This is a genomic window from Candidatus Cryosericum terrychapinii (assembly GCF_003570925.1).
Lineage (GTDB): Bacteria > Caldisericota > Caldisericia > Cryosericales > Cryosericaceae > Cryosericum > Cryosericum terrychapinii.
Genome location: NZ_QXIS01000028.1, coordinates 1 through 42331 on the forward strand (window position 1 = coordinate 1; position 42331 = coordinate 42331).

The 42331-nt window shown below is 58.2% G+C and carries 43 protein-coding genes; 30 read left to right on the forward strand and 13 right to left on the reverse strand.

The window, feature by feature from the left end:
* Nucleotides 1–1065 (forward strand): pyridoxal-phosphate dependent enzyme (locus SMC7_RS04475; RefSeq protein WP_119089151.1); only part of this gene is annotated, 1065 nt, incomplete at its 5' end.
* A gap of 465 nt (nt 1066–1530) precedes the next feature.
* On the opposite strand, the gene thrB is transcribed toward SMC7_RS04475, so the two are convergent.
* Nucleotides 1531–2460, reverse strand: coding sequence for a homoserine kinase (gene thrB / locus SMC7_RS04480; RefSeq protein ID WP_165845139.1), 930 nt, complete (start codon nt 2458–2460; stop codon nt 1531–1533).
* Between the two features lie 187 nt (nt 2461–2647).
* On the opposite strand from thrB, the gene SMC7_RS04485 reads away from it, so the two are divergent.
* Together SMC7_RS04485 and SMC7_RS04490 are read left to right on the forward strand one after the other, a co-directional pair.
* Entirely contained in the window at nt 2648–3340 is a 693-nt protein-coding gene (locus SMC7_RS04485; protein WP_119089153.1) for a metal-dependent hydrolase, read from the forward strand.
* Nucleotides 3341–3413: 73 nt separating this feature from the next.
* Complete coding sequence (locus SMC7_RS04490) at nt 3414–4874, forward strand: aminotransferase class I/II-fold pyridoxal phosphate-dependent enzyme (RefSeq protein WP_119089154.1); 1461 nt, start codon at nt 3414–3416, stop codon at nt 4872–4874.
* A gap of 86 nt (nt 4875–4960) precedes the next feature.
* On the opposite strand, the gene SMC7_RS04495 is transcribed toward SMC7_RS04490, so the two are convergent.
* Nucleotides 4961–5848 (reverse strand): IMP dehydrogenase, encoded by an 888-nt coding sequence (locus tag SMC7_RS04495; RefSeq protein WP_119089155.1) that lies wholly within the window; start codon nt 5846–5848, stop codon nt 4961–4963.
* Between the two features lie 9 nt (nt 5849–5857).
* On the reverse strand, nt 5858–6478 hold the full coding sequence (locus SMC7_RS04500; RefSeq protein WP_119089156.1) for a DUF4388 domain-containing protein: 621 nt from the start codon (nt 6476–6478) through the stop codon (nt 5858–5860).
* Between the two features lie 108 nt (nt 6479–6586).
* On the opposite strand from SMC7_RS04500, the gene SMC7_RS04505 reads away from it, so the two are divergent.
* From SMC7_RS04505 to SMC7_RS04520, 4 genes are read left to right on the forward strand one after another with little or no spacing between them, the layout of a single operon-like run.
* Nucleotides 6587–7060, forward strand: a complete 474-nt coding sequence (locus SMC7_RS04505) for a COG2426 family protein (RefSeq protein ID WP_165845140.1) — start codon at nt 6587–6589, stop codon at nt 7058–7060.
* Between the two features lie 41 nt (nt 7061–7101).
* Complete coding sequence (gene rsmG / locus SMC7_RS04510) at nt 7102–7851, forward strand: 16S rRNA (guanine(527)-N(7))-methyltransferase RsmG (RefSeq protein ID WP_119089158.1); 750 nt, start codon at nt 7102–7104, stop codon at nt 7849–7851.
* Entirely contained in the window at nt 7848–8609 is a 762-nt protein-coding gene (locus tag SMC7_RS04515) for a ParA family protein (RefSeq protein ID WP_119089159.1), read from the forward strand. The genes rsmG and SMC7_RS04515 overlap by 4 nt, the downstream gene beginning before the upstream one ends.
* On the forward strand, nt 8599–9483 hold the full coding sequence (locus SMC7_RS04520) for a ParB/RepB/Spo0J family partition protein (protein ID WP_119089160.1): 885 nt from the start codon (nt 8599–8601) through the stop codon (nt 9481–9483). Before SMC7_RS04515 ends, SMC7_RS04520 begins: the two co-directional genes overlap by 11 nt.
* A 73-nt stretch (nt 9484–9556) precedes the next feature.
* Here SMC7_RS04520 and SMC7_RS04525 read toward each other — a convergent pair whose 3' ends face one another.
* Genes SMC7_RS04525 through SMC7_RS04540 form a run of 4 tightly spaced genes read right to left on the reverse strand, consistent with a single transcriptional unit; the run spans nt 9557 to nt 13141 of the window.
* Nucleotides 9557–10651, reverse strand: a complete 1095-nt coding sequence (locus SMC7_RS04525) for a radical SAM protein (protein ID WP_126850725.1) — start codon at nt 10649–10651, stop codon at nt 9557–9559.
* On the reverse strand, nt 10635–11432 hold the full coding sequence (locus tag SMC7_RS04530) for a hypothetical protein (RefSeq protein ID WP_119089162.1): 798 nt from the start codon (nt 11430–11432) through the stop codon (nt 10635–10637). Before SMC7_RS04530 ends, SMC7_RS04525 begins: the two co-directional genes overlap by 17 nt.
* Nucleotides 11433–11473: 41 nt before the next feature.
* The gene (locus SMC7_RS04535) at nt 11474–11731 is read right to left on the reverse strand and encodes a hypothetical protein (protein WP_119089163.1); all 258 of its coding nucleotides are present in this window, start codon (nt 11729–11731) and stop codon (nt 11474–11476) included.
* A gap of 36 nt (nt 11732–11767) precedes the next feature.
* Nucleotides 11768–13141 (reverse strand): response regulator, encoded by a 1374-nt coding sequence (locus SMC7_RS04540; protein ID WP_165845141.1) that lies wholly within the window; start codon nt 13139–13141, stop codon nt 11768–11770.
* A gap of 154 nt (nt 13142–13295) precedes the next feature.
* Here SMC7_RS04540 and SMC7_RS04545 point away from each other — a divergent pair, with 154 nt between their 5' ends.
* The 9 genes from SMC7_RS04545 to SMC7_RS04585 all read left to right on the forward strand — a co-directional run bounded on the left by SMC7_RS04545 (nt 13296) and on the right by SMC7_RS04585 (nt 21013).
* On the forward strand, nt 13296–13988 hold the full coding sequence (locus tag SMC7_RS04545; protein ID WP_119089165.1) for a hypothetical protein: 693 nt from the start codon (nt 13296–13298) through the stop codon (nt 13986–13988).
* A gap of 72 nt (nt 13989–14060) precedes the next feature.
* Entirely contained in the window at nt 14061–14243 is a 183-nt protein-coding gene (locus SMC7_RS04550) for a hypothetical protein (RefSeq protein WP_119089166.1), read from the forward strand.
* 3 nt (nt 14244–14246) lie between these two features.
* Entirely contained in the window at nt 14247–14879 is a 633-nt protein-coding gene (locus SMC7_RS04555) for a DUF1461 domain-containing protein (protein WP_119089167.1), read from the forward strand.
* Between the two features lie 76 nt (nt 14880–14955).
* Nucleotides 14956–15762, forward strand: coding sequence for an S-methyl-5'-thioadenosine phosphorylase (locus SMC7_RS04560; protein ID WP_119089168.1), 807 nt, complete (start codon nt 14956–14958; stop codon nt 15760–15762).
* A 3-nt stretch (nt 15763–15765) separates the two neighbouring features.
* Nucleotides 15766–16449 carry a rhomboid family intramembrane serine protease gene (locus tag SMC7_RS04565; protein ID WP_119089169.1) on the forward strand — a complete coding sequence of 228 codons (684 nt, stop codon included), beginning with the start codon at nt 15766–15768 and terminating at the stop codon, nt 16447–16449.
* Between the two features lie 10 nt (nt 16450–16459).
* The gene (gene surE, locus SMC7_RS04570; RefSeq protein ID WP_119089170.1) at nt 16460–17293 is read left to right on the forward strand and encodes a 5'/3'-nucleotidase SurE; all 834 of its coding nucleotides are present in this window, start codon (nt 16460–16462) and stop codon (nt 17291–17293) included.
* A 38-nt stretch (nt 17294–17331) separates the two neighbouring features.
* A complete protein-coding gene (locus SMC7_RS04575) occupies nt 17332–18984 on the forward strand; it encodes an MBL fold metallo-hydrolase (protein ID WP_119089171.1) in 1653 nt (550 codons plus the stop codon).
* Nucleotides 18985–19108: 124 nt separating this feature from the next.
* Nucleotides 19109–20371: a S1C family serine protease gene (locus SMC7_RS04580; RefSeq protein ID WP_119089172.1), complete on the forward strand. Its 1263-nt coding sequence runs from the start codon at nt 19109–19111 to the stop codon at nt 20369–20371.
* 186 nt (nt 20372–20557) lie between these two features.
* Nucleotides 20558–21013 (forward strand): hypothetical protein, encoded by a 456-nt coding sequence (locus SMC7_RS04585; protein ID WP_119089173.1) that lies wholly within the window; start codon nt 20558–20560, stop codon nt 21011–21013.
* A gap of 6 nt (nt 21014–21019) precedes the next feature.
* Here SMC7_RS04585 and SMC7_RS04590 read toward each other — a convergent pair whose 3' ends face one another.
* The 5 genes from SMC7_RS04590 to dnaA all read right to left on the reverse strand — a co-directional run bounded on the left by SMC7_RS04590 (nt 21020) and on the right by dnaA (nt 25943).
* Nucleotides 21020–21421: a methylglyoxal synthase gene (locus SMC7_RS04590; RefSeq protein ID WP_119089174.1), complete on the reverse strand. Its 402-nt coding sequence runs from the start codon at nt 21419–21421 to the stop codon at nt 21020–21022.
* A 251-nt stretch (nt 21422–21672) separates the two neighbouring features.
* Nucleotides 21673–22233 carry a DUF721 domain-containing protein gene (locus SMC7_RS04595; RefSeq protein ID WP_165845142.1) on the reverse strand — a complete coding sequence of 187 codons (561 nt, stop codon included), beginning with the start codon at nt 22231–22233 and terminating at the stop codon, nt 21673–21675.
* 17 nt (nt 22234–22250) lie between these two features.
* On the reverse strand, nt 22251–23318 hold the full coding sequence (gene recF / locus SMC7_RS04600; protein WP_119089176.1) for a DNA replication/repair protein RecF: 1068 nt from the start codon (nt 23316–23318) through the stop codon (nt 22251–22253).
* Nucleotides 23319–23336: 18 nt separating this feature from the next.
* On the reverse strand, nt 23337–24416 hold the full coding sequence (dnaN, locus tag SMC7_RS04605) for a DNA polymerase III subunit beta (RefSeq protein ID WP_119089177.1): 1080 nt from the start codon (nt 24414–24416) through the stop codon (nt 23337–23339).
* 186 nt (nt 24417–24602) lie between these two features.
* Nucleotides 24603–25943, reverse strand: a complete 1341-nt coding sequence (gene dnaA / locus SMC7_RS04610) for a chromosomal replication initiator protein DnaA (protein ID WP_119089178.1) — start codon at nt 25941–25943, stop codon at nt 24603–24605.
* 236 nt (nt 25944–26179) lie between these two features.
* On the opposite strand from dnaA, the gene SMC7_RS04615 reads away from it, so the two are divergent.
* The 7 genes from SMC7_RS04615 (at nt 26180) to SMC7_RS04645 (ending at nt 31886) form a co-directional block, all read left to right on the forward strand.
* Complete coding sequence (locus SMC7_RS04615) at nt 26180–27508, forward strand: GerMN domain-containing protein (RefSeq protein ID WP_165845143.1); 1329 nt, start codon at nt 26180–26182, stop codon at nt 27506–27508.
* 10 nt (nt 27509–27518) lie between these two features.
* Entirely contained in the window at nt 27519–29036 is a 1518-nt protein-coding gene (locus SMC7_RS04620) for a DnaB-like helicase C-terminal domain-containing protein (RefSeq protein ID WP_119089180.1), read from the forward strand.
* 82 nt (nt 29037–29118) lie between these two features.
* Nucleotides 29119–29631 carry an RNA polymerase sigma factor gene (locus SMC7_RS04625; RefSeq protein WP_119089181.1) on the forward strand — a complete coding sequence of 171 codons (513 nt, stop codon included), beginning with the start codon at nt 29119–29121 and terminating at the stop codon, nt 29629–29631.
* Nucleotides 29628–30083 carry a hypothetical protein gene (locus tag SMC7_RS04630; RefSeq protein WP_119089182.1) on the forward strand — a complete coding sequence of 152 codons (456 nt, stop codon included), beginning with the start codon at nt 29628–29630 and terminating at the stop codon, nt 30081–30083. Before SMC7_RS04625 ends, SMC7_RS04630 begins: the two co-directional genes overlap by 4 nt.
* Nucleotides 30080–30949 carry a hypothetical protein gene (locus SMC7_RS04635; protein WP_119089183.1) on the forward strand — a complete coding sequence of 290 codons (870 nt, stop codon included), beginning with the start codon at nt 30080–30082 and terminating at the stop codon, nt 30947–30949. Before SMC7_RS04630 ends, SMC7_RS04635 begins: the two co-directional genes overlap by 4 nt.
* Nucleotides 30946–31476 (forward strand): hypothetical protein, encoded by a 531-nt coding sequence (locus SMC7_RS04640; RefSeq protein ID WP_119089184.1) that lies wholly within the window; start codon nt 30946–30948, stop codon nt 31474–31476. The genes SMC7_RS04635 and SMC7_RS04640 overlap by 4 nt, the downstream gene beginning before the upstream one ends.
* On the forward strand, nt 31473–31886 hold the full coding sequence (locus SMC7_RS04645) for a PspC domain-containing protein (protein ID WP_243620300.1): 414 nt from the start codon (nt 31473–31475) through the stop codon (nt 31884–31886). The genes SMC7_RS04640 and SMC7_RS04645 overlap by 4 nt, the downstream gene beginning before the upstream one ends.
* A gap of 111 nt (nt 31887–31997) precedes the next feature.
* On the opposite strand, the gene SMC7_RS04650 is transcribed toward SMC7_RS04645, so the two are convergent.
* The gene (locus SMC7_RS04650) at nt 31998–32897 is read right to left on the reverse strand and encodes a hypothetical protein (RefSeq protein ID WP_119089185.1); all 900 of its coding nucleotides are present in this window, start codon (nt 32895–32897) and stop codon (nt 31998–32000) included.
* A 180-nt stretch (nt 32898–33077) separates the two neighbouring features.
* Here SMC7_RS04650 and SMC7_RS04655 point away from each other — a divergent pair, with 180 nt between their 5' ends.
* The 7 genes from SMC7_RS04655 to SMC7_RS07445 form a co-directional block, all read left to right on the forward strand.
* On the forward strand, nt 33078–33608 hold the full coding sequence (locus tag SMC7_RS04655; RefSeq protein ID WP_119089186.1) for a DUF2179 domain-containing protein: 531 nt from the start codon (nt 33078–33080) through the stop codon (nt 33606–33608).
* Nucleotides 33609–33611: 3 nt separating this feature from the next.
* Entirely contained in the window at nt 33612–34781 is a 1170-nt protein-coding gene (locus SMC7_RS04660; RefSeq protein ID WP_119089187.1) for a carboxypeptidase-like regulatory domain-containing protein, read from the forward strand.
* A gap of 10 nt (nt 34782–34791) precedes the next feature.
* Nucleotides 34792–38238, forward strand: coding sequence for a DNA polymerase III subunit alpha (gene dnaE, locus SMC7_RS04665; RefSeq protein WP_119089188.1), 3447 nt, complete (start codon nt 34792–34794; stop codon nt 38236–38238).
* Between the two features lie 211 nt (nt 38239–38449).
* A complete protein-coding gene (gene rimP / locus SMC7_RS04670; protein WP_165845144.1) occupies nt 38450–38899 on the forward strand; it encodes a ribosome maturation factor RimP in 450 nt (149 codons plus the stop codon).
* Complete coding sequence (gene nusA, locus SMC7_RS04675; protein WP_165845145.1) at nt 38889–39977, forward strand: transcription termination factor NusA; 1089 nt, start codon at nt 38889–38891, stop codon at nt 39975–39977. Before rimP ends, nusA begins: the two co-directional genes overlap by 11 nt.
* On the forward strand, nt 39955–41958 hold the full coding sequence (infB, locus tag SMC7_RS04680; protein WP_119089191.1) for a translation initiation factor IF-2: 2004 nt from the start codon (nt 39955–39957) through the stop codon (nt 41956–41958). The genes nusA and infB overlap by 23 nt, the downstream gene beginning before the upstream one ends.
* A gap of 128 nt (nt 41959–42086) precedes the next feature.
* On the forward strand, nt 42087–42331 hold a 245-nt coding region (locus tag SMC7_RS07445), incomplete at its 3' end, for a hypothetical protein (RefSeq protein WP_207798713.1).

A 42331-nucleotide genomic window follows, 5' to 3' on the forward strand; every position in this document is an offset into this window, starting at 1 on the left:
GGCAACTACTGTCGCGGTGGCGCCTTCGACTGTGCTCTGCTGGCCACGGATGCCGTCGCCATCCTCCCGGAGGGGATGAGCAAAGAACGCTTCGACTGGCTGCGTGAGATCGGAACGAAGGAGGTCATCGGAACTCCTGGAACCGAGTCCAACGTCAAGGAGATTTACGACAAGGTACGCGAGCTGAAGACTACCCGTGGCGACAACATCGTCGTGTTCAATCAGTTCGAGGAATTCGGCAACGCACTGTGGCACTACGACATGACTGGTTCGGCATTTGAGCAGGTCTTCAACAGCATCAAGGGTCCGAGATCGCGCATGGCAGGCTATGTCTCCGCCACTGGCTCTGCGGGGACCATCAGCGCCGGCGAGTACCTGAAGAAGGTCTATCCATACAGCCATATCACGGCTGTTGAGGCTCTGCAGTGCCCGACCCTCTATGCAAACGGGTTTGGCGCGCACCGTATCGAGGGTATCGGCGACAAGCATGTCCCCTGGATCCATAACGTCCGCAATACCGATGCTGTGGCCGCCATCGACGACGAGTATCCGATGCATCTACTTCGCCTTTTTAATGAGGACTCAGGCAAAGCATACCTTGAGAAGAAGGGTGTCCCGCGCGAGATCATCGGGCAGCTCAACCTGATGGGCATCTCCTCTCTGGCAAACATGGTCGCGGCAATTAAGATGGCCAAATACGAGGAGATGGACGAGAACGATGTCGTCTTCACCGTGTTCACGGATTCCGCCGACCTGTACCTGTCACGCATCGAAGAACTGCGCGCCGAGTATGGCCCCTATACCGAGATGGACGCGGCGCTCGACTATGCGAAGTATCTCGAGGGCATTCTGACGGACTGGTATCGCGAGCTCAACTATCGCGACCGCAAGCAGCTGCACAATCTCAAGTACTTCACCTGGGTCGAACAGCAGGGGAAGACTGCGGAGGAACTGCGCGAACTGTGGGAGCCAGAGTTCTGGAATCAGATCTGGACTGCTGCTCCAGCGTTCGACAGACTCATCGACCAGTTCAATGAGAGGACGGGGCTGCTGGCAAAGCTGTAGTCAGTTGTTCGTTTGTCTTACCAGTATCTTGATATAAAGAGAGACAACAAACACCCAGGCATGAACCCACCTGGGTGTTTGTTTATGTTTTCGGCAAAATCGACTTTTCTCCACAGCCGCTGTTAATTATGTGGAAAACTGGTGGAATCACGTACGGTCGCGTGGTGGACAACCTGTCAAAGACTGTGGAAAACCCCCCACAAGATCGGGCTTCAGGCCACCGTTCCGATCTCCGCATCCCAGGTTCATTCCAGTAAAATATGCTCGTGGTAAGGCTGAATGGATCGAAAACGTACGGGATGCGGCATATTGTCCGAAATCATCTGTCAGGGCCACCTTTCGTGATGTGATGATCAACACCCGCTTCTAAAGCCACTTTACAGGTCTCCAATACAGAACGGACGGGAAACGGAGAACCGCCCATCTTTTGCAGTGAGCGGTCATCAAATTTGAGAGGAAAAGGGGCTATGCTTTCCCATCTTCGCCGGTTTGCAGGATGACTCCCTGGGCTGAGATGTCGAGGACGAATGTCTCAGCTCCTGCATCCAGCTCGATCATTGCCTTCTGCATCGCCCTGGCAACCTTCTCCGCCTTGGCGGGCTCAGCGAGAGCGGCGATGCTAGGCCCGGCTCCCGACAGAAAACTGCCATAGGCTCCGGCCCGCTCGGCGGCACGCGACACTTCGCAGAATCCGGTGACAAGCTTCTCACGGTAGTGCTGGTGGAGACGGTCATGAAGCGCGAACGACAGGAGGTCATAATTGCCACTGAAGATGCAGGCAGACAGCATCGAGGCACGACCGATGTTGAAGACCGCATCTCTGCGTGAATACATGTCAGGAAGACACGCTCGGGCCTTCTTTGTCGACAGGAAGCTGGACGGGACCATGACAACGACCTTGAGGTTCTGGGGAACGACCTTCATGTAGGCCACCTCGCTCTTGTCGCTCGCAGCGATGGTGAACCCGCCGACGAGTGATGCGGTGACGTTGTCGGGGTGTCCCTCGATGGCGATAGCGTACTTGAGGACTTTGCCGGTATCGAACTGCGTGTTTGTCATGACCTCGAAGCACGACAGGAGTCCCACGATGGCGCTGGCACTGGATCCCAGACCACGCGTCAGAGGAATGCCGGTGTGAACGTTGATGCTCACCGGTGGCAGATGTACTGATTCGGCGCGTTCGAAGTAGTCCATGACCTCGGTGACGAACTTGAAACCCTTCTCGTTGAGAACATCGGCGCCCATGCCTTCGAAGTGGATGCTCCACTTCTCTCCCGGAGAGAGCACCTCGACGATGTACGTACTGCGCATTTCGAGGGCTAGCCCAAAAGCGTCGAACCCTGGTCCCAGGTTGGCGGTGCTTGCAGGAACGCTGACTGTTACCTTATTGATCACGTTTTCTTCCCCCGGCGCAACCGCAATTCCTCGATACAGGTGTTGGCAGCGCGCGAACTATCGCAAAACGAACTACTTGACATATCTTACCACGTCCCATGCAATTGCAAGTTTCACTCTGCGTGATCGAATCTAAGCTTGACCAGCATTCTCCAGGAGATAGACTAAATTGGAGGTATATGACACCATGGCACATGAGCAGCTCACCTATCTTGGTCATTCGGCTTTCCTGATCACCACGTCGGCCGGCGACATCCTCATCGACCCATTCCTCTCGGGCAACCCTTCGGCATCCATCGGTCCCGACGACGTTCATCCAACCTACATCCTCGTGACGCACGGCCATTCCGATCACCTGGGCGATACCATCGCCATCGCCAGACGCACTGGGGCAACGGTCATCGGCCCGGCGGAACTCATCACCTACCTTACGGGCAAAGGGGTTTCGAATGTGCATCCCATGCACATCGGTGGCAATCACGTCTTCCCATTCGGTGAACTCTTCCTGACACAGGCTCTGCACGGCTCCTCGGTGACCGAGAACGGCCGCCTCATCTACACGGGAAATCCCTGCGGTTTTGTCGTCAAAACCGGGGAACGGACGACCTACCATGCCGGTGACACGGGCGTGTTTCTCGACATGGAGCTCATCGGTCGCCTGCACCCGCTGGACATCGCTCTTCTCCCTATTGGCGGCAACTTCACGATGGGCATCGACGACGCCGTAGAAGCGGTCAAGATGCTTGCACCATGCACTGTGATCCCCATGCACTATGGGACCTTCCCCCTCATCTCCGTTGACCCACAACTGTTCCGGACAAAGGTGGAGGCCTCGACGAGTGCCCATTGCGTAGTCCTGGAACCCGGACAGACATTCTGAACCAGGTGGCACCGGGCACCAGGATTCATCCTCGCGCGTTGACAGCAGGGGTCCGGCCGGTACACTCTTTTCCATGAGAGATCAGAGTCGTACCCCATTTTTTGATGCTGTTCAGTCGTACATCGGCAAGCACCGCGCCGGTCTCCACATGCCGGGGCACATGTCAGGTCAGGGCATTCATCCCCGCCTCAAGGAGTTCTGGGGCGAGAATGTGTTCCTTTCTGACTTGACGGAGGTCGAAGGACTCGACTACCTCCATCGCCCCATCGGCGTCGTCAAGGAAGCACAGGAGCTAGCCGCTGAAGCCTATGGCGCTATCGAATCTTTCTTCCTCGTCAACGGTTCGACAGTCGGAAACCAGGCAATGATCCTCTCGACCTGCGATCCCAACAACCGCGTCATCGTGCAGCGCAATTCGCACCGCTCGATGTATGGAGCGCTCATCCTCAACGAACTGCGTCCCATCTACCTTGAGGCCGAAGAAGACCGCCTGTTGCAGTTCCAGACGTTCCCATCCAAGAAAACGTTCGCGCGCGTGCTCCGCGATCACCCTGAAGCCAAAACCGTCTTTGTGACCAATCCCAACTACTTTGGCATCAGTTCGGACATCGACTACTACGTTCAGAAAGCGCACGCCACAGGACGTCGTATCCTGGTCGACGAAGCCCACGGGTCACACTTCCATTTTCACCAGGACCTTCCCAAGAGTGCTGTCGATGCGGGCGCCGACATGGTTGTCCAGAGCACGCACAAGACGCTTGCTGGCCTTACTCAGACCTCCATGCTGCATCTGGGCTCACGGCGAGTGGACAAGGAACTGGTACGAGCTACTCTCACGATGCTGGAGAGCTCGTCGCCCTCGTACATCCTCATGACGGCGCTCGACGTCGCCCGCATGCAGATGGCGACGAACGGTCACGACCTTCTTCAGCGAGCCATCGACCTCGCAGAAGATGCTCGCCGGCGTATCAACAACCTCGAGGGACTCTTTGCTCCAGGCAGGGAACGCGCTCACACCGAGGCCGTCTATGATGTCGACCTCACGAAGCTGACTGTTCATGTGTCGAGGCTGGGGCTGACTGGATTCCAGGTCGAGGATATCCTCAACAGAGACTACAACGTCGAAATCGAGTTGTCTGACCTTGAGAACATCCTGGCATTCATCACGATCGGGACACCCAGGGAAGCGGTCGAAATCCTCATCAAAGCACTCGAGGATATCTCACGCAAACGCCACGGCAAGACCTCGACCATCGCTCCGCCGCCACCCATCCCCAATATTCCCGAGATGGTCCTCTTCCCGTTCGAAGCATACTATGCCAAGAGGGAGCGCGTCCGCATGGAAGATTCCGTCGGGCGCATCATCGCGGAGCTCGTGACTCCCTATCCACCCGGCATCCCGATCACGGTCCCCGGGGAAGTCATGACACACGAATGCGTGGACTACATGGTGTTCATGCGCGACCACGGCGCCGACCTGCAGGGAATCATCGACAAGACGGCCAGGTACGTGCAGGTCGTCAAGGAGCGCTGATCGGTCGCTGGACCCGACCGTTGCCTCTCATGAAAACGCCCTGGCTCATAAGTCAGGGTGTTTGACATAGCTGAGGAGAGGTAGAGTCAGATAGCGGATGGCGGATGGATCCGGATGAACTCGGCTTTCTCGCGCAACTCCACAATCGAGCGCGCCCCGACATAACTGAGACTCTCGCGCACCTGCGTCGCAATGTGCGCCATGAGGTGGGAAGCAGTGTCCGGCGTTAGGGTGTTGAGGACGACGGCTGCGGCCCCGGCAGCAAGAGCCTTGACGACAGTCGCGGCAAAGCGCACACCCATGTTGCAGATGATCGGCCTCCCATAGAGGGACGCGACGTCCTCGACCTCCATCAGAGCGGACAGTTCGGGAACACCGACGCCAGACAGCTCCGTCGCCTCTGCAAAGGAACTGAACCCGCTGCCGACGACGACAATGTCCGCGCCGGCATCGATGACGTCTTTGGCTCCGGCGCGTGTCTGAACGTTGCCGACCATGAGTGGCAACCAGTCATACTCCGCTTTCACCGCCTGGATCTGGCGAAGAATCGTAAGGCGATCGGCATGCGGCACATCCACGACAATGATATCCGTCCACACTTCCGCAAGTGAACCTATCCATTCCAGCACACTGTCCCGTTCGAGATCGACAAGGGCACCTACCACCGGGCGGCCCTTGAGGTCGCAGGCTGCCCCGTCATCCTTGCACATGAGCTCCTTGACCTTGCGCACCTCGTGCGCCTGGTCCTCGACACTCCCGAACAGGGGAATGATGCCGATGCCGCCGGCTCGGGCTACAGTCGAAGCCAGACGATAGTCGGTCGCAGCCTGACGCGCCGAGGTGACGAAGGGAGAACGCAGCACAACGTTAGTGGAGAGCCTCGATTCAAGGCTTACATCGGATGCGCCGACCTCGCTTCGGCGGGGAAGAAGCATGACGTCGTCAAAGAACAAGCCTTCCCGAAGTCCCGGCATCCCGTCCTCCTACTTCCGGCTCCAGAGACCGAAGAAACCACGACGCTGTGACTGCTCCCGTTCCGCATCCTGAGGGACGGCTGGAGCCTCCACCTCGGCGGCGAGCCCGGCCTCCATGAATCCGTAGAGCACTTTCGACACGACGACGCTGCCCTTGCCGGTCTTCCTCGCGATCTCACGCATTGATGTCTTGCCGTCCAGGCTTGCCATCACCCACCACTGTTCCCTGGTAAGGGTCAGATCCTTTGTAGCGCCGTCTGCGCGCAGGGCATAGACCGCATCCAGAGAACCGAGTCGCTGCCGCATCGAATTCCACTCATCGAGAGCGGCCGTTACCTGAAGGACGATGTCCGCAATCAGCACGGACTGGTCTCTGGTTTTTGCCGTCTCGCCGCTCGCGAAAGAGAAATCTCCTTCCCGGAGACTGAACAAGTCGACAAGGGAGCTGTATGCCGTACCGGCACCAACCTCGAAATGGACTATTCGCGAGTCCTCAATGTAGAACGTCGCCTGGACGCGCCCGCCAAAGATCGACGTCCCCGCGAGATTGAGGCGGCCAGTCCCTTTGCCCTGCACAATCGTCTGGAGGACTTCGTCCACCTGACAGTTGCCGAACTTCCCCTCAATCATCCTTGACCCCCGGTTCCACAGCGTATGATCTATATTTATTGTACTGTGGTGCGCAGCATTTTACAACGTTCTCGTTGCATCCTCCGAGGCCTCCGGTATACTGGCAGTGTGTCCATACTCCTGCGGAATATTCTGCATATCTTCCTCATCACCATCATCCCGGGCGTCGAGGTTCGCGGTGCATTGCCGTATGCCATCGGCATTCTCAAGATGCCCGTGTGGGAGGCGCTGCTGGTCGCAACGCTTGCGAACCTGTGCATCGCGCCGCTGTTCTACCTCCTGGAGAAACCCCTTCTTGCGGTCGCATCCCGGTGGGCATGGTTCCAGCACTACCGCACGCGTCTCGCTGTGCGCAGCAAGTCCTCTCTGGCCAAGTACGGGCTCTTCATCGGTCTCGCCCTGTTTGTAGCCATCCCGCTGCCAGGTACTGGCGCCTACACCGGGTGTCTCATCGCCGAGATCACACGGATGAAAAGGGGGCAGGCCATTACGTCCATCTCGCTGGGAGTTCTGGGAGCGTGCACGATCGTGTTCCTCGTGTCGGTCGGCGTCATCAAGGGCATTCTGGCGAAGTGGTTCTGAGCATCGAATTGTTCCACGTGGAACAGTAACCGGAGGACCCCATGGATACTGCTGGTAAGCTTAATTCAACACAGCTTCTTCCTGTCGTACGGAAGTCAATGAATGACTTCGCTGCTGCACTGCCTATCAGGGAGAGGCCAGCGATATGCACCAACACGTTCTGCGCGGGGCTGGCATCGTTTCTGACCTTGCTTGTCCAGACAAACAAAGTCATGAACTTGACGTCTGACGCCGATCCCGGGCACCTGCTGGCGACGCACATTCGCGACTCGCTTGCGCCTTTGCTTGTGGGTCTCGAGGCCCCGCACTCGCTCCTCGACATCGGAACGGGAGGAGGCTTCCCAGCCGTCCCCCTTGCACTCGCCTGGCCAACCACGACGGTCACAATGTCCGAATCGATCGGCAAGAAGGCACATTTCCTGGAGAGCCTGGTGAGCAGCGTGCCCCTTCCTGGAGCACGTGTCATCCATGGACGTGTCGAAGACCACGCGAGCGCCCTGCCCGAACGAGCGTTCAACATGATCACCGCCAGGAGCGTCGCCCATATTGCGACAGTCCTCCAGTACGCTCTCCCTCTCCTTGCGAGCAACGGCAGACTGGTCCTGTGGAAAGGAGAAAGGGACCTCGCCGAACTCCAGGACCCACCGTTCGTGGCTACACTGCATCGCGTCCACTGTACGGCGACGGTTCTCGACTATGTCCTGCCGGGTGTTGAACGCAATTCCAAGCTCGTCATACTGCAGGTGACTCCGACCCTCAGCGGCCGGTCGTCCAGGAGGAACGGCTCGTGAGAATCATCGCCATTGCCAACCAGAAGGGTGGTGTAGGCAAGACGACCACCGCACTGTCGCTCGCCGCATCGCTCGCCGAGCTCAACCATCACGTCCTGCTTATCGACTTCGACCCACAGGCTAATGCAACCACAGGCCTTGGGTTCAACGCAGCGGAACTCACTTCCAACATCTACACGTGCCTGTTGTCCGGCGATCCGATCGAGAATGCCATCCGGCCCAGCCATGAACGCAACCTCTCGCTGGTCCCTTCGTCGATCAACCTGGCGGGCGCTGAGCTGGAACTAGCTGACATGGATCGCCGCGAGTACGTCCTTCAGAGCCGCTTGGCTTCCCTCGACGGGTCCTGGGATTACATCATCATCGACAGTCCTCCGTCGCTGGGGCTTCTGACCCTCAACACGCTGACAGCGGCCCACGAAGTCATTGTCCCCATCCAGAGCGAATACTATGCACTGGAAGGGTTGACGAACCTGCTGCGGACGATCAGCCTGGTCAAGCAGCGTCTGAACCCGAACCTTGCCCTCCTGGGCATCCTGGTAACCATGTTCGACAAACGAACCATCCTGTCTGCACAGGTTAAGGATGAGCTCGTCAAGCACTTCGGAGAAACCGTCTTCACCGCTGTCATCCCCAGGAGCATACGCATGAGCGAAGCGCCCAGCTATGGCAAGACCATCCTGGAATACGACACGCTTTCCACCGGTGCCGAGGCGTACCGGCATCTCGCCAAGGAGGTAGAACATCGTGAACAATAGTAAGCGTCTTGGGCGAGGACTTGACGCTCTCTTCGCCAACGAACCGACGCAGCCCACCGTGACAGGCGACAGGGGGGTTCGCATGCTTCGCACTGACCAGATCGCCTCTTCACCGCTGCAGCCGCGCCGCCGCTTCGATGAGGCAGCACTCGCAACGCTGGGCGAGAGTATCCGCAAACACGGCATCCTCGAGCCCATTATCGTGCGCCCTCGGGACGGCCGGTTCGAGATCGTCGCCGGGGAACGTCGCTTTCAGGCTGCCGTTCACCTTGGCCTGGAAGAACTTCCGGTAACAGTCCGCGACCTCGACGATCGCACAGCAATGGAGATCGCTCTCTCAGAGAACCTGGAACGCGAGGACCTCTCACCTATCGAAGTCGCCGTCTCCTTCAGCGACTACCTCACCAAATTCGCGACGACCCAGGACGACCTCGCACAGCGTCTCGGCAAGGACCGAAGCACTGTCGCCAACCTCATCCGCCTGCTGGACCTTCCGGAGGTCGCACGTACTGCCCTCAACAACAAGACCATCACCGCCGGACATGCCCGCGCACTCCTGCCACTCAAAGACCAGCGGCAGTTTGGTACGGTGCTGGCAGAGGTGATCCGCAAGCAGCTCTCGGTTCGCCAGACGGAAGCACTTGTCCGCCGCCTGCTGACGAAGAAGCCTCGTGAGGGCGCTGTGCATGACGAGGCGTTGCGCAACATCCAGGAGACTATGCAGAAACTGCTGGCCACTCGTGTCAACATTCGGGGACAGGTCAACAAGGGCGTCATCGAGATCAGCTACTTCAATCAGGAAGACCTCTTGCGCATCCTCGGAATCCTGAACTCCCAGGAAGCCGCCACAGACAAGGCCGGCCCCACAAACTGACCCCGCGACCACTATCTGTGACAACACCCCGGCTTGCGCCGGGGTGTTGCAGTTTCAACAGCGAGAAGGCAGCTCAGGAATCAAGACTCTCTTCGGCACCGCGGTAGTACTGGACGACTCCCTTCTGCGTGTCGCCAGCTCGTGTGCCTGCAACCGTGAAATCGAAGCCGTCTGACTTGAGGTCGTCGATGAAGCGGTCGATCTCGCGGTCCACCGTCTCCAATTGCACGTTCGGATAATTGAACATAGTGCCTCCGGGCGTCTCATTGTAGAACGGGCGGTTGCATCCCGGGCATCCATGTGTCACAAACACAAAATGCCTGTGCAGGAATGACCGCACCTGACCTTCATTGAGGCCGAGGCCATGGATGCTCTTCCGAGCGTTGTAGGCGACGCAGACATGCTCTTCTTCCTGCCAATCCAACAACCCTTGTAGCAACTGAAGCTTCCGATAGGACACCAGCGCCGGCGGGGCGCCGTGCTCCATACGAGTGCCGCGAACCGGGGTAAAGGCAAACAACGACACCAGGACGCCCACCCGGTGCAGCTCGAGCATCAGCTCGGCAGCCTCCATCTCGTCCTCTCCCAGCCCAATAATCAGATGTGTCGAGATACGGCCGCGATACTGCCTGCCCAGCCCCTTGACCAGCGATATCGAATCGAATAGGGACCCACCCCGAAGCTGAGGATAGAGGCGCTCGGAGCAGCAGTCGATCGCTACACCAATACGCTGCACGCCTGCAGCAAACAGCTGGTCCGCCTCTTCGAACGTGGTCACCCTGTACGACACGGAGATCGGAACATCGCTTGCCTGGCGGATCCGTGGCACAAGCGCGAGCAGTTGCCTCAGCACTCCGCGTGAAGCCGTTGTCTGGAAACAGACCCTCTGGAATGCTCCAGGTTGTGCGACAAGCGCATCAACCAGCTCTTCCTCGCCGACCTCAGGCCAGCTGATGCGTGAAAGCCGGCTGTGATCGCCAATGACACCGCGCCCCTGTCCACAGTAGGCACAGTCGCCGGAACACTGCCCCCCGACCATGAGGTATGCCGTGGTGGGCGACGCAGCCATCCGGATATCCCTCAGGCCCAGGACAACCAGCGTGCCAATGCTTGCCCGCAGACTCACCGGCTCACCTGCCTGCATTCGCACGTCACTTGTAGAAGACACAGCATTCCTCCACCTGTTCCGCATCCTCTGCACTCGACTTCACGCCGACGACGCCCCGGAACTGGTACTGTCCCGCCAGATGCTCCAGCTGCTCACCATAGCCGGCAACTCTGGGATGCATGCAGCCCAGTACGAAGTCTGTCGCCCGAAGCTTCAGCCTCGCATAGGCGAACACCGACTCCACCGCATCGATCGGAACAACAGGCACGTTGCCGTAAATCGTCCCCTCCGTGGGGATGAGGACCAGAAAGACCAGCGACGCCGGCTGAAAGGCAATCAGTGAATCGATCGCCGCATACTCTCCGACAACGATGCCGCCCTTGAGACCGATCGTGAGGTGAAGGTTAACCCGCTGCTTTGCGGACCTGAGTGCCTCCGAACCACCCGCTGCCGAGAACGCGTCCACCCAACCCCGGGCTGTGTGCAGGTAGTCGGTGCCGGACCGCTGCAGATGGTAGACATCATGGATAGTCCCGTCATCCCACACATAGTCGAGGGAAACCTTGTCGAAATAGGGTGACAACGCACGGACATCCTCGTCCGACTGCAAGCCAACGTGAGCATTGATGCGTATTCCCTGCTCATGGACCCATTCAATGAATGCCAGATGTTCCATCAGCGGCAGGCGCCCGTGGGGATCACTTCCACCGGACAGAAGGATGCTCCGATACTCGCCCGATTCGAGCACGCGACGGGCCGCAGATACAGGAACCATGTGCTGAAGGTAGTGTCCGTTGCAGTGGTTGCAGTGCAGTGCGCATTCCTCGCCCGTGACGGACACGGAGAGTGTCCGCCTGGGGACGCAATTGAAGACCAGGTCTCTCAGGTCTTCCGCCCTATCTGGGGCATATCGTTGGCAATGACGAGGGAGATGCTGAGCTTGTCAGTAACCGCGATGGCCTGATATGCCGTATTGATGGTGGAGAGGACCGTATCCATCTCTCCATAGCAGCTCACCGCCATGTTTCCGACGACACACAGAACGCCAGCTGCCTCCAGTGCACTCTCGAATTCCTTGATCACCGCCGCCGTTCTCGAACCATCGTACGGAAACAGAATTGCTTGGACCTCAACGTTCACTAAATGACCTTCCTTTTCAGCCCCAGCAGGGGCGAATTATAGATTGTCGAGATCGTCGAGAGAAGCGGACAGCACAGCGATGACCTGTGAATCCCAGCGTCCCTCGTCAGTCTCCTTGTGAAGGATCTCCAGAGCCTGATCGCGCGTGAACGCCGGACGATATGTCCGGTCACTTATCAACGCCTCATAGCTGTCGGCCACACTGACGATACGAACGAACCGGGAGACCTGATCCCCCTTCAGACCGTCGGGATACCCCGAACCGTCCATCTTCTCATGATGATGCCGGACGATATCGGCCACCTCGCCGAATCCATGGACGGGTTTGATGATCTTCTCCCCGTACTCGCTATGTCGCTGCATCTCGGCCCACTCTGAGGGATCGAGCTTGCCCGGCTTGAAGAGGATCTCTCTGCGTATGACCAGCTTGCCAACATCGTGCAGCGAACCGGCCATCTCCAGGACCCATAGCCCGTGCCCCTGGACTCCCATCCTCTTGCCAAGGATGACGCTGATACTTGCGACCTTCTGGTTGTGACGTGGCTCCGTGGCCTCCGTCAGTTCAATGGCGTTCGTGATAACGCCAACGACCTCGGACAACGCAAAGCGCTGTTTGGTCATGCCTCTCAGTCGCATCAGGGAACGCATGCGCACGCGCAGTTCTTCCCACGACACAGGTTTGTTGAGAAACTCGTCAGCACCGCTCTCGAACCCCTTGAGCTTGTCCACGAGCCCCGACAGCACCGTCAGCATGATGACGGGCGTCGTGCCCAGCCGCTCCGTCGCACGAATCTCCTTCACGACCTCGAACCCGTTGATGTCAGGAAGAAGCCCATCCAGCAGAATGACGTCGAAGTTGCCGGTGGCCGCCTGCTCGATGCCTTCCCGACCCGTCTGAACCCAGGTGACCTGGTACCCCCAACTGCCCAGCTGCTCCGACAGCGCCGTCCCATCGATTGCACTGTCCTCGACGATAAGCACGGGCGCCTGATCGCCCTCTCCCTGACGTTCGCGCGAGAAGAAAACCAGCTCGACCCTCCGAATCATATCGTCGTAGGTGATGGGTTTAACAACATAGTCGAACGCCCCCATCTGCATCGCCTTCATGACGTTGTCGTCCTTGCTGATGGCAGACACGACGATGATGGGGATGTTCTTGGTCGACAGAGTGGTGCGAAGAGTCTCGAGGACTGTCAGGCCGGTGATGTCCGGGAGGCGGAGATCCAGCAGGATAAGGCCGGGCTGTTCCTTGACGGCCAAGTCAATGCCTTCCCAGCCAGTGCTTGCGGTGACGGCTGCATAGCCCGCTCGTCGCAACATGTCTCCGTACAGACGCAGGCTTTCGATGTCGTCGTCGACTACCAACACCTTTCGTTCCACCAGCGCACCCCCGGTTCTGTCCTTGTTCATCATCCGCTTCCAACAAACGCGCGGAACCAAATCTCCCACTGCACTCCCCACAACGCTCTAATAGAGTATTATGTATACATCTGAACAAAAAGCAATTCCGGACAGAATGGCTGCAAGCTCGGGAAACACAGGAAGCCGGACCTCGGAGGCACCAATGCGTACGTTCACCGAAACGGACTTATGTGACCTGACTCACCAGAACGGAGAGTCCAGGGAACAGGCAGCCATGTCCTCTGATGCCCATTCGACCCTGGTCGTTCACTCGGCCTCCGGCCACTCGGGCAAGACAACGATCTGCCGATCGCTCGTACGAGACCTTCCTTTTGAGGTGTATATCAAGCTGTCGCGCCATAGCCTGCACCTCGCAACACATTCGCTGGCAGCTGGAACACTGCCCATCGAAGGAGGCGATACTGGACGCCTGAGCCAGTCGGAGCGCTCCCCATGGTTGCGGCCGTTGCGTGACATCATTCTCTTCGACGGACCTTATCAGGAGACAGAGAAGGCGGTGGCCACGACCCTTCAGCAATGGCCCCTGGAGACACGTGTCCTCATCGAAGGCAACTGCTCATCTGTCCCGGAAAGGTCGCGCTATATGTACGTCCTGCGCTGTCCCCTTCTGCAGAGTGCCAAGCCCAACATGGGCATCATGGCTGCCCGGGCAGACCTGCTCGTCGTGAACAGGTTCCCTGGCCGTACACCGGCCGAAGAAGCCGCCCTCCTTGCACTCCTCAGAGACTGGAACCCGCACGCGAACCAGATGTCAGGATCCGTACAGGACGCGGTGTTCATCGAGACCGTCGAAGCGGCTGTCCTCGACCTTCTCCCGTTACTGCGCTCCGCTTGAAAATGCACTCCTGCATGACACACTGTACTGTCGGTGCCTGCTGCCGGCAGAATCAGGAACCAGGAGGTTCCCATGGAAGAAGTTGCACAGGAAGTCCGCGATGAGCTGCTCAAGGCGGCAACCGACGGATTTATCGATTGCGGCAAAGCAATAGTTATCGCCCGCAAACTGAACATCGACCCCAGAGTCGTGGGCAAGGCCTGCGATTTGCTGCACATACGAGTCCGCTCCTGTTCACTCGGCCTGTTCGACTAGCCAGTGCCAGCACCCATCATCCTCGCCACTGCCACCGCAGTAGTGGCGGTCCTGCTGACGCCGTTTTCACTCCTCGTCAACTTCATGCCACTCCAGAGACTCCTGCTTTCCATGGTCGGCACAACGGGAGGTGCGGTGCCTCGCTTTGACGTGGCTGAAGCCGTCCGCCGCGTGACAGATCTGCTCAAGTACCTTGCGCTCCGTAGACCTCTGCCAAACGATGGCTTCTACTCGCCCCTGGAGCTTGCCCACATGGGCGACGTCCAGGCGATCTTCCAAGGCGTCTATTTGACAGCGTTTGTCTCATGTCTGCTGACAGTTGTCCTTGTCGTTCTCCTTCGCAGAAATGGGCGCGACGTTCGCCGCGTTGCCCGGGCAGCCGGCATCACTGTGCTCGCTCTCGTTGCCGCTCTGGGCACCGCCTCGGTCACCATCGGCTTTGATGCATTGTTCATCACCTTCCACGAGCTCGCCTTTGCGAACAACTTCTGGCTCCTCCCTGAAGACTCCGGACTCATCCGCCTGTTTCCCGAGAATTACTTCATGAGCTACTTCTTCGTCACACTCGGCGCGAGCCTCATCGCCGCCATTTTCCTCACGATTCTGTCACGCCGGAGGCGCACCCTCCGGCTTTAACCATCGCCCATTGCTGATATACTCCTTAGGTAAGCAACCAAGCACAGCCCCGCTGTGTATAACAAAGGAGATAACCATGGAACAACGTGCTGAAATCGGGATCATCGGGGGTTCCGGATTCTATTCTCTACTCGAAAACGCGCAGGACATCAACGTCGAAACGCCCTATGGTGCACCGTCAGACCTCATCTCGCTTGGCGAGATCGCGGGCCGAAAGGTCGCGTTCCTACCCCGCCACGGCAGGCACCATCAGCTTCCACCTCACATGATCAACTACCGCGCCAACATCTGGGCTCTCAAGTCTCTTGGTGTCCGACATATCATCGCTCCTACCGCCGTCGGTTCACTGCAGCCAGACATCAAGGTGGGTGACCTCGTCGTCACCGACCAGTTCATCGACCGGACGCGCCGCGCTGATACGACGTTCTACAACGGGCCTGTCGTCACCCACGTCTCCACGGCCGATCCGTACTGTCCCGTCCTGAACAGGATCGCAGTCGCGACAATCAGGAGCCTGGACTTGCCCGTGCACAATGGCGGCACCTGTGTCGTCATCGAGGGACCACGGTTCTCCACCAAGGCCGAGAGCAACTGGTTCACCCGCATGGGCTGGCACACTGTCAACATGACACAGTATCCCGAAGTCACCCTGGCCCGCGAGCAGGCGATGTGCTACTGCAATATCTCGGTCATCACGGACTATGACGCCGGGCTGGTCGCAGAGGGAGCAGTCGACCCCGTCAGCAACGAAGCGGTCATCAAGGCATTCACAGCCAACCTCAAGAACCTTGTGACGATCATCGAGAAGATGATTCCACAGATCCCTGGAGAGAGCGAAGACTGCACTTGTTTCCACGCCCTGGAGGGTGCCAGCATCGGCTAACCTATGCTTCCAATCCGCGACGACACCCCATCCCGCACGTTTCCGCTGGTCACGTTCCTGCTGATCCTGGCCAACGGTCTCGTGTGGCTATGGGAACTGTCCCTTGGCGGGGGAGCGGCTCTGAACCACTTCTACTACCAGTTCGGTTTCGTCCCCGGCGTCCTGACGGGTACCTATCAGGCCCCGTCGTGGGCGATAGCCCCGTATTTCCTGACGACCCTGACATCGATGTTCATCCACGGCAGCTGGGGCCACATCCTCGGCAACATGTTGTTCCTGTGGATCTTTGGCAACAACATCGAGGATCATCTCGGCCACAGCAAGTACCTGCTGTTCTACCTGGCGAGTGGCGTGGTGGCCGCCTTGGTTCAGTTGCTTTCCGGACCTACCTCCGAGGTCCCTACCATCGGGGCGAGCGGCGCCATCGCCGCAGTCATGGGAGCGTACTTCTTCCTGTATCCAAAAGCCAAGGTTCAGACCCTGGTCTTTTTCATCTTCATCGCAATCGTGCGTCTGCCTGCCTGGATCTTCCTCGGCATCTGGTTCGTGATGCAGCTGTTCGAGGGTACGTTCGGCGCCGCTCAGGGAGTCGCTGTATGGGCGCATGTGGGAGGTTTCCTGTTTGGCGTTGTGATTGCATGGATCAGCAGCAGGCGAGGACGGACCCGCACAGAGTACGAGGTCTGAGGAGGGACACATGCACATCCTTGTCACCAATGACGACGGGCTGTGGGCACAGGGGATCCAGGCTCTCGTCGCGGCAATCCCTGCGGATAACACCATTTCGGTCGTCGCGCCCGCATCTCCCCAGAGCGCCAAAGGACACTCCCTTACCATGCACAAGCCTCTGCGCGTCACCAAGGTTGAGGAATATGTCCATCCCGGTGTCGAAGCGTGGGCTGTCTCAGGCACTCCCGTTGATTGCATGATGCTGGGCCTCGACACACTAGTGAAACAGAAGGTGGACATGGTCTTCTCCGGTATCAACCATGGTGACAACCTGGGCGACGACCTGCCCTACTCCGGTACGGTATCGGGCGCCTATGAAGCATTTCTGTCTGGGTATCCCAGTGTAGCCTTCTCCACGGCATTCTCACGGACAGGAAGCACTGGATTCGATTTCAGCCCCATCACCTGGTTCCTGCAGAAGATGCTCCCTCTCATCCCGGGGCTCATTGGGATCAACCAGCCTCTCACGAAGAGCTTCAGTCACGAACTCAACGGAAGCCTGTTCCTCAATGTCAACGCGCCCAACTGTCCGGTTTCTGAAGTCAAGGGAATCCGGGTTGTCCCTCAGGGACGCCGCCGCTACGCGCATCGTGTCACCGCCAGCGTGGACCAGTTTGGAGCCCCCATCTACTGGATAGGGGGAGATATCCCGTCGATACCGCAGGAGGGAACCGATGTGACCGCCGTAGCCGACGGATACATTAGTATCACGCCCCTGGGTATCGACCTGACGGACTACGTCCTCTTGGAGCGGATGCAGCAACTTGGCACGTTCGCCGGTCTCACGCCGGCCTCGCAGTAGACACATCGATAACTGGTACCACGAAGGAGGACCTCTTCATGGCACAGTTTACAATGCTCGACGGCGCCACCACGATCGGCGGCACCAAACTCCTGTTCGAGGCAGGATCATCGCCCAAATCCACGCGCCTCCTGTTTGATTTCGGTCTCAATTATGCCACGATGGGGAAGTACTTCGAGGAGTTTCTCACCCCGCGCACTTCTGCAGGCCTCACCGACTACCTGACGACAGGTCTGCTGCCAAGGCTGAGATTCTACCGTTCCGACCTCACGGCACTCCTTCATGAGATGCAGCCTGACCTGGCCGGGAAACCGGCCGACCCCTGTCATATCGACGCGTGCTTCATTACGCATGCTCATGTCGATCATACTGGTTCGATCTCGTTTCTGGACGAAACCATACCGCTGTACGCCACGCCGGTCACGGCCGCCGTCCTCCGGGCTGTGGAGGAAACACAGTACAGTCCAGGACCCGAAAACGGCGTTACCGACTTCATCGTTCGGCCGAACGATGGAGCGAACAAGCACGGTCAGCGGCAGCTTATCGACCTTGCCACCCCGGTGAAGTCTCCAGACTCCCAAATAACGGCCTTTCCCGTCGGCCCCAGCGTCCCGGTAGAGTTCCCGGGCTGTTGGGTCACGGCTTTCCCCGTCGACCACAGCATCCCCGGCGCATGCGCATACCTCATCGAGTATGACGGAGGGAAGCTGGTGTACACGGGAGACCTCCGGTTCCATGGACGCATAGGCCCGGTCACACGTGATACGGTCTCCCGACTCGCTGCAGCCCACCCTGACGTTCTCGTGATAGAAGGTACCAACCTGCGCGGAGATGACACCTTCGCTGCTAAGGAACCGGCGTTCGCCCGCCGCTTCAAGTTCGGGTCCGAGCCGGACGTCGAGGCTGAGCAGAAAGTCGAGGACAAAGCACGTGAGGAAGTCCAACGGGCACGCGGGCTCGTCATCGCGGATTTTGGCATGAAGGACCTGGACCGTCTCATGACCTTCCAGCGCGTCGCAAAGGAGACGGGCCGCAAGCTGGCCATTCTTCCGCGTGACGCCTACATCGTCCGGATGGCGCAGGAAGCGGGCTACCAAAAGGACTACAAGAAAGAAGAAAAAATCGACCTGCAGGATCCCGACGTTGTCCTCTACGTCAAGCGCGCCGGCAGCGGCACCTACGACAAGGGCGACATCAAACAGGACTGGGCACGTTCGACGATCCTTCGCTTCGTGGGCTGGGCCCCCAACTCACTGGATGTCGCAGAGAAGAAGGAAGCGGTACGCGATGTGCTGAACGGATCGTGTCCTCGTGTGGTCCGGGCAGCTGAGGTCACGGCTCACCAGTCCGAATACCTCCTCACCCTGGGCTACTGGGATGTCCAGGAGCTGTGCGACCTGCATCCTGCCCCTGGGTCGCTGTACATCCATTCGTCGGCCGAGGCATTCAACGAGGAGATGGCCTGGAGCCAGGACAGGCTTGCCGAGTGGCTGAAGCTCACGGGCATGGATTCCGTGCATATCCATGCGTCCGGGCATGCTCCACCGGAAGACCTCTTCAGTATCGTGGAGCGGCTTGCTCCGCGGCATGTGTACCCCATTCACACGGAGCATGCCGAACGCTATGTCGAACGATTCGGAGATATCGTCAGCCTCGTGGAGAATGGGAGAGGAGTAACCCTGGCACGCTAGGGACTTCCCGATATCGTGGAGATTTCCTCACACTCTCCGTAACGAAATCAGGCATAGTTGCGTATATACAGATGTATATATGTCTATGACGAGTAAACACCTGTTATAGGTGAGGAGGCACGACATGATCGACGAGAATGGTTTCATCAAGCCAGATCCTGAGGAGGCTCAGAATTTGGACACATCAAACACGGTGGAGGGCTACGTCACCCCCGAGACTCCCCCGACGGTCCCAGCGTATAGCTCCCTCTTGCCCCAACCTCAGCCCGTCCGGCGTTCGAGTTCTGGCCGCGTGCTCCTGGTATGGGGACTCATCATCGGATTGCTGCTGGGCAGCGTTCTAGGTGGAATTCTGGGCAACTATGTCGTCATGTCCAACCCGGGGACATTTCCTTGGGCACGCACGGTATCGGCAACGTATCCAGTAGGAACTTCCAGCTCCAGCACGACTATCGTCACGACCGAAGAACAGGCTATCGAGAACGCCGTCAAGATCGCTTCGCCTGCCGTGGTTCAGATCAACATCACCTCGGTCAGCCAGAATCCGTTCGGCTTCTCGTCCGGAACGCAGGAAGGTCTCGGCTCGGGCTTCATCATCACCTCTGACGGTTACGTGTTGACCAACAACCACGTCGTGGAGAATGCCACCAAGATCACTGTCATGCTCAAAGATGGGCGTGAGTTCAGCGGCCAAGTCGTGGGCACGGACACCACCAGCGATGTCGCCGTCGTGAAAATCAACGGAACCAACCTCCCAACGGTACAGCTCGGCGATTCGTCCACGCTGACCGTGGGCCAGAAGGTCATTGCCATCGGCAATCCCTACGGCTTGAGCCAGACGGTCACGACTGGCGTTATCTCGGCCCTCGAGCGAAACGTTCAGGCGTCAGCGACTGAGAACCTCGTCGGCGTTGTTCAAACTGATGCGGCCATCAACCCGGGCAACTCAGGAGGACCCCTGGTCGACCTGTCCGGCCGCGTCGTCGGCATGAACACGATGATCTACCAGGACGCACAAGGCCTCGGATTCTCGGTCTCCATCAATACGGCAAAAAAGGTATATGACGCTATCATCAAGGACGGCAAGATCACGTGGCCGGCTCTGGGTATCCAGGGAGCCACGCTCACAACCTCTATTGCTCAGCAGTACAACGTCAAGGCCTCCCAAGGCGTCTACATCGTCCAGATCACGTCCGGGTCCGGTGCAGAGACTGCTGGGCTCAAGGCCGGAGACGTCATCACCGCAATCGACGACAAACCGATGACCACGATCGACGGAGTCCTCAGCTACATCAGGTCCAGGAACGTCGGTGACACGGTCCAGGTCGTCGCTGACCGGGGCGGCACGACCAAGACATTCTCTGTGATCCTGAAACCTCTCGGCTAGTAGACTCCAGTACCTGCTCAGTTTTGAAGGAGAGACCCGGCACAATGTGCCGGGTCTCTCATGTTGTGCCCACCTTGCCAACAATGAAAACAAGGCAATCCTGTACATGGATGCAGGTGAGTCTGTCCGAATCCAGCAGGACGGAGGCATAGATGAGAACAACGCGGAACCTCAGGGCAGGGACTCATGAGTGAGATGACACATCTGGTGCGACCCGACCTCCACGTCGCGCTCGACTGCCCTGTACACTGGACCGTCATGGAACTGGACGAACAGACAGGACTACGGGCATCCAACCCCACGGACCCGCGTGTCGCCCTGCAGGTTACGTGTGATGAGTCCAGCTCGCCGCTGAACGAAGTGTCTGAACGTCGCCGCAACGGCTTGCCGGAAGACGCCCTGCGTGAACAGGGAACACTGAGAAGGGGAAAGGTGGATGAAGACGGCCGAGCAAGTCCCGTCGATCCGCCTCTTGAAGCGCTAACATTCCGCGCACGCGACGGCTCGTTCGTCTATCGGGTCCTGATCGCAAAGGACACAGGGCACCGATGGACCGTTCGCCTCGAGACGCTCCAGCGCAAGGAGTGGTGGCAGGAGAGCCAGACGCTGGAAACAATGCTGGCTAGCCTGCTCTTGCTGTAGAAGAACCTACGTCTCAGGTAACTCCTTGACGCCCTGCAACTCCTTGAGATGCCCGAGGACCAGCCTTGCCGTCGCGATGTTGGTCGCGAGGGGGACGTTATTGACATCACAGATCTTGAGCACGGCGTTGATATCTGGCTCATGAGGATGTGCGGTCAGAGGATCCCTGAGGAAGACGACTGCCTTGATTTCGTCGGAGGCGATCATCGAACCAATCTGAAGGTCCCCACCTTTCTCTCCAGAATTCACTCTGATGACGTGAAGGCCGGTCAATTCTTCGATGAGACCACCTGTGCTCTTTGTGGCAACCAGCTCCTCCTGAGCCAGCATCTCCTTAAAATCCCTGCACAGCGCGATTATCTCGGGCTTCTTGCGGTCATGCGCGATCAGTGCAACTCTTGTTCTCATGTGTCCATTCTACCATACAAGAGTATGAATCAACAAGGCTTTTTCAGGCATCCTTCGCAGTTCGGGTTATCCACAGGATATTGTGAATATCTGTGGAACGCAATTCTGGGTAAGTCTCAACTACAATATTGATGCCGTGTTCTCGTTGCACAGCAGTCCACAGGCTTCAACAGAGCCGGCGACAGCGTCAAACCCGCTGTGGATAACGCGTCTGCATCTCGAAAAGTTATCCACAGTGCCTGTGGATAGTGTCAGTACTTCCTTGACGTCGCCCGGTTCGTCCGACGTTTCTGCTGTTCCTGGTGTCGCCAGATGTCCCAGCGCAGCCAAGCCTCGTAGGCATGCAGAAACGAGAGTCGCAGAGCAGGGTTCTGAATGACCTGCACTGCCTTCTCGGTTCTCGCCTTCTGCTCCGGAGACAGCTGAATCGTGGCAGCCAGAGAATCCGGATCCGCCGGGACAACAGAAGACGTGACCTGCGGCCGACGAATGCGGACCTCGTGGACGTTGTCGAGCCCAAAGGACAGATCTGTCACGAGCTTGCCACCCATGTGAGCATTCAAGCGTTCTACAATGAGGATTTTCTGCTCAGACAAGACCTGCATGATGGATGAATTGGCGCAGAGAATCGTCAGTGTTCCATTCTTGAACTGAGCAGGATGAGAGTTACGGGCGACGTACGCGCCGATGGTATGCTCACTCCACAAAGACTGGACCGCGGGCCAGACCTCGCCCAGTGACTGAACCTTGATGCCCTTGTCGAGGCGACCGGTACGCCGCATCTCGTCGATAACCTCTCCGATGCGCTCCATACTGTTATCGTTTCTTCTCACAACCGTACGGACGTAGCGTTCAGTCCGCCTCCAAGACGCGCAACATCAAAGGTTGTGATAAAGACCTGTTCGAACCTCGCCAGGAGATGAACCAGCCGATCAAGGTTCGGTATGTCGATATCGCCTTCCAGATCGTCCAGCAGGAGCACCGGGTATTCTCCCGTGACCCTCCGTGTATATTCGGCACCTGCAAAGATAAGCAGCAGTGCCACCAGCTTCGCCTCGCCCAGTGACGCCGAGTCCCGCAACTGCTTTTTTCCTCGGAGCAGGACAAAATCGTCGAGGTGACACCCGGCCAGGCACGCATGTCGTGCCAGTTCCCGGTCCCGGATAGCACAGATGGATTCGGCGGAAATGGGCCGGGGATCATAGAGAATAGACACATCCGACAGCGGTTCAAACAACCCGTCGGCAATCAGGCGTGTCATCGCCAGACCCACAGCGGCGAGAGCCGATCGCCTCTTTGCACAAATGGTGGTTGTCAGAGCAACAATCTGCTCATCGAACAGGTCCAGCAGGGACGCGTCGACGACGCCAGAGCCCGACTGCCGCAGCAGGGCGTTCTTGCGTGTCATGACGGCCGAGTATGCAGAGAGTGCTTCCAGATAGGTGCGATCACACGACGCGATCAGGAGATTGATATACTGGCGTCTCACCGAGGGCATGCCCTTGACCAGAAACAGCGAACCGAAGTTAAACTGGGCCACGCGAAGCCCACCGATAAGACGGATAAACCCATGGTAGACAGTACCATCGATACGAAGTTCCTTGCGCCCCTCCGTCGTGAACATGGCCTGCACCGCATGACTGACTGACCCTCCGGCGACCGGGTCACGCGTCCGATACCTGCCGCCGACGACAAAATAGGACTCCCCGTCCCTGATAAGCTCCGCATTTGTCAGCCCCAGACATGATTTTCCAGAGGCCAGAAAATGTACGGCATCAAGGAGCGTTGTCTTGCCTGCGCCGTTGCTGCCTTCGACAGCAGTGATGGGTGCAGTGATGTCAATACGCTGTTCGGCCAGTGCCCTGAATCCCTGTACCCAAAGCGATTCCAGATACATTGCCCTCCGAGGAGGCGACTACTCCATCTGCTTGTGTGGCATGACAAGGTACAGGAAATCTTCCTTGCCCTGGTCCTTGATAACCACCGGATGAACAGCACTGTTCATATGCAGTTCCGCATTCTCGGTACCGACAGAGGAAATGCCGTCCAGAAGTTTTGTCCCGAAGAACGAAACAGAAAGACCCCCACCCTCTCCCTCATAACCCAGTTCATCACTGGCATTGCCCTGATCCTGGGCCGTGCCCTGAACAGTCAGCCGCCCTTCCTTGAATGAGAGTGTGATGACATCGGTTCCGCCAAAAACGACGGCACCGACCCGGCGCAATGCGTCCAGCAACTCTGACTTCTTGACATTCACCGTATATTCCCATTCACGAGGTACGATGTCGTTGTAGTTGGGAAACTCGGCGCCAATGAGGAGAGAGATAATTTGCGTATCACCAGACGAAAACAGACACTCATCCTCGGTAATAACACAATGAACGTCACCAGTCGGCTTGAATGATTCAAAGACTTTTGTCGGAACGATCGCTCTCAGCGGTTCACGCTTGAAGTCAAACTGAACGTATCCGAGGCGCCGTGAATCCGTCGCGACAAACCGGAAATAGTCTTTTGTCTGCTCAAGCAAGATTCCCTGAAACTCGAGGCGCCGTTTCTCATTATGTTCTACACACGGAAGAACACGGTCGATGGCACTGGAATATTCATTCAGGCTAAACTGATATTCTCGACCTTCCTTAATCTCCGGGATGCTTGGAAATGTATCCATCTGGTAGCATGCGAGATCATAGTGCGCCTTGCCGGATGATATCTGAAGTTTCTTGTCGTCTCCTTCAATTATAAGTTCGCCAGACAAGGCTGAAACAATGTCCTTTAGAAACTTGAAGGGAACCAGGGCACGTCCGGCTTCTGCAACTTCAGCCGGTTCGGCGTTTACCAGATACGTCGTCAGGTCAGTACTTGTTAATTGAAGCGTCGTACCGTTTGCAGAAAGGAGAACGGCATCCGACGTGAAGGTCGAGCTTTTCTGTTGGATGACTTTGCCGTGCTGTGCTAGTTTCTTGCTCAAACCTTCAGCTTTTGTCGTGAGTTTCATCTTTCCTCCTTTTAGTATGAAAAGACTCTCTTAATCATAACTATCAAGATAAGGGGCTTGGTAGTGTTGGTATGTCTTGTGAAGATGGTTGCATGGCTTGCGGTGCTTGTGGATGTAGCTGTGGATAACTTGCGCGGGTTATCAACACTGTGCACATCCGGAATGGTCGGGATAATTCTCCACAGGTTATACCCCCCTCTTCAACTGCTTTACCAAGCTGTCAAGCAGTGCTCTCAATGTGTCGTCGTTCTTCAATTCCTGCTGAATCTTCTGACAGGCGTAGATGACCGTTGTGTGGTCGCGCCCACCGAACTTTTCGCCAATGTATGGGAGAGACGCTTCAGTCAGGTCTCGGCTCAGGTACATGGCAATCTGCCTCGGCATTGCGATATCCTGGCTGCGCCTCTTGGCTTGGAGGTCGGCAACCGAGATGTGAAAGTAGGAAGAGACCGATTGCATGATGGCGTCGATGGTGATCGGCTTGTTGATAACCGGGATGATATCCTTGAGCGTTTCCTCAGTAAAGGGGAGCGTGACCTCTTCGTTGGTGAGCGAAGCTGTTGCAAGGACGCGCATGAGTGCGCCTTCGAGCTCACGGATGTTGCTCCCGATGTTCGCGGCGATGTACTCGAGCACTTCGGGTGGAACGTCGATCTTGTCCAGCTCTGCCTTCTTCTTCAGGATGGCAACCTTGGTCTCGTAGTCCGGGCGGCTGATGTCCGCAATGAGGCCCCACTCGAAGCGTGAGGTAAGGCGCTCCTCGAGGGTGGCGATCTCCTTGGGCAGGACGTCGGAGGTTATAACGATCTGTTTGTGGGCATCGTACAACGCATTGAAGATATGGAAGAACTCCTCCTGTGTGCGTTCCTTGCCTGCCAGAAACTGGATGTCGTCGATGAGCAGAATGTCTGCCCCGCGTGTCTCTTTATGAAAGTTCTCGATGACGGAGTTGTTGTTCCGCGCGTTCTGGATGGAACTGACCACTTCGTTCGTGAACTTTTCGCCGGTCGTGTAGACGATCTTCTTGTCCGGGCCCTGTGCCAGGACATGGTGTGCGATACCCTGGAGAAGATGGGTCTTACCCAACCCGACTCCGCCGTAAATGTAGAGAGGGTTATAGACGTTGCCCGGGTTGCCCGCAACGGCGTTGGATGCCGCGAAGGCAAGGCGGTTTCCTGCACCGACGACGAAATTCTCGAAATTGTAGCGCCTGTTGAGGATCAACGTATTGTTGTGCTGGAGTATGCCGGGTTCGGTCGGGATCTCTTCCGGCGGCTGTTGCACAACTTCCACCGCGATGGTGGTCGGTTGACCCTTGATCGCGTCGATCGTCTCCTTGATGACGTCGTAGTACCTACTGACAATCCAGTCTCTCGCAAACTCGCTAGGGACGCCGATGGTGAGCGAAGCGTCGTCTTCATGGAGCGTCGTCGCATTCTTGAACCACATCTCGAACGTCGGGCGCGCGAGTTGTTTACTGAAGATGTCGAGCAGGTGCTGCCAGGAATCCGATCGTTGTTCTTCCATTTTCTGCTCCCTTTGCTCTCGCGCTAAGTGACCACGCCCCGGTCAGAGAAAAACCAGGCCACGACGTGGGCCGTACATACGCATACGCCAGCGCAACCACCCTGCCTTTGTGACGGAACAGCGGAGCGTCGTCAGGCCATGTGCATCCGTTTTGTGTGATATAGTATAGACGAAATGAAGACCAGCGGCAATCAGAAAATGGCTCACAGATGACAATCCGCAGCAGACAAGGCAGGATGAGGGGCAGGCGGCGTTCCCAGGATGGGGGACTGCTTGTTCTGATCCTCGCACTGGTTCTGGCCCTTGTCGTCGGTTCAAGCTTCCGCAAAGCCGGTGGACGGAGTACGTCCGTGGTCCTGTGGTACCTCGACGCCTCGACCCGGGAACTGGTCAGCAATCCTGCTGTGGCAAAACTGCCGACACGACGCGTGGAACAGGTGGCGGGAATCATCGATCTCCTGCGTACGCCGCCAGCGGACCAAGGGCTTGCGACGGCTGTCCCTGCCGGCTTCACTGCGCATAGAGCGACACTTCTGTCCGGCGGGATCCTTGACGTGGTCTTGGGCGTGGCACGCGATCAGCCTCCCATGGGGTTTGCGGAAGAAAATGCGCTCTACTGGCAACTTGTCAACTCCATGCTGAATCTGCCAGGTGTCCGCTCGATTGAACTCTCGGTCGACGGTCGTCCCAGAGGAACCTTCCTCTCCTTCGTCAAGACTCAGCGAGAGCTGGGCGCCAATGAGGTCATGTTGGACAAGGGACAACTGGTCGATCTGTATTTTGTTGGCCGTGACGGCCGTTATGTTGTTGAACGCCGCACACTTCCGACTGGGCTGACACGATCTCAGCTGGCATTCCAGGCTACACGCGCTCTCATGGAGGGGCCAGTGCACCCCAGCCTCGTGAGTCCTCTGCCCGGCACGGAAGTGCTTCGGGGCGTCACTGTCTCCGGTCGAACAGCTTCCGTCGATTTTGAGGAGAGCGTTCTCAAGCTGAACATGGGAGCCCAGGAAGAAGAGCAGGTCAAGAACTCCCTGGTCCTCACGCTCACGAGACTCGCGGGTGTCAGTCGCGTCCGGCTCCTGGTAGGCGGAAACAATGTGGAGGGCCTGTTTGGACACGTGGACACGGTTGATCCGCTGTTCAGGCTGGATGGGCGCCTGGAAGAAGGTATGGCCCTCGCCGTCTACAGTCTCACCGAAGTCGACGGCGACAAGCTCCCTGTACTGACTGTTTATCAACAAAAGCAGGCGCTCATGGGACGCAACGTCATGATCTCGAAGTCGATCGCTCAGCTGGGGAATCCCCCCGGAGGAGACGCGTCACTTGTTCCACACGGCACCAGCGTTACCGCCATGGTTCTGGAAGCCAGCACGGGAATGTTGCGCCTGTCTCTTGTCATGACTCCTCTCCCCGAGGATCAGGCGGCCGAGGCGCTCATGGTCGAACAGCTGCGGTTGAGCCTCACCGAACTGCCGTCCGTCACGTGGTTGCAGGTAGGGGTCAACGGGTCTGTTGCTTTTTTGCCGGGAGGCTACTATATAGGCAAGCCATTCTCGCGATAGGAGGAATACCATGACGACAGACAGGACCGAATTCCGGCTGCTGGCCGGGGCTCTGGCGGCCCCTCATCACCTTGAGAAGCTCCAGAAACTGGGTATGAGCTCTTCGCTGTTCGAAGACGGTGACCTTAAGGCTGTCTTCGACGCATTTCAGTGGTACTGCTCCAACCACAAGGGCGAGGGTGGCAAGATAGACCTTCCGCTGTTCACGGCCTACCTGACCGAAGAACGTCATGTGACTCCGGCTATTGCGACGCTGGTGGGCAAGCTGACCGACGCCGGGGGCGAGGACATGACGACGCTGGTCGAGCTGCTGGACCGGCTGAAGACGCGCGCAGCACGTCGGAAGCTGCGTACGATCGCCGACAACATCAACAGCTTTACCGATGCCGAGAAACAGGGCCGGCGTGTGGAAGACTTCGCCGCCGATATCTCCGAGCAATTGCGCCAGGTGGCGCGCCTCTCGTCCCAGAGCAGGCAGGAGCCCATCCGTGACGAGCTGCTGCGGTACGTCGAAGAGGTCCGCACCCGGGGCGCCGGACTACCTTCGATCCTCGGAATGAGCATCACCCCGTATGACAATCTCAATATAGCGGTCTCAGGGCTGCGCCCCGGCTTCTACTACGCCCTCGGCGGGGCTCCAAGGCGTGGGAAAACCAACCTGATGCTGCGTCTTGCCACGCTCGTTGCACGTAACGAGAAGGTCCCAGTCCTGTACTACTCCTATGAGCAGACGAGGCGCGTCCTCCTGACTCGTGTTCTGTCACAGGAATCACTCATCAACCCGCTGGTGCTTCAGAAGGGAGACATCAGGAACAAGTCTGATCTCGTCACCCGGTTCAATAAGGGGATCAAGGAGACATCCGCCTATATGGACAACTTCTATCTCTTCGAGGCGGACCGTCAGGATACGCTCGAGCATATCCGCAGTGTCGCATATGGCATCATGGACTCCCACCACGCCGACCGTTGTGCCATCTTCCTCGACTACCTGCAGAAGGTACCGACCATCAACCCCTATGCCAGCCTCCAGAAGCAGGTCGACGAGGTGTCCGGCCTCATCGCACAACTCTCCACCGAGCTGCAGTCCCCCATCGTGGCTGTGTCGTCGTTCGACAAGGACGGCTGCCGCCTCGATAGCGAGACGTCCAAGGAGCGCCCAACGATGTTCAATTGCACGGGCGGTGGCGACATCGAGTATGACGCGGACGTGGCACTGATCATCGTCAAGGACTACCACGACACGGCGCAACTGGAAGAGAAGATCGCCAACGCCGTGCGTGAAGGGGGAGTGAACCCTCACCACATCCCCCATTTTGACATCCTCAACCTGTTCATCGACAAGAACCGCGACGCCCCCGAGGGAGGCAACATTATTATCCAGTTCCTCTTCCTGATCGAAGATAACCAGATGGTGGAGCTGGGCTACAAGGATGTCGAAGAGCGCTACTCCTATGCCAAAGCCGGCAAGATATTTGAGTGGCTGCTCGAGCGCGGATATCTCGAGGCGGTCGGCCCCGGCGAGCACTGAGTCTCTCCTGTAACCTTTTCTCTCCTGTCACCGTACGCTTGGTGAACACGTAAGGCAATTAACCGCGGAGAGGAGCAAGTGGATGGGAGCAGTGGCTGACCGTGAGCTCTTCGCCCAGTTGATGGGGGAGAGTGAGCGTCGTGTGTACGCCTTTCTGGCGAGCAAGGTCCGGGACCAGACAACGGCATCAGACATTGCACAAGAGGCCTTTTTCCTGGCATACAGGCGATTTGACTCGTATGACAGAAGCCGCCCTTTTCTCCCGTGGGTCATGACGATTGCCTACAACTGTCTGGTCGACTACTGGCGGAAGGCAGCACGCGAAGGTGGGGATCTGCCGGACGAACAGCTCCTGGCAGCTCCTGAGCAGGACAGAGACGATGTGTGGAAACAGCAGGAGATCGTAGAGGCAATGACGCGGATTTCTCCGGAAGACAGTGCGCTGCTGACGATGTTCTATGCAGAAGAGTGCTCTCTTGCGACGATTGGCGGACGACTCGGTGTAGCCGAGGGCACTGCGAAAGTCCGGCTGTTCCGGGCGCGGGCCGCATTAAAGAAGCAGGTGGAAGCCCTGCACGAGCGAGGTGCTGCATGAGCATACGGCGTCTGACAGACGAGGAAGTGGAACGTATGATTGCCAGCACACTTTCATGTCCTCCCAACCTTGTTCCACCGCCCGGGTTTGCCTCTGGCGTGTGGAACCGAGTCGACGCGTGGGAGACAGAGCAGGAGTTGAAGAAGGCATCACGCAGCATCCTGGCTCAACTCATGGAAACGCGCATGAGAAATGGAGAACCGGTGACCGTTCTTGCCGCAGCGCTGTTGTTTGGGGCCCTGTTCGTCGGGATCTTTCTGACCGGGTTCTACATGCTTGCCGCGCATTCATCAGTTGTCCTTCGAGTTGTGCAGTTCCTTGTCGGACCCAACCTTAACGAACTCAGATCCTTACTGATTCTGTGCACGCTTACAGCCGTGGGCGGGCTGCTGCTCGGCAGTCTTGCCCTCAGTGAGCGTCTGTTCGGCTTGAGCGGAGGGTCGGCTGCATGATGCAGACTGCTCCCACGACCGGCCCCAGGCGCATTCTGGTCGCCGCCCTTGTCGTGAGCCTGATCGTCGCTGGCTCCGGGATTGTGACACTGGTGACGCGGAACGGTCGACTCAAGGCTAATCCGGCGTTTGCAGAGGGCACAATCTTGGAACTAGGTGGTTCTGCGAGCAGGATATCGGTCGTAGGAGACAACCTCGAGGTCGTCGTGGGCACATCTTCCACCGCGACCTCAGCGAGCATCGTTCTAGGCAGCCAGGGATTCCGTCAGGATTTCCGTGCGAAGACCGGTACGTACGGATTGTACTTCGACAGTGTTCCTGGCGTCCAGGCGGGGGTCAGGCGTCTGACGGTTGTGGTTCCCGAGAACGGTACGCTGACGCTGACGCTCGTCGGTGAAGCCCGACTGATCCTGGATCAGGCTCGGCTCAAGGAGCTCCGTCTGGCTGGGGCGTCCTCCGCACTTGAACTGGACGCCACCGAATCCGGATCGATCATCGACCTTGTCCAGATCGAGAACGTCACCGGTGGTTTTTCGGCAATATGCCTCGGCAACCTGGATATGGCAGACCTTGTTATTGGCAACATCGTCGGTAGTTACGACCTCGACTTTTCGGGGTCGCTGGGCAGGCACTGTGACGTTTCACTGCACACAGCTGTGGGGAAAGGTACGCTACGTATCCCCGGAAAACCGGGAGTACAACTTTCCATCGGGAGTGTTCTGGGCAAGGTCCTGTCGTCGGGATTTGTGGCTGAGGGCAGTAAGTCATTTCTCAACGCCTCGGCAGCCAGTGGAGCTGACCGGCAGCTCGTCATGCGTATCGACAATGCAATTGGACAAATTCAACTTGTGGAGGTACAGCAATGAACAGCAACAACATTGATCGGCGGGTGGCCCTGAGCACTCTGCTCATCGTCTTTGGCGTCCACTTCCTGCTCCAGGCGTTTCCCCAGACGGGATACGATTTTGGCATCCTCGTTCCGCTGGCGGCGTTTGTGGTCCTGCTAGGCATCTACGGCGTCGCGACGGGCTTCCAGCGGGATGCGCGTGAAACGGTGTTCTGGAGTGCCATGCTTGGTTTCGTCGGTATCATCGTCCTCCTGCAGGTCCTGGGGGTCGTCCGGTTCAGTCTTACGACCTTCGTCGGAGCAGCCGTGATTTGCGCGGGACTCTCCATCCTGTTGTCTACGCTGTTTGACTCGATTGAAAGCAAGAGGTCGAGAAACGGGCTGATATGGGGGGTCGTGGCTGTCGCCGTCGGCTCTCTTGCATTTCTTTCGGGGCTGGACATCTTCTCAGCTCAGGTGGTCGACATCATTCGGAAATCGGCAGTCGGGGGCCTGTTCCTTGTGCTTGGACTGGCCGTTCTTATCAAGGGAGGTATCAGGAAATGAAGAGTTTTGACAGACCAGATGAAGAAGCAGTCGGCGTCTGCACGAAGTGCGGGAAGGCGCTGGCCCGTGAGGAAGTAGTGATGGTGGATAGCAAGATCATGTGCGACACCTGTGCACCAACGCAGCCCAGCGCTGCATCCGGCGAGCAGGGACCCATCCAGGACAGGTGGCAGCATCCGCAGGCTGAGCACCCGGCGTCTTCGGGGGTCGGCTATGATTCCTCCAGGAGACTGTACCGCTCACGCAAGAACCAGGTGATCGGCGGCGTCGCGGCTGGCGTGGCGGAGTACTTCGACATCGATCCGACCATTGTGCGCATCGCCTGGGCGCTGCTCGGGATGGCATGGGGGACGGGAGTCCTGGCCTATCTCATCGGCTGGCTCGTGATCCCACTCAATCCTGCTCAGTAGATCAGGTATGAAAACATAACATATCTGTGGATAATGTGGAAATAGCCCCGGCAGTTTTGCTTGGATGACCAGTCCCCCGACAGCCTATATAGGCTGTCGGGGGACTGGTTTTCAGGGTGTCTTGGAGTCGTTCAGCGGGCGGGAAGAAGCATCTCTCTGCCCACCCTGAGCCGCGCGGAGGTACCGACTGACCGTCGTGTAGTGGACGCCCAGGTGGTCACCGATCTGTACGAGCGAGTAACCAAGATGGACGGCTGCCGCGACGCGCAGCGGGAGCTGCGAGCGTTCGCGCCTGACATCGGGTCCGAAGATCTGTGTCAGAGAGGGCCGCGCAAGCATCAGGAGCGTTGCGGCGACCGATGGCTCGGACGCTCTGCTTACCAGGTGTTCAGTGACCACCTGGACGAACGTCTGTGTTCCCAGGATGCCCGGCGGCATCACGTGCGCGAGGGGGGTCGGCTGGCCGATGCCCGCTCGTATGTAGTCGGCATAGGCGGCGACAGCCTCTTCCTGTGTTCGCCCGAAATGTGACAGCAGAGACTCGGCAGCAAGCGGGGCACTCCGCACGTGGGTACTCATGACCGTTGCCTGATAACTGCTCCAGGGCCATTCCTCGGGGGTGGCGACCACAGCGCATGCCACGGGCTGGAGGACAACGTGGCGGCAGACCGGCAGCAGCCATACGTCGGGTTCCAGGAGGACTGCCCGATAGGGTCCGCGGAAGACCCGTCCCGAGTGTTTGTTCTGGCGGTTCACATGCCGCGTGTAGCTGCTGATGAAGCGGCGCATGCCTGTGCCGAGATCTCCATGGGGCGTCTCCACGACGAAGCTGTAGCGGTCCGGCAGCAGGCACCACGCGTAGATGCGCCAATCCAGATTCACCGCCGCCGTGAGGTCTGCGAGGAACTGCAAGCGAGCGTCGTCGCTCTGCATGATGGAGCGACCTGCAGGAGCAGTGTCGGAAACCAGATAGACGGCACCTGGGAACTCAATGCGCAACGGTCGAGCCACGAACCCTCCTTTGCCGAGAGGCTTGGATGATAATTCTATCCACACTGTTCACATGTTATCCACAGCAGCGCAACATTTCAATATCCGACTCCCACGCGCCGACCTTCGCGTACTCCAGCTTGTGCGGCGGTCAGCGGGCACTATACTTGAACTCGGCAGTACAGGAACGGGAGGTTTCGCGTGGTGCAGTTCTGGGTGGTAGCCGAGTCAGTCCTGATCGTGTTCGTCATGAAGTTCGTAGACGTGGCTCTTTCGACTCTCTTCACGAACTTCCTGGTCAGGGGACGCCGCCTGTACACGTTCATCTTTGGGTTTCTCGAGGTGAACGTCTATCTGGTTAGCCTCGCTCGGGTCCTGAGCAGTATGACCATCTACAAGATGCTCGGCTATGCCATTGGCTATTCACTGGGAGCGCTGTTTGGTATCTGGCTGGAACAGAAGCTGGCTATCGGCAACCAGACCTGGCTGATCATTCCCAACGAGAACCCGTATCGACTGGCGTATCATCTGCGCGACCGGGGTTTTGGCATCACGACGATCTCGGGGTCGGGCATGGACAGTAACCGCATGGTTATCCTGACGACCACAATGCGCAAGAACATCGCACTTCTCAATGCCTCGCTTACCGAGCTGGCCCCGGACGCTTTCGTGTCCGTGCTTGACACGCGAACGACGATGGGAGGGCATGTGACTCGAATTCCGAGAGGTTGAATCATGATGAAAAGGACTATCTTCCACCGGGCAGAAGCGCACCTTGGCTTGAACCAAAGGGCTCGGGGGCTGGCGCTCGGCCTCGCTCTACTGCTAGTCATTTTCTCTCTCGCCGGCTGCGCCCGCCGAGGCGCTGTTTCGCTCCGGATCGTCTCTGCGTACTCAGGCAAGGGTGTAGCCAATGCGACGCTGACGTTCACCGGCTCAAGCGGCTCCGAGACCCTCAGCTCCAATGCGACCGGAACGGTTTCGGGACAGGTTCAGACCGATCGGACACAAATAGGTGTCGAAGCCATAGGGTATCAAAAGGTCTTCATCCAAGTGGCGGACCTCACGAAGTCGCCGGCGACCGTCCAGCTGACCCCACTCTTTCTTGGCGCCGGGATGGTGACATCCGGCGGTCAGCTCATAGCGGGAGCCTCCGTGACCGTGTGGAACACGACCACGACGACAGGACCGGATGGAGCGTTCACGTTCGAGGGGCTCGCAGAAGGGACCTATGCGGGAAGAGTCACGAAGCAGGGATTCGCCGACGCCACATTCGACTTGGTGGTCGGGAAGAACGCGAAGGCGGTCAACGTGACGCTCCAGGAGGGACAGCTCCTCCCGCTCTCCTCTCTTGCCAAGCTTCCGGCGTACGAGCTCACAGCCTCGTACCACCGGACACTTGGTGGCGAAGACAAGTCGTTCGACGGCCGTGTCATCAAGAATGGGAGTGACATCCTTGTGATGAGCGGTGACCCGGTGAATCCGACGGCATCACTCATGGTCCGCAAGGGAACAGGGTATGTGTTTGAGAGCGGGACGTACGTTGCCAAAGGTGAGACAGCCGCTGCAGCTGCACACGTCCTGCAGGAAAGTTGTGAGGGTCTTCTCGGACTGCCGGCGACATTCTCGCCACGCCTCTTCACCATCGAGAAGCAGCCGCCGGCACAACTCCTGGGGCAAACGTGTGACGTCTGGAGCATGACTGGCCGGTTCCTGTTCGAGGGAGAGGCCGTCACGGCCACGGCGACGGTTACCGTGGGCACGACAGGCGCGCTGGCAAACGTCCCAATGAAGATCATCCTCAACGCACGCTCGCAGTCGTTCTTCGATTTCGTCTACGACGCCGTGGTCGAAGTGGTTTCTGTCGACCAGGCACAGGCTGCTGCCCGCTTCCCGGCTCAGTGAGGAACCCAGCATGAGTTTCGTCCACCTGCATCTCCACACCGAATATTCACTGCTCGACGGCATGAGCAAGATCGGCCTGCTCGTCACCCGTCTCAAGGAGATGGGGCAGACCGCGTGTGCCATCACCGACCACGGCAACATGTACGGCGTGCTGGACTTCTATATGAAGATGAAGGACGCCGGGCTCAAGCCGGTCATCGGCAGTGAGGTCTACATAGCCCCGAACGGCCGCCTCAACAAGGACAAGGATGTGGGGTTTCCGAATCACCTGATCCTCCTGGCGAAAGATTTCAAGGGCTACCAGAACCTGAGCCATATCGTCTCGATCGGCTACCTCGAGGGCTTCTACTACAAGCCGCGTGTCGATTACGAAATCCTGAAGAAGTACCACGAGGGGATCATCGCCTTGTCCGCCTGCCTCAAGGGCGAGGTCGCCGAGACGGCCGCAAAGGGTGACGAAGAGAAGGCGCTGACCATTGCCAGGAGGTACCAGGACATCTTCGGCAAGGAGAACTACTTCATCGAGCTCCAGAACCATGGCATAGAAGAGGAACTGCGCGCCCTTCCCATCCTTCGCAGCGTTGCGAAGCGCATCGGTGCAAAGACTGTGGCTACCTGTGACAGCCACTACCTCCGCAAGGACGATTACGCCGCGCACGAGGTCCTGCTCTGTGTCCAGACGTTGCAGAAGATGACCGACAAGGATCGCATGAGCTTCAACGGTCCATACTACCATGTCATGACCGAGGATGAGATGCGGGAGCGCTTGCCCGAAGACGAGGAAGCCATCCAGAACACCCAGCTCGTTGCCGACATGTGCAACGTCGAAATGCCTCTGGGTGCCTATCACCTGCCCCGGTACATCGAAGAAGGGCAGACGACGCCATGGGATGCCGAGGTCAACCGCCAACTGCTGGAAAAGATGACTATGGACGGCATCCAGCGCCTCTATCCTCCCGAACAGCTGAAAGAGGCGACGGCCCGGGCGCGCATGGAGCTGGAGACGATCGAGAAGTGCGGGTTTGTCGACTACTTTCTCATTGTCCAGGACTTCACCCGGTTTGCTCGCCGCAAGGGAATTGCCGTCGGCCCCGGTCGTGGATCTGCTGCCGGCGCCATCGTCGCCTACGCGACCGGCATCACGGAAGTCGAGCCGCTGCGGTACAACCTGCTGTTCGAGCGCTTCCTCAACGCCTCCCGTATCTCGATGCCTGATATCGACATGGATTTCGAGGATGCGCGTCGTGGCGAGGTCATCCAGTATGTGCGTGAGCGGTACGGCGAATCCTCGGTGGCCCAGGTGGCGACCTTCGGCAGGATGGAGGCTAAGCAGGCCGTCCGCGATGTCGGCCGTGCGCTAGGTATGCTTCCTAAAGACACAGACCTGATCTCCAAGCTCATCCCGTTCGGGACGGGCCTGGAGGATTCTCTGGACACCGTCGACCAGCTCAAGACCATGTACGGCGACGGCACAAAGTTGAGTGGCACCACGGTCAAGGAGCTGTTCGATACGGCCATGAAGCTGGAGGGCGTCAACCGCAATTTCAGCACCCATGCCGCGGGTGTCGTCATCGCCGACACCGAGCTCACCAACTACCTGCCCCTGCAGCGTGACAAGGACGGCAACATCATCACACAGTGGGACCATAACTTGGTCGAGGCCTTTGGCCTCCTCAAAATGGACTTCCTGGGCCTTTCCTACCTGGGCGTTATTCAGAACACCGTCAAGATGGTGAAGGATCAGCTTGATGTGACGGTGGACATCAGTCATGTCGACACGGAGGAACCGGCTGTCTACAACCTCATCAGCAGCGGCGACACAGTTGGGGTGTTCCAGATGGAATCCGGCGGCATGAAGGGTGTCGCGGCTGGCGTCCGGCCATCCTCCATCGAAGACCTGACGGCCATCATCTCGCTCTACCGCCCCGGCACCATCAAGGCCGGTGGTATCCAAAAGTACATCGACCGCAAGAATGGCAAGGAGAAGGTCAACTACTACCACCCCAGCATTGAGGGTGTGCTCAAACCGACCTACGGCATCATCGTGTACCAGGAACAGATCATGCAGATCGCCAACCGCATGGCCGGGTTCACGATGCAGGAAGCAGACATCCTGCGCAAGGGAGTCTCCAAGAAAAAGGCGGACATTCTGGCCAAGCAGCGGACCATCTTCGTCGAGAAGTCGATCGAGAAAGGTGTCCCGAAGAAGACCGCCGAGGACGTGTTCGCCCTCATTGATTTTTTCGCCGGCTACGGGTTCAACAAATCCCACGGGGTCGCCTACGCCATCATGGTCTACCGCACGGCGTGGCTCAAGGTCCACTATCTCATTCAGTACCTGACGGCCCTCATGAATTCGGGCCTCGATGCCGAAGACCGTCTCAAGGAACTGGTTGCCGAGTGCCGCAGCAAGAATATCTCCATCCTTCCACCAGATATCAACAAATCCGACAAGCTGTTCACGGTGGAGACGCAGGCCGACGGTTCTCAGGGCATCCGGTTCGGTCTGCTTGCCATCAAGAACCTGGGCTCAAAGGCGATCGACGAGATCATGGAGGAGCGGTCCAACCGCGCCTATTCGACGTTCAAAGATTTCCAGCGGCGTTCCAGTGGCGGCAAGGTCAACCGCAAGTCCGTCGAATGTCTCATCAAGGCCGGGGCGTTCGAGAGCCTGGGCGAGGACCGCGTCACTGTTCTGAGGGAGTTCAGCAACCAGAACGGCAAGGCGCCGGTTGCAGACGATTCGGCGACGGGCCTGTTCGGCGGCTCGGTGGGCGAACCCGGGGCCTCCGCCTCCTCGTGCGATACGGCGGGTGCGGCGGCGATGGAGAAGGAAGCGTTTGGGTTCTTTTGCTTCTGCAGCCCCTTCCAGCAGTACGAGCTGCTCCTCGCCAAGTACAAGGCGAAACGCGTTTCGGAATGCGCGGATTGTGATGACGGATCCACCGTCACGGTCATGGGACTCCTCACGTCCGCGAAGACCGCCAAGTCCAAGGCGGGTCACGCCTACGGCAAGTGCATGCTCGAGGACGACAGCCGTAAGGTGGAACTGATGGTGTTCGAGTACGTCCTCGGGCAGTTCCAGCCGTGCTTCGACCGCGAGGGTGCCATTGTCCTGGAGGCGAACGTACGCATGGATGGTGACGAATTGTCTCTGACGGCCAAGAAGTTCATCGACTTCGTGACGCCTGAACAGGCGAAAGGATCGAAGCCGGTTGCTGTGCCCCGCCGAGTGCTCAAGCTCACAATGACGGAGCAGCAGGTGAACGGCGAGATACTCAAGGACGTTCTCCTCCTCACGCATCACTATCCGGGGAAAGAGCATTGGCGCATCCTGTACCGCAACGGAACCGAGCACTGCCTGGAAGTCGGCAACAAGTACTGGGTCACTATCACGCCCGCGCTCCTGAAGGGACTTGCCGAGATACTTGGCCCCAGTGGGGTAGACTACTCGTAGCGGCGGGTCCGATGGTTTCGCCAAGTTGTAAAGGAAATTGAGGTTGTCATTCCGATATTCATAGGTATACTGTTTGGGGTAATGTCATGAACGTGACAAGTAATTAAGCGACATGACGTCCGGAAGCTTTGCTTTCGGACGTTTCATATTAGTGGAAAACGAAAAGTGGGCGCGTGAGCGGGCCACTTTTTTGTTTCACAGGGAGAGATGTATGGACACGAGGTTTGCGGACATTGTGCAGCTGGAAGTGGCGAAGAGCGATACCACGCTCGTCGCCATCGAGAACGCTCCGGGCATGGTAAGCGTCGTGCTCATGAAGCCGGGGAGAGACATCTCGATCGATGAGCTCGAGAGGGTCAGCCGGGCGATCAGCCATGCGTTCATTGAGTTGTACGGCGACGACTATCTGCCTGCGTTCGAGGTGACAAGCCCCGGACTGGACCGCGTTCTCAAGACGGCGCGGGAGCTGGATCTCTTCGCCGGCAGGTTCGTGCGCGTGGCGACCAAGGAGTCCAGGGGGCCGATCATTGGAACGCTGGGAGCATCGGGCGGGGATAGCCTGCACGTGACGGTGCTCGGCGTAGACCGCGTGTTCGATATGCGGCAGGTGACGAAGATCTCGTTGTGGGACGAGATATTGGGAGGTGCGTGTGAGGGATGAGATCCAGAGTGCCATCTACGAGCTGGAGAAGGAACGGGGAATCTCCAGGGAATACATCGTGACGGCGATCAAGGAAGCCTTCGAGGCGGCATACCAGCAGCAGTACCAGAAAGACAACTTCCTGGTGAAGGCTGACACGGGCACCGGCCTTGTCCGGCTCTATTCGCGCAAAACGGTTGTGGCCAAGGTTACGGACAGCGACAGTGAGATTACGCTGAAGGACGCCCGCAAGGTGGAGCCAGAGGCAAAGACCGGGGACGACGTGCTCATCCAGGTCAAGATCGAGCAGCTGCCCCTGTCGGTGATCGTGAAAGCACGCAAGTTTATCGATGACAAGATCAAGGAACGTGAGAACGATCTGGTCTATGAGCGCTTTCACTCGCAGGTGGGCACGCTGGTTAACGGCGAGGTCCTGCGCCAGAACAAAGAGGGATTGCTTATCAACCTTGCCCGGTGCGAAGGAATCATGCCGAAAGATCAGCAGATTCCCGGCGAACGGCTGCGCTTTCAGGGTGTCGCTAAGGCGCTCATCCTGTCGGTCGACAAGTCGGCGCAGGGACCGCGCGTGGTCCTGACGCGGTCGCATCCGGACTTCATCCAGCGTCTCGTGGAACTGGAGGTCCCTGAGGTCGGCTCAGGTCTCGTTGAGGTCAAGCGCATCGTCCGCGAGCCCGGCCAGCGTGCAAAGGTCGCCGTCTTCAGCCGCGATCCAAAGATCGATCCCGTGGGCGCAGTCATTGGGCCGATGGGTGGACGCATCCGTGCAGTATCGCGCGAGATCGCGTTTGAGCACATCGATGTCATCCGATATGATCCAAACCCCGCGAAATACGCAATCAACGCCTTCAGCCCCGCCAAGGTGCTGGATGCAGAACGCAGGCCGGAGGACGGCACCTTCGTGGTGCACGCCACTGCCGAGGCGTTTCCCGTCGCCCTGGGTAAGGGTGGGGTCAATGTCCGGCTCGTAGAGCGGCTATTGGACGCGAAGGTGGAACTCGTTCAGATAGAGGAAGGGCAGCCGCAAGCGGCCCCAACCCGTGAGGCAGGTGAGACGCATGAAGAAAGTACGAATCTATGAGCTCGCTAAGGAACTGAATCTGAAGTCGGCACGCATGCTGGAGATCCTGGCTAAGCTAGGAGTTCCAGGCAAGGGCGTGGTCGGCACAATCGAAGAAGAAACGGCAAACCTTGTCAAGGAGATTGTCGAGAAGGAGAAGGCCTCCTCGTCGGAGGTCAAGAAAGAGACTCCAAAGGCAACCAAGGCGACCCCTAAGGTCGTACATGAAAAGGAAAAGGAGAAACCTACGCCCGCACCCGTCGAACCTGTCATCACCGTAGAGAAGCCCAAAGCATTTGTCGAGTCTGTCACCTATACTGCTTTTGCCAAGCAGTTTGACCTCAAGCAGCACGAGCTCAATACGATGATGCTCAAGAACGGCATCCCGGTGCGTGAGTGCGGCCTGCTGGACCCCGGCGACGCCGACTACCTCGCCCGTATCCTCGGCGAGAACTATGCCCCGCCGTCGGACAAGTTCATGAAGTCCTTTGAGACGCGCCCGCCTGTCGTGACGGTCATGGGCCACGTCGACCATGGCAAGACGACGTTGCTGGATTTCATCCGCAAGAGCAGCGTCGCCAGCCGCGAGAAGGGTGGCATCACCCAGAAGATCGGCGCCTACGAGGTCCAGATTAAGGGCAAGACCATTATCTTCATCGATACTCCCGGCCACGAGGCATTTACGTCGATGCGTCTCAAGGGCTCGCAGGTCACCGACGTGGTCATCCTGGTCGTCGCCGCCGAAGAAGGTGTCAAGGAACAGACCCTCGAGGCGCTTGACCACGCCAAGGCGGCCAAGGTCCCGATCATCGTTGCCATGAACAAGATCGACAAGCCCGAGGCGAACCCCGAGCGTGTCAAGCAGCAGCTGGCGGACCGTGGTCTGCAGCCAGACGACTGGGGCGGAGACACCGTCTTCCTTCCCGTGTCGGCCAAGACGGGCAAGGGTGTGGACGAACTGCTGGACATGATTCTCCTGCAGGCGGAGATGGCAGGACTCAAGACCCGATCCTCTGTCGAAGCATCCGGCTCCGTCATCGAGGCACGCGTCGACAAGAACATCGGCGTCCTCACTCGCCTTCTCGTGCAAACCGGAACGCTCCATGTTGGCGACGACATCCGTGTTGGTGACTGTGTTGGCAAGATCAAGCGCATGACCAACGAGGCAGGCGCGAACCTGCGCGAAGCGAAGGCGCTCATGCCCGTCGAGGTCATGGGCCTGTCGGAACTACCCGAGGCCGGTGAGGTCTTCCATACGCTGGAAGACGTCGACTCGTGCCGCATGATCATCGACGAGAAGAGGCAGAAGGAGCGCCTTGCGTTCCTGGCGCAGGAACAAAGGAAGCCGCTGACGCTGGACGACCTATTCAACGAAGAAGAGGCGCTGGAGAAGAGGAAGCTCACCCTCATCCTGAAAGCCGACGCTCTCTCCACGCTGGACGCCGTCAAGTTCGAGTTGAAGAAGGTCAAGACCAAAACCGTTCCTCTCGAGATCCTGCACGAGGGCACAGGCGGCATCACGAAGTCCGACGTCCTGCTGGCTTCCGCCAGCAACGCCGTCATCGTTGGTTTCAACGTCGTCCCTCTGGCCGAAGCGCTCAAGGTCGCCGCAACAGAGAAGGTTCAGATCCATACCTATGACCTCATCTTCGAACTGGGCGACTCCATCGACAAGATGATCGCCGGACTGATCAAGCCGGTCTTCGAAGAGATCGTGCAGGGCCGCGCCCGCATCAAGGACGTGTTCAAGATCACCGGTGTCGGTGCCATCGCCGGCTGCCTGGTCGAAGATGGCAAGATCATCCGCGGTGCCAAGGCCCGCGTTGTCCGCAACGCCGTCGTCGTGTATGCCAACTCCAGCATCTCCTCGCTGAAGCGCTTCAAGGAAGACGCCAAAGAAGTCCTCAAGGGCTACGAATGTGGCATGGGCGTGCAGAACTTCAATGACTTCAAGGTCGACGACATCATCGAAACCCTGGTGATGGAGGAGAAGAAGCCGTAACGTAAGGTCTTCCAGGGTTCTGCTGACCAACAAGCATGGCGCTGGGCGTTCATCGTCCGGCGCTTTCTTCATGTCCAACAAACCGTGTCGGCTCCCGGGTTCCCGTTTCTGTCGGCTCCTGCGGCAGAATGATGGAGAAAACGCGGTATACTATTGCGATGAAAACGGATGTGGGTGAGTACGTAGAATGTGACGGAAGCAGTCTGGGGGACTCTCTCCGGGACGAACTGCAGCGGCAATATGACAATGCCTTTGCATTGTCTGACAATGACGCCCACGCGGCGAAAGTCACGGCAGACGAGATCTATGCCAAAGCCGGCGATGCGAAGAGTCCATATTGGCAGGGCCTATCCCGGTACCTTGCGGGCTTCTG

What these genes read in the sequence shown, in the direction of transcription:
- SMC7_RS04490 (WP_119089154.1), top strand. Translation starts at nt 3,414, where the DNA reads ATGAGAGATCAGAGTCGTACCCCATTTTTTGATGCTGTTCAGTCGTAC.
- dnaE (WP_119089188.1), top strand. Translation starts at nt 34,792, where the DNA reads ATGAGTTTCGTCCACCTGCATCTCCACACCGAATATTCACTGCTCGAC.
- SMC7_RS04590 (WP_119089174.1), bottom strand. Translation starts at nt 21,421, where the DNA reads ATGAGAACAAGAGTTGCACTGATCGCGCATGACCGCAAGAAGCCCGAG.
- SMC7_RS04625 (WP_119089181.1), top strand. Translation starts at nt 29,119, where the DNA reads ATGGGAGCAGTGGCTGACCGTGAGCTCTTCGCCCAGTTGATGGGGGAG.
- rimP (WP_165845144.1), top strand. Translation starts at nt 38,450, where the DNA reads ATGGACACGAGGTTTGCGGACATTGTGCAGCTGGAAGTGGCGAAGAGC.
- surE (WP_119089170.1), top strand. Translation starts at nt 16,460, where the DNA reads ATGCACATCCTTGTCACCAATGACGACGGGCTGTGGGCACAGGGGATC.
- SMC7_RS04485 (WP_119089153.1), top strand. Translation starts at nt 2,648, where the DNA reads ATGGCACATGAGCAGCTCACCTATCTTGGTCATTCGGCTTTCCTGATC.
- dnaN (WP_119089177.1), bottom strand. Translation starts at nt 24,416, where the DNA reads ATGAAACTCACGACAAAAGCTGAAGGTTTGAGCAAGAAACTAGCACAG.
- SMC7_RS04560 (WP_119089168.1), top strand. Translation starts at nt 14,956, where the DNA reads ATGGAACAACGTGCTGAAATCGGGATCATCGGGGGTTCCGGATTCTAT.
- SMC7_RS04565 (WP_119089169.1), top strand. Translation starts at nt 15,766, where the DNA reads ATGCTTCCAATCCGCGACGACACCCCATCCCGCACGTTTCCGCTGGTC.
- SMC7_RS04660 (WP_119089187.1), top strand. Translation starts at nt 33,612, where the DNA reads ATGATGAAAAGGACTATCTTCCACCGGGCAGAAGCGCACCTTGGCTTG.
- SMC7_RS04495 (WP_119089155.1), bottom strand. Translation starts at nt 5,848, where the DNA reads ATGCCGGGACTTCGGGAAGGCTTGTTCTTTGACGACGTCATGCTTCTT.
- SMC7_RS04585 (WP_119089173.1), top strand. Translation starts at nt 20,558, where the DNA reads ATGAGTGAGATGACACATCTGGTGCGACCCGACCTCCACGTCGCGCTC.
- SMC7_RS04580 (WP_119089172.1), top strand. Translation starts at nt 19,109, where the DNA reads ATGATCGACGAGAATGGTTTCATCAAGCCAGATCCTGAGGAGGCTCAG.
- SMC7_RS04630 (WP_119089182.1), top strand. Translation starts at nt 29,628, where the DNA reads ATGAGCATACGGCGTCTGACAGACGAGGAAGTGGAACGTATGATTGCC.
- SMC7_RS04620 (WP_119089180.1), top strand. Translation starts at nt 27,519, where the DNA reads ATGACGACAGACAGGACCGAATTCCGGCTGCTGGCCGGGGCTCTGGCG.
- SMC7_RS04545 (WP_119089165.1), top strand. Translation starts at nt 13,296, where the DNA reads ATGCGTACGTTCACCGAAACGGACTTATGTGACCTGACTCACCAGAAC.
- infB (WP_119089191.1), top strand. Translation starts at nt 39,955, where the DNA reads ATGAAGAAAGTACGAATCTATGAGCTCGCTAAGGAACTGAATCTGAAG.
- SMC7_RS04540 (WP_165845141.1), bottom strand. Translation starts at nt 13,141, where the DNA reads ATGAACAAGGACAGAACCGGGGGTGCGCTGGTGGAACGAAAGGTGTTG.
- SMC7_RS04575 (WP_119089171.1), top strand. Translation starts at nt 17,332, where the DNA reads ATGGCACAGTTTACAATGCTCGACGGCGCCACCACGATCGGCGGCACC.
- SMC7_RS04635 (WP_119089183.1), top strand. Translation starts at nt 30,080, where the DNA reads ATGATGCAGACTGCTCCCACGACCGGCCCCAGGCGCATTCTGGTCGCC.
- rsmG (WP_119089158.1), top strand. Translation starts at nt 7,102, where the DNA reads ATGGATACTGCTGGTAAGCTTAATTCAACACAGCTTCTTCCTGTCGTA.
- recF (WP_119089176.1), bottom strand. Translation starts at nt 23,318, where the DNA reads ATGTATCTGGAATCGCTTTGGGTACAGGGATTCAGGGCACTGGCCGAA.
- SMC7_RS04595 (WP_165845142.1), bottom strand. Translation starts at nt 22,233, where the DNA reads ATGGAGCGCATCGGAGAGGTTATCGACGAGATGCGGCGTACCGGTCGC.
- SMC7_RS04645 (WP_243620300.1), top strand. Translation starts at nt 31,473, where the DNA reads ATGAAGAGTTTTGACAGACCAGATGAAGAAGCAGTCGGCGTCTGCACG.
- SMC7_RS04640 (WP_119089184.1), top strand. Translation starts at nt 30,946, where the DNA reads ATGAACAGCAACAACATTGATCGGCGGGTGGCCCTGAGCACTCTGCTC.
- SMC7_RS04500 (WP_119089156.1), bottom strand. Translation starts at nt 6,478, where the DNA reads ATGATTGAGGGGAAGTTCGGCAACTGTCAGGTGGACGAAGTCCTCCAG.
- SMC7_RS04550 (WP_119089166.1), top strand. Translation starts at nt 14,061, where the DNA reads ATGGAAGAAGTTGCACAGGAAGTCCGCGATGAGCTGCTCAAGGCGGCA.
- dnaA (WP_119089178.1), bottom strand. Translation starts at nt 25,943, where the DNA reads ATGGAAGAACAACGATCGGATTCCTGGCAGCACCTGCTCGACATCTTC.
- SMC7_RS04615 (WP_165845143.1), top strand. Translation starts at nt 26,180, where the DNA reads ATGAGGGGCAGGCGGCGTTCCCAGGATGGGGGACTGCTTGTTCTGATC.